Genomic DNA, 54459 nt, shown 5'->3' with positions numbered 1-54459 from the left:
GTCTCAAATAGCGCTTCCTGGAGCCGCGCAGCATATCGCCCCATACGTCCATCGCCGCCCATCCCAACAGATTAGCGAAGCGTTCCGATCCATCCATGTCGGTCCTCCGAGTGCACTGTTGGGACAGGCGTCCGGTCGGCGGCGGTTCCATTGCCATCATTGCGACGGGAGACGTTGAATGGGACTCTAAGGATATAGAATCGATGGAAGACCCGCTGATCCATGATCTTCAGGACGTCTACTACGCGGAGCAGCAGATCATCAAATCGCTGCCCGATATGATTGAAAAGGCAACCAACCCGCGACCTAGCTAGCGCGCGTACTCCTAAATCTTCGTTCAATATCCGCTTCGATCCGATACCGACCGGCTCTGTGCAACCGCAGCGAAGGTCGCGATGGGCCAAGAACAGACCTACTTTCTCCGTTGAACCCATCGGCGACCAATGGAATGTCGGGCTGACTTGATCCGGATTATCACGTTCTCGGCAGTGCACTTCATCTGACAGGAGCGATCTATCGGCTAGCTCCGGCCGTTCGGCGCCTCTCGAGTCCGGTCGGCGAGTGGAATGAATTTGAGATCACCGCGCACAGGCAAATGCCTCCTTGCGCGCCGCGCGGTCATATCGGACCGCAAAATCATCATGAGGGCTCAGCGGTCCAGTTCCGCGACTTGCGCATCGCGCTCCTGTAAAAGCCATCGCCAGTACGCCGCTTAGCGAACTAATTTGAAGGAGCACGCGTTGGATCTGGATACGCAGACAGATAGGCGTTCCCGTCGCTCGGACAGACGACCGCCGAGCCTGGCGTTTTCCGCCGGCGTGGTCTTGCTTGAGACGGTCTCAGATATCACGAGTCGCCATGGCGGCCGCAAGTAATCGCCTTGTTACGGTGTTCGGTGGAACGGGGTTTCTCGGCCGCCGCATTGTTCGATGCCTTCTCCAGGCGCCTGAGTTTTCTGTTCGGATTGCATCAAGAAATCCTGAACGAGGCGGGCAGCTTTTTGGCTATGACGACCCGCGCCTCCAATCTGTGCAGGTGGATCTACACGACGAGGGTTCGATAGCCGGTGCGATTGATGACGTATACGGCGCCATCAATGCGGTCAGTCTCTATGTTGAACATGGGCCGGAGACGTTTCACTCCGTGCATGTGGAATCCGCCCGGCGATTGGCCGCCCAAGCACATCGAGCTGGCGTCAAGCGGCTCATCCACGTTTCCGGAATCGGCTCCGACGCCACTTCGCCGTCCCTCTATATTCGCAAGCGCGGCGAAGGCGAACTGGGGGTCCGCGCAGCATTTTCTGAGGCCACGCTGGTTCGGCCGGCGGTGATGTTCGGCGCGAATGACGCGTTTCTCACCACCATCCTCAAACTGCTCCGCCGATATCCGATATATCCAATGTTCGGTCGCGGATCGACGAGATTGCAGCCGGCCTATGTTGACGATGTGGCCGAAGCGGTGACACGAGCGCTTCTGAGAACCGAAACGGGCGTCACGTACGAATGCGCTGGTCCTCGCATCTACACATACGAAGAGCTACTCAGATCAGTCGCGCACGCGGCCGGCCGCAGGCCAATACTCATTCCAGTGCCATTTGCTGCTTGGCATGTAGCAGGATGGGTTTCGGAGCTATTTGCAAGGCCACCCATCACACGGAATCAGGTGGAGTTGATGCAGATCGACAGCGTAGCGTCGATCGGAATGCCAGGATTTTCCGAGCTCGGAATCCCGCCGCAATCAGTCGAACAAATTATATCGACCATGTTGCGGGACAGCGTCGAGCGAAACGGCTCTTGAATGGAGGCGGTCAGGTGAATCCTGCTCCTGCAATTCCTCTTCGCTTGGTGCGAGGTAGCCAGGAGTATGGATGGGAGATTCGCTGATGGCTTCTTCACAAGCGGGACAACCCCAACCGTGACTTAAGGCGCAAGAAAGATGAATCACCGCGAGGACAACCGCCCCAAGAAGTCCCGTCACGCAGGCGATCTATCGGTTCCCCGGCGCGGACCTCGCGACCTATCTGGTAGTCCGCCGAGCCATTGAAGCCCAATTCCCCGACAATATTTTTTTGAGTCACGGCGAACTTCCGGTCACGCACCGATATGTTCGACTATGTTAACCTGTGCTTCAAGGATCGGCTGTCCGCCCAAGACAGCGGTTTTCCCCTGCATGGCGCACGCGGCACGGCAGGCTATAGATTGCGTCGCGAAGACGATAATCCATTTGTTGCCGAACACCGGGGTCGATAGAGGTCGCGACGATGAAGCGCGCGTGGTTGCTGAGATTTGCCAACGCTTGATCGGAAATATGGGCTATCCGGATTACGGTGTGGGGTGATGAGAGAAATTCGCATTATCTGTAGCTGGAGGACTATGGAGCCGTCTGGGCCAACCACGCTAGAATGCTTGGGTTTCTCGCGGCCTTGGTTCGGAGGCCGGGAAAATACTATCAAACATTCTATTTTGATATCATCGCAGTTAATCTCTGGAGCACGCCATCATGGCCGCTGTGACCATCCGCAACCTCTCTGAGGAGGCGCATCGCGCCCTGAAAGTCCGTGCGGCCCAGCACAATCGCAGCGCCGAAGCGGAAATGCGCGCCATTCTGGAGGCCGCCGTGCGCCCTGAGGGCCGGCTGCGGCTCGGCATCGCCATTTCGGAGATGAGCCGGAAGATTGACCTCACCAATGCCGATGTCGAGGCACTTGAACATGGTCGCGGCGCGCGTCCCGCCAGGCAAATGCGCTTCGAATGATTCTGCTCGATGCCAATGTGGTCTTCGAGGAGCCGCCGCGCACGGATTGAGCGAGACTGTTCGGAAACCGTCGGTTGATCGCGAGAATTGTGACGATGCTTGGCATGGGAAGGCTCCGTGTGTCAGGTACCTGCCCTGCAGCGGCTCGTTCTTAATGCCGTTCGTGAAGCTGCCGACTTAGGTCGGCGGCGTGATCGGCGTTGTAGGCTCGCTACAGCAGTTCACTTCGCTTCCGCCTCGGAGGCTCCTTTTTGGCGGGGTCCCGTATGCTCGCGCGAACTGCGCGAGTCGATCTTCAAGGGAATCCGTCTGCTTGACTCGCCCTGCGTCTCAATCCCATCGCGCATTCCTTCTTCAGATGGGAGGACTCTACGCCGCCGATCAAGGGCTCGTGCATCGAGCCAGTCGATGGCGATCTCGTAATTCGGATCGGCGAAGCCGGGTCCGGCCTTCCGAGTCAGCGGCGCTTTGCGCGAATGACTGTAGGCATCCCAGGCGGCGCCGATGATCGCATCGAGTTCGTCCGTTAAATTAGCGGCGCGAAGGCAGGATCGATGAACTTGCGCCGGTAGCGGCTTTCGAATTCCACGCGCGGCAGCTTGACCGGCACACGATGTCCGGTTCCGGCATGCTGTCCCAAAGTGTTCTACGAATCAACTTTGCGCGCCCATATGGCGGTTCCTCGCCAGCCGAGCGGCACTGCTTGCGGTCGTCTCGCCTCTGCAAAGGGTTCGTATGCTGCAACGCGAAGGGATCGCTATTCGCGCCAAAACTTCTCGAGCTCCTCGGCGGTTACCAGATCCACCTGGCCATGGAAGCGGGTGCGATACATCGTCATGAGCGCATGGTGGCCAACATCGGAGGAACTGCACAAGGCGTCCTCCACGATCACAACCCTGAAGCCGTGATCGACGGCGCTGAGGACCGTCGACAAGACACAGACGTCCGTCTCGGCGCCGGTGATCACGACCGTGCCGATCCCCTTTCCGACAAGTAGATCTGCCAAAGCGGGGTTGCTGAACGCCGAATAGGCAGGCTTGTCGATCACGAGCGCGGGAGGGGCGAACCGGGCCAGAGCCGGCACGAGTTCGAGGCCGAACGGCGCAATCCGGTCGCGCGTCGCTTCCCTCCAGCGCCGGAAGTAGATTTGCCATTGTCCAACGCGATCCTCCGGCGCCTCGGGCGTGATGAAGCGCGAGAAAACGGTTCGTACCTTGTAGCGCGAAGCTATATCCGTGATCGCAGGTAAAACCCGCTCCATCCACGGCGTTTCCCAGAGGCCGCCGGGAGCGAAAATGTTCTGCATGTCAACGCAGAGGTGAACGGCATCCCGGATGTCGGGTATTTCCGACTCGCTGTCCCTCATCATCCTCCGCCATTCATGTCCGCACCCCGGATTCCAATGAAATCGTGAGGATCAGGTTCCGTTCCGAAGCGACGTTGGAACAAAGGCAGCGCACCGACATTGCCGGATGCGAAATAGCCCGATCGTGGCCGCCGCCATGCACGTGGGGATCACGGGACCAGAGGCACGTTTTGCCAGCCCAAAGTACGATCGATGTATCAAAGGTCTCCGCGCCGATCGCGGTATGGATGATCGTCTTGGCGTGCCTTGGAGCGATGCCCTGCACTGCCCAGGCCGCCGTTACGGCTAGCCAGCTTGACCAAGCGACGCTCGCGCCACGACTGAATGCACTGTTGCCACTGCAAGTCCGCATGCGTGATCTGAGCAGCAACACCGCGCCGCTGCGAGACTGGCTAGGCGTCCCTACCGTCTGGATCCTCGCCGACTACACCTGCAACGCGCTTTGCGGACCGGCGATATCGATCGTGTCGAACGCGCTGGCCGACACCGGCCTGAGCGCCGGCAGGGACTTTCGGCTCATCGTTGTCGGCTTCGATCCCAAGGATACAGCCGCTCAGGCGCAGGCCATGAAGAATGCGCAGCTGAGTACAAGGAGTGGTCTATCCGAACACAGCGCCTTCCTGCGGACGGCGGCTGCGGACGTTGGCTCGTTGACCGATGCATTTGGCGTGCGGACCATCTACGATCGCGAGCACGATCAATTTGCCCATCCCGCAGCCGCCTTCGTGGTGACACCTGATGGGCGGATTTCGCGCGCGCTCTCGGCGCTGGCGGTGGATGCGCCGAGCCTGCGTCTTGCCCTGGTCGAAGCAGGCCAGGGGCATGTCGGGCGCTGGACCGATCAGGTCCACCTGCTCTGCTACAGCTTCGATCCCGCCAGCGGCACGTATACGCTGGCAGCGCGGCGCCTTCTGCTAGCGGCCGCCTCCATCAGCGTCATTGTCCTTGCCCTGCTGATCGGGCTTCTCTTTCGACGCGAGTTTGCGGCCAGATACCGGCGATCGGCGCCCTCTCCTCCGCCACCCGCGCAAGGACCGCCTGGAACGTGATCCACAACACCAAGCCCTGAAAGAGCGCCGCGGCGAGCAGCATTACAGCTGTCATTGCGAACGACCGCCCGTGAATGGCCGGAAGAATGAGGATCGAGGACTCGACGCACCGCATCGCCAGCGTCAGCCCGCACAGGGCCAACAACCAATGCGGGTCCGATCGCACGCTGGAGCTCAGCATCGCACAAAATGGAAACACGAATTGCCCGAACGAGAGCGCAGCCAGGATGAACTGCCAGCCGTTTTCCGATCGCACCAAATACCAGGTGACCTCCTTGGGAATATTTCCCGACCAGATGACGATGTACTGCATGGCGTGGAGGTAGCACCACAGCAGCACCACCGAGAGCAGCAGGCCACTATAGCCGCGGCTCGGACCGATCCTTCGCGTCGACAACAGCCCGCCACCGATCACGAAGGCCGCTCCGTTGGTCAGCACGAAACTGAGATAGATCAGGCCATAGATCGATGAATGAAATTCGGGCTCCAGCGATTCCATCCAGTCGATCCCGGCGAACGACACGGTCAAGATCCACGCGATCGACCCCACCGATGCCGCGCGCACCATGGCCTCATCGTCGCGCCAGGCACGCCGGAGCCATTCGGCGAGCCCGATCCAGACCGAGAAGTAGATCACCGTCCGCAGCACGAAGAACCACGGCACAAACCAGCGCGCCTTGAACGGCGGCAATGACGCCGGATCGGCGATGGCGGGATAGATCTCCTTCATGAAGAGAAGGACGGGAATGAATGTCAGCGCGACGACAGGCAGGATGCCGGTGGCCGCGACGAAGATCGGATGCAGCGCCTCGGTCCAGCGGCGCCGCACCAGATAGCTTGTCATGAAGAGGACAAGCGCTCCGATCGGGATGGCGCCCCAGGCGATCCAGGCGACGAGATAGGCCGCAGCGGTCGACCGTGCGTCGACGACAAATCCAGCGATCAGGATCAGGCCCGATATTGCCGCCACCCCGCTCCCTGCGCCGGCACGAACTCTCATGGCGCGCTCTCGAGCTTGGCCCGCTCATCCGCCGGCACGTCGTCGAGCGAAGCGTGACGGCTGAGTTGAAGCGCGCGGATATAGGCGACGATCGCCCAGCGATCCCCCGGCGGGACGCGGGCCGCATAGGAATACATCGCACCATGGCCGTTGGTGATCACATCGAAGAAGTATTGATCGTCCGCCGCGCGCAGCCGATCGTCGTGATAGCTGGTCGGCCGCGGCATGCCGCGCCGGACGATGATCCCAGTGCCGTCGCCGCCGGCGCCGTGACATGGCGAGCAGAAAATGCCGAAGCGCTCCCGCCCCCGCGCCAGCAGTTCAGCCGAGAGCACAGGTTTCGTGCTGGCGGCCTTCTCCCGTTCGAGATCATCGCGGGCGACCGTGTTTGGCGGGGGCCAGCGCAGCGCGCTGCCGCGAAATAGCGGCGCGCGCGAATATTCGCTGTAGCGCGGCTGCACGTCCATGTTCTGGTCGCAGGCGGCGAGCAGAGCTGCAAGCACAGCGATGAGCGGCAGCCTGTTCATCCCGGCACGAGCTCCACGGAAAGCGCCCCCGTGCCGCGGAGGAACGCCAAGGTCTTGGCCGCCTCGAACTTGGCATCGTCCGCGCTCACGCAAAGGAAAAAGCGGTCCTTGCTGGCGTGATGAAATCGCCCGGTGCCGAACACGGGATAGTTGAGCCGCGGCAGCCCGTTCTGCCACAACATCCCCGCCAGCATCGCGAGTGCGGAGAACAGGATGGTGAGCTCGAAGGTCACGACCGCGAAGGCCGAGATTGCATAGATCGGCCGACCGCCGACATTGAGCGGGTAGTCGTAGTTCACATAGAACTGCATGATCAGCGCGGCGCCTGCTCCGGCGATGGCCCCAGCAAGACCGACGAAGGAAATGGTGGGGCGCGGAAGCCGCAAAATGCGATCCAGTCCCTCGACCGGAAACGGCGTGAAGGCGTCGAGATTGCGGTAGCCGGCTTCCCGCGCCTTTCGTGTTGCCGCCAGCAGGTCCTCCGGACTCCTGAATTCCGCCAACGCGCCATAGAGCTCTTCAGCCATGCTGCTGCTCCTCTTTCTCTTCGTGTAGAAGCTCCTTGCTCTCGAAGATCGAGATCATGGGAACGAGCCTGATGGCGATGAGGAACGGCACCAGGAAAAGCCCGATCGTGCCGAAATAGGTCGACCAGTCCCAAAAGGTCGGCGTGAAGTGGCTCCAGGATGAGACGAGGAAGTCGCGATAGAGACCGGTGACTAGGATCATGTAGCGCTCGAGCCACATTCCGATCGCGACAGACACCGAGATCAGCAGCAGCATCCATCCAGTCCGCCGCACGACCCGCCACCACAGGGCCTGTAGCGGAGTGAAATTGAAGATGACAGCGCCCCAATAAGTCCAGGCGTAGGCGCCGACGAAACGGTCCGCCAGCGTTTGGAGCTCATGAGCCTCCCCCGAATAGACGGCGTCGAACACTTCGAAGACATAGCCATACCCCGTCATCAGGCCGGTCGCGAGCAGGACCTTTCCGAGCACATCGAGATGATCGTCGGTTACAAGGTTCTCGAGCCCGAACCACGAGCGCAGCGCCACGGCGATGATGGAAACGATGGCAAAGCCGGAAAAGGCAGCCCCCAGCACGAAGTAGGGTGGAAAAATTGTCGAGTGCCAACCCGGGATCTGTCCCACCGCGAACAGCAGCGACACCTCGCTGTGGACGGATACGACCAGCGGCACGGCAAGGGCTGCTGTCAGCCGGTACGCCTGTGACCAGCGCAGCCAATGCCTGGCCGAGCCGCGCCATCCGAGTGCCGTGATGCCGAAGAAGATCTGCCAGCCGCGACGAGTTGCTCGGTCGCGCGCCGCGGCGAGGTCGGGGATCAAGCCGGTGTACCAGAACGCCAGTGAGACCGTTAGATAGGTCAGCACCGCCCAGATGTCCCATTCCAGCGGGCTGCGGAATTGCGGCCAGACGCTCATGCTGGCCGGGTAGGGAAACATCCAATAGACGTACCAAGGCCGGCCGAGATGCAGGATCGGATAGATCCCGGCGCAGACTACAGCGAACAGCGTCATGGTCTCAGCAAAGCGATTGAGCGAGTTGCGCCACTCACTTCCAGTTAGCAGCAGCAGCGCCGAGATCAGCGTGCCGGCATGGCCGATGCCGAGCCACCAGACATAGTTGTGGATCGCAAAGGCCCAGTTTACCGGGATGTTGATGCCCCAGATGCCGACGCCGCGGGTGAAGAGCTCGACCACCGAGACCATCAGCAGCAAAAGCAGCGCGCTCGCGAACATCATCGCGATCAGCCAGCGCCGCTCCACGGGGAAATGCAGGGGGATGCCGGTGAGCTGGTCGGCGATGCCGCCCATGCTCTGGCGCGTCGGCAGGATGTCGGATCGATCGCTCATCCCTGCCTCGATTCCGTCTCATCCTCGCGCCAGCGCGCCAGATAGGTCGTGCGCGGCCGCGTTCCCAGCTCCTCGAGCAGCACATAGTGCCGGCCGTCGCGCTTCAGCCGCGAGACCTCCGAGCTCGAATCGTTGATGTCTCCAAACACGATCGCCTTGGTGGGACAGGCCTGCTGGCAGGCCGTGACCACCTCGCCATCGCGCAAGGGACGGTTCTCCTTATCCGCAGCGACGTGCGCTGCCTCGATGCGCTGCGTGCAATAGGTGCATTTCTCCATGACGCCGCGCGAGCGCACGGTCACGTCAGGATTGTGGGCGGCATGTTCCGATGAATCGGTGGGGGCGCGATAGTCGTAGAAATTAAAGCGCCGCACCTTGTAGGGACAGTAGCTGGAACAGGTGCGCGTGCCGATGCAGCGGTTATAGACCATCTGGTTCACGCCCTCGGGACTGTGCGTCGTGGCGTGGACCGGGCAGCCCATTTCGCAGGGCGCGTCCTCGCAATGCATGCAGGGCACCGGCTCAAAGAAGCTGCGCGGCTCGGCGATGTCACCGGTGTAGTAGCGCCCGATCCGCAGCCAGTGCATCTCGCGGCCGGCCCTGACCTGATCCGCCCCGACCACGGGAACGTTGTTCTCAGCGGTGCATGCCGCCACGCAGGCATTACAACCGATGCAGCTGTCGAGATCGATCACCATGCCCCAGGCGTTCTTCGATTTCGGCCAGGGGGCGTAAAGACTGGCAAGATTGGGCGATGCCCGCTCTGCCTGACCCGGACTGACCTCGCGGGCGAGATCAAATCCTTCCAGGCGGTGATGCAGCTGGGTTACCGCGAGATCTTCATTGGTCTCGAGCTTGCGGAGGCTTCCACGCGTCAGCCACGGTTCGGCGCCTGGTTGCACGCGATAGGCGTCATAGCCGAGGTCATTGCCGACGCGCCCGGCCCGCGTCCTTCCATAGCCAAGAAAGAGCGCGACCGTATTGTCGGCCTGGCCCGGCATGATCCAGAGCGGCCCGCTCACGCGACGCTCGCCGATCCTCACTTCGACATGATCGCCATTGCTGGCAGCGAGACGCTTTGCCTGCGCCGGACTCACGGCAATCACATTGCTCCAGGTGACGGTCGTCAGCGTCTTCGGAAGTTCCTGGAGCCAGCCGACATTGGCGAACTGGCCGTCCCAGACGGTCGGGTCCGGCCGAAACACGATGTCGAGATCGCCGGTCGTGCTTGGCGGCGCGATGATGTTGCTCGCGGGCGAGGCCGTGATGAACGACGCAGCCCCCTCGACAAAGCCGTCATGCAACGCTTGTTTCCAACGTGCCTCGAATGCGTCGCCAAAGCTCGCCTGCCAGGTCGCGCGGACGGCGGCATCTGCGGCCGGATTGATCTCTCCGAGCAACATTGCGACGATCTGGTGCACCGTCCTCACGTCGTAGAACGGTGAGATCACCGGCTGAAGGATGGTCGCCGTGCCATCGACGGCGCGCGCATCGCTCCAGCTTTCCAGCGCATGTGCGAGCGGAAGCTGCCATTCGCAGAGTGCGCCGGTCTCATCCCGTTGCAGGCCGAGATGAATCGAGGAGCGGACGCGCTTGATGGCTTCGCCGGCGCCGAGCTCGCCGGGTGCGCCATAGGCAGGATTGATGTCGAAGACGATAAGCGAACTCACCCGCCCGCTGTTGATATCAGACACGAGCTCGGCAAGCGTCCCCGCATTCGCCGGTCCGGAGATCGGCGCCGTCAGCTTGAGCGTCTGGCCGGCATTCCCGAGTTGTTGATTGATCCTGGCCACCCAAAGGCCGGTGGCGGCACCTCCACCCAAACCTGAGACAATCAGCGACCGCCCCGGCCGCCCCTTGCAGGCCGCCGCGGCACGCGCAATCCAGCGGCCCTCGGCATCCGTCAACTCCGGCCGGGATGCCCCGGCGACGCCGATAGCGTTTGCAAGCGCCTCCGCCAGGGCCGGCATGCGACGCGCGTCAGCGATCAAGCGCCGGGCCGCCAATGCACCCGTCGCGGACGGCACGCTTTCCGCCATGAACAATTGATTACCCGGCCGATCCGCAAACCGCCGACGCGACTGCGACCAGCCCAGCGCATTGCGCAGCTGGTCAGGTCCCGGTCCCAGAAAATCATCGTCGAGGCTGACAACGACATCGCAGTTCGCGAGCACATAGTGCACGTCAATGGCTTGCCCATAGACCGCAGCCGTGATTTGTCGTCTCGCATCAAGACCTGTGGGCGCGTGCACATGAACGCGCGCTTTTGGAAACTGCTTCAGAAACGAATCGATCTGCCGCCGCAGCGTCGGCGACGTGGTCGGTCCGAGCAGCAGCCGCACGCCCTCGCCCTGATCGGCCCGCCAGCTCTCGCGCATTGCACCGATGGCCGACTCCACATCGGCCCAGCTCACGGGCTCGCCGTGCCGGCTCGGCGCGGCCGCGCGGTCCGGATCATAGAGCTGCAGCACCGCGCTCTGCATGAAGACGTCGCTACGGCCTCGTGTAGCCGGATGCCCCGGATTGCCGTCGAGCTTCGTTGGCCGTCCCGCATGGGTCGTGGCAATCACGGGCTGCGCGAAGCCGTCGAGGAGCACCGCCGTCGCATAGTAGCGCGGCAGGCCGACGGTCTCGCTCGCAGGCTGGTCGACATAGGGTAACGCGGCGACGAACGAGCTCTTCTCGCAGCCGGTCAGCCCCGCCAGAGCGAAGGATGCGCCCATCAGCTTCAAGAATTCGCGGCGCGCGGTCTTCGAAAACTCCTGCACCGCGGGATACTCCGCGTCGATGAAGGCCTGGAAGCGCGGATCGTCTGAGAGCTCCTCGATGCCCGCCCAAACGCGCGGGCCGTCCGTCGATCGATGGTCGATGCGGCGCTTCATCGGTGACATACGTAGCAGTGGGTGAGTTCGCCGACCCGAATGCCCTCATGGGCGGCGATCGCCTCGCCTCCCTTGCGCGCATTTGCCGGCGGCTTCCATGACATGTCGGTGATGTATTCCAGCGGTCGCAGATGCGGCGCGGGATCACGATGGCAACCGATGCAGAACTCCATGGTGAACGCTTTCGCGCGATAGGTTAGCGCCATCTGGTCGACACGGCCGTGGCAGGTTTCGCAGCCGACGCCCTTGGCGATATGGATGTCGTGGCGGAAGAACACGTAGTCAGGGAGCTTTGCGACCCGGGTCCACCGGATCGGCGTGTTGTCGGCGAGGCTTCGCCGCAACGGCTCGAGCATTGACGCGTTGGTCCAGATTTCCGAATGGCATGTCATGCAGGTCTCGGTCGATGGGAGGCCTGCCTGGGGGCCAGCCTCAACGTTGCTGTGGCAATAGCGACAGTCGATGCCGAGTTCCCCCGCATGGTGACGGTGACTGAAAGGCACCGGCTGATGCGGTCGAATGTGGGTGTCCGTCATATACGCCGAGTGTGCAAAGCCAACGACCGCGACAGTGCCGCCGCCGGCCAGGGACAGGCCGCCGATCAGAAACAGGCGTAACCAGGTATCCGCCACGGAGGAGAATATCTGAACCATTCTCGCTGTGACCGGATGGCGAGCTCCCGGTCGACAACCTTGCCATCGTGCGTTGGTTCCTAATGTAGGAACGCTATCCCCGATACGGCATTGTCCTGCCGCGACCGAGGACAACACCATGGCGGACGGCAAGCGCTTCGACTACGAGCGGTCGGACGTCGGACTCCGCCTCGTCGGGTGGCTTGCGGGAGGCCTTGCGACTTTCGTCGCAGTCACGCCGCTCGTGCTGCCGCTTATGTATCCGCAATCGATGAAGCGCATCACACCTGCAAGCCGTCCCGCGTTGAGCTCAAATGCGCCGCCGCTCGAGGTCACCCCTCGGGATGCGCTGCAGAAGTCACGACAGGCCGACGAGCAGATCGAGCGCGGTTACGGCTGGGCCGATCGCAATCGAGGCGAAGTCCGCATTCCGATTGACCGCGCGGTCGAGATCCTCCTGCGCAAGGGGTTGCCGGGGTGGCCATCTCCATGAGCTCGCGCCGGACGAGGCTGCCGTAGATGTGGCGCCAGTGGATCCCGTTCTGGCAGCCCGCGCTCTCGCTGCATAGCGGCGATGTCGATCTGCTGTTCGCTGGTCTATTGGTTGCAAGCGCGCTGGTGTTAGGGCTGCTGTTCTTTCTGCTGATGCTGTTTTGCGTGCGCTATCGCGCGGGCAACCAGACCGACCGCGATGACCGCGTCGTCAAAAGCTGGCATTGGGAGGTCGGCTGGACCACCGCCTCGTTCATCTGCTTCCTCGGCCTCTTCGTCTGGGGGGCCAGCGTCTATTTCCAGATCTACAAGACACAGGCGGACGAGCATGACGTGTTCGTCGTCGCGAAACAGTGGATGTGGAAGACGCAGCATCCCGGCGGCCAGTCGGAAATCGACGCACTGCACATTCCGGTCAAGCGCCCCGTACGCCTCGTGATGGCGTCGCAGGATGTCATTCACAGTTTCTTCATCCCGGCCCTTCGGCTCAAGCATGATGTGGTCCCGGGCCGCTACCAGGACCTCGAGATCGAGGTGGACAAGCCGGGGCACTATCACCTGTTCTGCGCGGAATATTGCGGCACCGATCACTCCGGCATGATCGGCGAGATCGTGGCGATGGAGCCGGCCGATTTTTCCAACTGGCTGACGCAGCAGGCCCCATTAAGTCCGCTTGCGGATGAAGGAGGCGTCCTATTTCGCGAGCTCGGGTGCAGCGGCTGCCATGGCTATGGCAGCAAGGTCCGAGCACCACCGCTGGAAGGGTTGTACGGCAAGCCGGTGCCGCTGTCCGATGGCACCAGCGTGATCGCGGATGACAAGTACATCCGGGATTCCATCCTGCTGCCGCGCAGCCAGGTCGTCGCCAGCTATGAGCCGTTGATGCCTTCGTTCGAAGGAAAAGTCAGCGAGGACCAGCTCTTGCGACTCGTCCTCTACATCAAATCCCTCGCAGGACGCCAATCATGAGCGAGAAGAATTATCTTACCACCGACTACACCCTGAAATCCTGGTTCTTGACGACGGACCACAAGCGGATCGCGATCCTTTATTTTGCGAGCCTGATCTTCTTTTTCTTCATCGGCGGCGCCGCTGCCACCGCGATCCGGATCGAGCTCGCCACCCCGCAAGCCGACTTGGTCAGCTCGGACATCTACAACCGTCTGTTCACCATGCACGGCATCATCATGGTGTGGTTCTTTCTGATCCCGTCTATTCCCAACACACTCGGCAATTTCATTGTCCCGCTGATGATCGGCGCGCGCGACCTTGCCTTCCCGCGGCTTAATCTCATGAGCTGGTACATCTTCATGCTGGGTGGCTGTACCACGTTGTTTGCCATTTTCGCGGGCGGCGTCGATACCGGCTGGACCTTCTACACGCCGTTCTCCACGCTCTACTCCAACAGCTACGTGATCGTCGCGGCCGCAGGCGTCTTCATTGCCGGCTTCTCGTCGATCCTGACCGGGCTCAATTTCATTGTCACCATCCATCGCCTGCGCGCCCCCGGGCTGACCTGGTATCGCCTGCCACTGTTCCTGTGGTCGCTCTATGCGACCTCCGTTATCTTGGTGCTGGCGACACCGGTGCTCGCCATCACCCTGATTCTCATTGCGACCGAACGCTTCTTCGGCGTCGGCATTTTCGATCCCAGGATCGGGGGTGATCCGCTGCTGTTCCAGCACCTGTTCTGGTTCTACTCGCATCCCGCGGTCTACATCATGATCCTGCCGGGCATGGGGGTGATCAACGAGTTGGTCTCCTGCTACTCGCGAAAGCAGGTGTTCGGCTACAAATTCGTCGCCTGGGCGAGCCTCGCCATCGCCGCGGTCGGCTTCCTGGTGTGGGGTCACCACATGTTCGTCAGTGGCCAATCGCTGGTCGCAAGCCTCGTCTTCTCCTTCATGAGCTTCATCGTCGCCGTACCCTCCGCCATCAAGGTCTTCAACTGGACTGCGACCCTGCACAAGGGCTCGATCCATTTCGACGCGCCCATGCTCTATGCGCTGGCGTTCATCGGCCTGTTCACGATTGGCGGCCTCACGGGTCTCTTCCTCGCCTGCCTCGCCTTTGATGTGCACGCGACCGATACCTATTTCGTCGTGGCACACTTCCACTACATCATGGTCGGCGGCATGGTGACGGCCTATTTCGGCGGACTGCACTATTGGTGGCCGAAGATGACCGGCCGGCACTATTCAGAATATTGGGCGCGTACGGCCGCCGTGTTGATCTTCTTCGGTTTCAATCTCACGTTCTTCCCGCAGTTCATTCTCGGGGCCGAAGGCATGCCGCGGCGCTATCACGTCTATCCGCCGGAGTTTCAGGTCTGGAACGTGCTGTCATCCGGAGGCGCAGCGATCCTCGCCGTTGCTTATCTGATGCCGCTGCTTTACCTCGGCTATTCCGCGTTCTTCGGCGCCCGCGCATCGGCAAATCCCTGGAACGCGACTGGTCTCGAATGGCAGACGTCGTCGCCGCCGCCGGAGTTCAACTTCACGACGCAGCCCGTGGTGACGCGCGCGCCTTATCAATACAACGGGGACTTTCAGGCGGAGCCGCAAAATGCCTGAAAGCTTCGCCTTCGCGCCGCAATACGCCTCAATACCTCACCGCGATCACACCGCCGAACTCGGCATGTGGGTCTTCATCGCTACGGAAGTACTCCTGTTCGGCGGCCTGATCCTAACCTATTTCGTCTACCGGCACGCGTTCCCGGAGGACTTTGCCGAGGGCAGCCGTCGCACCGAGATCGTGATCGGAACGGCCAACACGGCCGTGCTCCTGACCTCGAGCTTCCTGGTCGCGTGGGCGGTCGAGATCTTCTCGCCTGACACCGCCGGGATCGTCACATGGCTACTCGTGGGTGCGGCCTGCCTTGGCCTGGCCTTCATCGTGCTCAAGGGGATCGAGTACAGCAAGGAGTATGATGAGCACCTCGTCCCGGGCGTCGACTTCCAGTTCGCCGGATCGCGCGCTAGTGGCGTCCAGCTCTTCTTCATCTTCTACTTCATCGCGACCGCGATCCACGCCCTGCACATGCTGATCGGGATTTGCCTGTTGATCACACTGGCGACCATCTGCCGGACGGCGCCGACGACGCGCCATCAAACGGCGTTGCGCAGCGGGGCGCTGTACTGGCACTTCGTCGACGCGATCTGGATATTCCTATTCGCGCTGATCTACCTGCCCGGGCGATCCTCCTCATGACGCAATGGCGACCACCACTTCCTCTCGTCGGTGCCTGGCTTGGCCTGCTGGCCTTGCTGGCATTAACCGTAACGCTCGCCTATGTGCCGCTCGGAACCGGCAATTCCGTCGTCGCCCTGAGCATCGGCACCATCAAAGCAGGACTCGTCGCCGCCATTTTCATGGAGCTGCGACATCGGAGCGGCCTCACGCTCATCTTCGCGGGTGCCGGGCTGTTCTGGCTCGGGATCCTTCTTTGGCTTGGCCTGATGGATTTCATGACCAGGACGTAAGGCCTAGTTGGTCCTGGCATCCAATCGCGCGCGCTCCTTCCTGACGTCGTCCTCGCTGACCGGCGGCGCCTTGCCCCAATGATTGCGGATATAGCTCGCCACTGCGGCGACTTGCTCGTCGTTCAATTGCCATCCGAAGGCTGGCATGGCCGGACCGGTCGGCTCGCGGTCGGTCGCAACGCTCAGTGCGCCCTGGAGGATCACCCGCAATACCGTCGTGGGGTCCTTCGTATTGACCGTGGCCGCCTCGGCGAGATTTGGGATGAGATTGGGAACGCCCGTCCCATCCGACTTGTGGCAGGCCGAGCAGAGATCCTGATAGATCGCGCCCCCGCCGTCAGCACCTTGGAATCAGCCGAGCTGTCGGCTGCGGGCTTTGGTCCGGAGACGTCCTTCATTAGACCGCCATCGCCTTGACGTCGTCGTCGCTCAGTTTCGACGTCGAGAGCTCGACCACCTCGCCCATCAAGCCGGCCGCGGCGGCAAAGCGGTTATGGCCGGTCTTGAGATATTGCGCGACGTCGTCGGCTGACCATTGCGCGAGCGGCCCCTGACCGCTGGTGATATCGGGCGCGACCCAGCCTTGGAGCGCATAGCCCCGCAAGGGCTTTGAGGCCTCGTCTCCGCCCAGGAGGGTCTTTGGCGTGTGACAGGCGCCGCAATGTCCGGGGCCCTGGACCATATACGCTCCGCGATTCCACTCCTTCGACTTCGATGGCTCGTTCTTGAAGGTGCCCGGCTTGAAGTAGAGCTTGTCCCAGACCGTCATTGCCGTCCTATGGTTAGGCGGGAACGGCAGTTGATCGACGGCCACCGCATTGTGGACCGGCTCGACCGTCGACAGATAGGCGCGGATGTCCTTCACGTCCTCCCGCGTCATCCTCGCGAAGTAGGGAAATGGCATCGCCGGGTACAGCCGCTTTCCGTCGCGTCGGCGCCCATCGCGCACGGCTGCGTTGAACTCCTCGTCGCTCCAGGCACCGATCCCGGTCTCACGGTCCGGCGTGATGTTGGGGGCGACCAGCACCCCGAACGGCGTTTCGATCGGCCTGCCGCCACCGAACGGGTGATCGCTGCCGGGGACGGTATGGCAGCTTCCGCAATCTGCGGCGTCGGCGAGATAGTGCCCGCGCTCGACGGCGGCGAAATCCTGCAAGCTCGCACTCGTGGCCTTGCCCGCGCCGGCGCCAAGCGCGAGTGCGGCCAATGCGAACTGTGCGGATCTACGCATTGATCAACTGCCGAGGATTCTTGAGATACTTTGAGCGGATCGCGTCGGCCGCCCAATAGGCGAGCGCAGCGACCGTTCCGGTGGGGTTGTAGCCGGCATTCTGCGGAAACGCGCTGGCGCCGAGCACGAACAGGTTCGTCACGTCCCAGCTCTGGAGGTAACGATTAAGCGCACTAGTGTTAGGATCACTGCCCATCACCGCTCCGCCGCAGAGATGCGTGGTCTGATGCTTGGTGATGTCATACGGTGCCTTGCGATCTTCCTTGTGGACCTGTTTTGCGCCCATTGCCTGAAAGATCTCGGCGAACTTGTCGGTCAGGAATTTGTTCTGCTTGATCTCGTTGTCATGGAAATCCATGGTGATCCGGACCAGCGGCCGGTTGAAGCGATCCTTGTAGGTGGGATCGAGATCGACATAGACATCACAGTAGCTGTACATGCTGCCATGGACGCCGGTGCCGGGCTTGATCGCGCTCTGATAGTTTTCCTTGACCGCCTTCTTCCATTCGCGCCCCACAACGGCGTTCCCGGCAGAAGGGTGTGGTTTCGATCGGCCGGCCATTGGTCTGCACCTGTCCCACTAACCGCCGCCGACGAACCCATGCGGACCATGGTCGAAATTGTCGCCGTTGAACTCGTCGATGCACATTCCGATCGCGCCGGAGGCGATGAAAGGATTGAAGATGAACTTCGCAGGATCGAAGGACGTCTGAGACGGTCTGGTGCGTGAAATTGCGGCCGATCACGCCGGTATTGGGCGCGGGATCGTAGGCCTTTCCGATGCCCGACATCAGCAGAAGCTGGATGTTGAAAATCGTATAGGCGGAGAGCAAAACGAGATCGGCCGGCTGCTCCCACTCATCGCCCGCGGCATCGACAAACGTCTCGCCTGTGGCGCGCTTGCCGGAGCTGTCGAGATTGATCCGCGTGACCCCGCTGTTGTCGCGTGCCGCAAAGTTGGATTTGCGGACCAGCGCCGGCAGGATGGTGGTTTGCGGCGAGGCCTTTGAGTAGTTGCCGCAACCGAACCACTCGCAGAACCCGCAATAGGTGCATGGTCCCAGTCGAACGCCCAATGGATTTTGATATGGTCGCGACATGTTGCCGGAGGATTGCGGAAACGGCTTGTAGCCGATGTCGCGCGCCGCCTTGGCAAAGAGCGTGTGGCTGAACGGCTGATCCTGCGGCGGATTGGGATAGGGACGCGAACGCGGCCCTTCGAACGGATTGCCCCCCTCCATGATCGTGCCCTTGATGTTGCCGGCTTGGCCGGACGTGCCGCAGAGATATTCGAACCGGTCGTAATGCGGCTCGAGCTCGTCATAGGTCACGTCCCAGTCCTGGTCGTCATACCCTCGGGCAGGAAGCTTGTGCCGTAGCGCTCGGTCAGGTGGGTCTTCAGCACGAAATCCGACGGCAGGAAAGCGCCAGGTCTCGGCGTTCCAGTGCACCCCTCCCCCGCCAACGCCGTTCGGCGGCATGAATGCGCCCCAGCTCCGGATCGGCAGAGCCGTTTGGCTCATCTTGTTGCGGAAGGTGAAGGTGGTCTGGCGGGGACTGAGAAACAGCTCGTGGCGAATCCGGAACCGCAGCTCATCCGCTGCGTAGCCCGGCGGATAGTCCGTCGCCGCATTGCGCCAGGGGCCGCGCTCGATCGCGATCACATCGAGTCCGGCGTCGGCAAGCTCGTAAGCCATGATCGATCCGGTTCAGCCGAGCCCGATGATAACGACGTCCTTTGGCGGAGCTTGCGGTCCATATGTCACGCTCACGATTTTGCGGGAGTCCAGTCGGAGCGGCCCACAATGCTCACTGGCGGATGCGGATAGCGCTCGTTTGGCGATTGACCCAGTCGCGATAGTCGTAGCGGATGCCGGGAAAGCCGATCATCTTCCAACCGACCATATCGCGATTGCCGCCGTGAATGGGGTCGGCGAAGAAGCCTTCCGGGACATCCTTCAACAGCGCAGAGAAAAATCCCTGCGCATCGACAGTCTCGAACTTAACCTCGCCGGACTCGATCTTGCCAAGGACATCATCCTGCTCGGTGGCACCGAGCTCCGCAAAGGTCTTGCCGCCGAACGTCGACCTGCAATGCTTGTCGAGCGCGGCGAGACTCTTGCGGTAGAGCTCGGCATGGGTCAGCGCCGACTGCGGCCCCTGCTCCTTGGTGCCTTTGGCGTGGGGGCCAAGCATGTAGAGGCTCTGGTTGGAGCCGTACGGCCCCTTGAGCTGACGATCGATGAAGACGGCGGAATCCGCAAGCTTGCCGCCTGGCGTCTCCGGGTCCGGCGGAATAATGCGGTCGACGATCGCTTCCATCGCGCGGGCTTCATCGAGGGTGAAGAACTGCCATGGTCCCGGCCGCACGATCTCAGCGCCGAGTTATGGGGAGCCCAAGGGAAACGATTGTGGATGACGGTTGCGCGCGTCAGCGATGTCGTACTGACCAGCCAGGTCGCGAGTGAGACCAGAAACGCCCGTCGCCGCATGGGGGAGATCCATCGAACCGCTGCGGCAACGTGACCAGGGTTTGTAGGTTCCTACGGCGCATTTGATCGGACCTCGACCCCTCAGTCGCAACCTTGGGGTCGGGGTCCCTGATTTGCCGAGCGCGGCTAGGCGAGGGACGCCACTTGCGAGCGGGACTTTGGAACAAACGCATTCAGCCCATGTTGGTCGGCGAGAACCAACCCGACGCGTGTGCGCGCGGCAAGGCTTGAGAGGACATGACGATGAAACACACTATGATTGTCTTGGGCTGTATTCTGCTGGCGGGCCCGGCGCTCGCTCAATCGGTCGGTGAAAAGACTGGCATCAACTCCGCGCTCGGGGTTGCGCCAACAACGGCCGACTTCGTCAAGGAGGTCGCCATCAGCGACATGTTCGAGATCGAGTCCAGCAAGCTTGCCGAGCAGAAGGGCAATGCGCAGGAGAAAACATTCGCGCAGCAGATGGTGACCGATCACACCAAGACCAGCAACGATCTGAAGGGACTGGTCAGCAGCGGCAAGGTCAAGGCCGAACTGCCGACAGCAATCGACAGCTCCCACCAGAGCAAGCTGGACAAGCTGAAAGCCGCCTCAGGCAAGGATTTCAGCTCCGACTTCGACTCCGATCAGGTCAGCGCCCACAAGGACGCGGTGTCCCTGTTCGAACGCTACGCCAAGGGCGGCGACAATGCCGATCTCAAGGATTGGGCTGGCAAGACGGTCCCTGCCCTCAAGCACCACCTCGAGATGGCACAGGAACTCGGCAAGGCGCCAAGCGTCGGACAATCGAAGAAGTAATCCTGCTGTCGGACGACGGCACTCGGCACTTTTCTGCCAATGGCAGCGATGCAGCTCCGGCCGTTGCGGGCTCGACGTGCGGAGATTCTTTGTGAAGTCCAGACACGCATTCTCGCGCCAGACTCTGATCGGCGCGGCCGGAGCTTCCCTCTCCGCCCCCGTCGCGAAAGGAATGAGCCCATGGTAGAGCAAGACCTCATCGATCCAACCAGCCGATATCCGAAGCCTCCGTTCAAGCGGCAATCGCAGCCTTGGCCTGGATTGGCGGGCCAGATGGAGCCGCGGCCCGATCATGGCGAGACCAGCTATAAGGGCTCTGGCCGATTGTTGGGCCGCAAAGCGCTCATCACCGGCGGCGACTCCGGCATGGGCAGAGCGGCCGCCATCGCTTTCGCGCGGGAAGGTGCCGACGTTGCCATCAACTACTTCCCGACCGAAGAGCCTGACGCGCAGGACGTGATCGCCATCATCAGAAAGGAAGGACGAAACGGAGTCGCGATCCCGGGCGATCTGCGGGACGAAGCGTTTTGCAAAAGGCTTGTCCAGCAGGCCATAAAGGAACTTGGCGGCCTCGATATCGTTGTCTCCAATGCTGCCAGGCAGCAATCACGCGAATCGATCCTCGACATCTCTTCCGAGGATTTCGACGCGACGATGAAAACCAACATCTATGCGCCATTCTGGATCATCAAGGCGGCTCTGCCCCATCTAAAAGCCGGCGCGTGCATCATCGGCACGGCCTCCGAGCAGGCTTACGATCCTTCACCGGAGCTGTATGATTACGCCCAGACCAAGGCTGCCACGACGAACTATGTGAAATCTCTCGCCAAGCAACTGGGCCCGAAGGGCATTCGCGTCAATGGCGTTGCGCCGGGGCCGATCTGGACCCCGCTTCAGGTGTCCGGTGGTGCATCGATGGAGAAGCTCGAAAAATTTGGCGACCAGACCCCGCTCTCCCGTCCCGGTCAGCCGGCCGAGCTCGCGTCAATTTACGTCCAGCTTGCAGCGGCGGATGCCAGCTACGCTACGGGCCAAATCTATGGTGCGGCGGGCGGATCGGGGCAACCGTAATAGCAGAAGCTCCACACAACGCTGCCCGCGTGGAGCTTCCTGACCAGGATTTCATCACTGACAAGGATGGCGTCGCCCATCGGGGCCGCGAAACCAGGTTCCGGGACGACAGGCAAAGTCGTTAGGACGGTAGTACGGCCGGTCGTATGCATACGAATTCCGGAACGGAGCGGTAGCGATCGCGCCAGCGGTGCCAATTGCTGCGCCGGCGATCCCTGCGGCCGCACCAGCTGCGGTCCCCACAGGTCCACCGCTATAGTGATGATAGCAGCGGTGCGCGTCGCAATAGTCGCGTGCCATCGCCGGCGACGTCGCGGTTGCCACGACTATTGCGGCGCCGGCGATCAGTCTTGATGTTTTCATTGGAGCCTCCATCGTCCAAAGCCTCGTGACCTCAACGACCAACGACGGACAGCGTTCCGCGCCTCATTGCGAGCAGTCCATGCGGCTGAAGGCGTTTCTCTCACTGCGATAGTCGTTGCTTCTCACGGACCGCCCGCCTGATGCTTGAGCTCCCCAGCTCGGCAGTTCGCGCCCTCCACTAGATGCTGATGAGAGCGATGCCGAGATCGGAACGCTTCTTGCGGCGAAGGTGAACCGCGGTTTCCGTGATCGTCACCTCGAGGGTCGGTTGAACCGATCCAGACAGGAGGTGACCGCCGCGGAGCGTGCCATCTTGCAAGCCCAGGACGGCATGCAGATGAAGGCTGGACTTGCCATCATCGCCTTGCGCCACATCGCCGAGCAGGCTCAGGACTTCGCATTGTTCATTGACCTCGATCGGCTTGTACTTCTTGGCGGCAAGGTCGAACCAGCCGACTTTTGCCTTTGAGAAGGCGCCGATCGCGGACACCGAAGCCCCGGTGACCTGCTCGCGATCGGCAAATTCGGTGATGGATTTGAATGCCTCCTCTTCCGGATCGAGAATCAGGATAAAGGTCCGCTCCGCGCCGGAGTTAATCGTCTTCGATTTCATGGGAAGTCCTGCTGTTGCGATTTCCACTATTTGCAATGCGTCATGCCGGATCTAATTGCGACTACGTGGCCGAGATCGGTATCTCCCCGCCCTCCATGAGTTCGGGCACGACATCCTTGAATAGACGCACCGGAACGGACTTTCCCGCAGGAACCTTGCTGCCTTGCGCATAGTGCCACAGTGGGATCAGCCCATTGCACTCCGGATAGTAGCTTGCAATGTTCCTGCGCGGAATGTCGTAGGGCACAACCTGGAGTTCGCTTAAGCTTCGTTCGACACCATCACCTGCTTCGGTCACCAGCGTGACGGTGTCTCCCGCTTTCAGGCCGTCCACCTCCATGTCGACCGGATTCATGAAGATGACGTAGCGGCTGCCCTGAACGCCACGAAAGCGGTCGTCTTCCGTGTAGATCGTCGTGTTGAACTGACCATCGGCGCGCATCGTCATCAACTCGTAGACGCCGTCGCGCTCCCGCGGCGGCGCGAAGGCCGCCTTGGGAACGGTGAAGTTCGCCTTGCCGTTGGGCGTCATCCATCTGCGCTCGCGGGCCGCAAGCGGTCGCGGAAACCCTCCGGGCTCGAACATACGCTTGTTGAAATCCTTGAACTGGTCGGGATAGGTGCGCTCGATGGCATCCCGCACCCTAGAATAGTCGGCCATCCAGGCGTCCCAATCGACCTTGGGATTGGGCTTGAGCGTCGCTCTCGCAATGCCGGCGATAATCGCCGGCTCCGACAAGGCGTGCTCGGCCACCGGCTTGCGCTGACCGCGCGAACCATGAATGCAGGCGGTGGAATCCTCCATCGACACGGCCTGCGCGCCGCTCGCCTGCTGGTCGATCTCGATCCGGCCGAGGCACGGCAGAAGATATGTGACCTCGCCCGGCACGATGTGGCTGCGATTGAGTTTTGTCGCAATCTGCACCGACAGGCGCAAACCGTACCATGCGGGCTCCATCAGGGATCGCTCGGGGACGGCACGCACAAAATTTCCGCCAAGGCTGACAAATCCGCGGACATCCCCCTTCAGGATGCCCTCGCAGGCGTCCACCGTCGACAGACCATCCCACCGCGGCGGCTCAAAACCGTAGAGTTCGGCGAGCTTGTCGAGCGGCACGAGCTTGGTCTTCTCGGAGATACCGACCGTCCGCTGACCCTGCACGTTCGAGTGCCCCCGGATGGGCGAAATGCCGGCGCCCGGCTTGCCGATATTGCCCCGCAACAGCAGCAGGTTCACAAGCATCTTGGTGGTCTCGACACCGTGCTTGTGCTGGGTGACGCCCATGCCGTAGTTAGCGATCACAGCCTTTGCCGCCATATACGTGTTTGCAGCCTCAAGCATCGCAGATCGCGAAAGCCCTGATGCCCTCTCGATCTCGCTCCATTCTTGCGCGCGGCAAAAGGCGGAAAACTCCTCAAAGCCCGCCGTGTGCTGCCGGATGAACTCGACGTCGATGAGACGCGGATTTCCATGCTCCCGCGCAAGGTCATCCGACTCGATAACCCATTTGCAGATCCCGACGATCGCCGCGGCATCGCCGCCGACCCGGACCTGATGATATTGCGTGCTGATCCGCGTGGCACCCGCGATCATCTGAAGGGGATTTTGCGGGTTGACGAAGCGCTCGAGACCCCGCTCGCGGAGCGGATTGAAAGTCACGATCGGCACGCCGCGCTGAGCGGCTTCCTGGAGCGGATGCAGCATGCGCGGCGCGTTGGTGGTCGTATTGTGCCCGAAGAAAAAGATACAATCGGTACTTTCGAAATCCTTTAACAGCACCGTGCCAACGGGGGATCCGATCACCTGCGGCAGCGCCACAGACGTCGTCTCGTGGCACATGTTCGAGCTGTCCGGAAAATTATTGGTACCGTACATCCGGCCGAACAACTGGTACATGTAGCTCGCTTCGAGTGACGCCCGGCCCGAAGTGTACATGACGACCGTACGCGGATCGAGCTTGTTCAGTTCCGCGCCGATTTCCCGGAACGCCTCGTTCCATCCAACCGGCACGTATTTGTCGCTGCTCGGATCGTAGCGCATCGGCGTCGTTAAACGCCCCTGCTCCTCCAATTGATGGTCGGACCATGTCCGCAGTTCAGCCAGCCTATGTTGCGCGAAGAACTCCGGCGTGACGGTCTTTCTTGTCACTTCCCAAGCCGTCGCCTTGGCGCCGTTCTCGCAGAATTCGAACGGATGCGGCTTTGCAGGCTTTGCCCAGGAACAGCTCACGCACATGAAGCCGCCGGGCTTGTTCTGCTTCAACAGGATCTCGCTGCCAAGAATCGCGACTTCTTCCTGCGTCAAAATATGGATGACGGCATTGAGCGATCCCCAGCCGCCGGCCGGAGCAACATAGTTTTCGACCTTAGCTTTTTGTCTCATGGCATGCCCTTTGACTGCAGCTCCCGAACGGAAAACATAAGAGGCGATTGCAAGTTCCTTTGCGTTCGGAACCTTGCTGCAGCTCGCGCGTCGACAAATCGTCGTAAGGACCAATATCATGCTCGGCTCCCAACCCGGCGGGCGCGATCGCATGTCCACGCCCGCAGCTACAGTCAGAATGCCTCGGCTCACATCAAGCTATACGTATGACGAGCGCACGGTGGCGGAGGAAAGTCCGGTCGCGCTCGTCTACGACGGAACGACGGTTGCAGTTCTCATGGTCACGCCCACGGATCTGACTGATCTCGCAGTCGGCTTCAGCCTGACGGAAGGGATCATCCAGGACATCGGCGAGATCGCGGAGCTAACGATAGCTCCGGCTCCCGACGGCATCGAACTGCGAATGTGGCTGCGGCCGAACGCCGGCCGCCTGCTAAAAGAACGACGACGTCGCCTGGTTGGGCCGACGGGTTGCGGCCTGTGTGGGATCGAAAGCTTGCGTGAGGCCAACCGGATTGCTCGACCGGTTCAGCAGGAAGTCTACCTCACGCCCGAACAGATCTGCGTTTCCATTGATACCCTGGCCGCATTGCAACTCCTTAATCACAAGACGCACGCCACACACGCCGCCGGATTTTTCCAGCCCGGCAGGAGAGACATGATCGTGCGCGAGGACGTCGGCCGCCACAATGCGCTCGACAAGCTTGCCGGCGCCCTTGCGGTGGAGGGAATATCGGGACCCGCTGGCGCCGTCATCCTCACGAGCCGGATATCGGTCGAGATGGTGCAAAAGACCGCCGCGATCGGCGCCGGCGTCATCATCGCAATTTCAGCGCCCACCGCGCTCGCAATACGGACGGCTGAGGCCAACGGCATCACGCTGGTCGGCATCGCCCGCGGACGCGAATTCGAGGTCTTCAGCCATTTCGCCAGAATTCTCTGATGTTATGCGCGCGAATATCTGGCCCGCATAGGCGCAATCGCTGCCCAGGCGCCCGGCGGTGCGCTCACGATCGAATGGCTGGCACGCCGGTCCGCCCGCGGACTGAGCCTATGGCACGGCCGTTCTCTTTGGCTCTAATCTGTCGGCAAAGGCCATCCACTCCGGAAGCGGCGCGCCGTCGCGGTGCCGACCACCCGCCACTGCTGCCGCCCAGGCGCTCACAGCCCCGAGCAGTGTGGCGGCGGCCACGGAGAACGCGAGAACGATCGTGCTGCGACGCGCATGAGTGATCGCCGTTTTCGAGCTCGCGATCGCCTGGTCGACCCGTCGCTCGGAGTCTCCGGCCGAAAGGCCCGTCAGCGCCTGGATCTGTTGCATCAGATGGGTCCGGTCATCTCCGTTCACACCGTTGTGGCTCGACGAGGTCATGAGAATCCGGCTCGCCTCGGCGCGCTCGGCGCTGATATCAGCATTCGCAGGTCGACGCGGCGAGCGCAATAGCCGATCGAGTTCGTAGCTCAGGAGCGGCTCGGCAACCGTACTGTTGACCATTGTCGTTGATGAAGAGGCGCGATTGACCGCGGCCGCGCTAACAATGCCTGCCAGCACAGCGCCAAGCAGAACCGCGAGCGCCCATGCCGCCAGCCCATGAAATCCGTCGCGCATTTCCCTTTCCGCACCACTAGTCGCATCGATGCCGCCGCGAACTCGCCCCGCAATATAGCCGCCTAGGCCAAAACTGACGATCGCCTGCAAGATCAAATAGAGGCCGGAGAGCAGCGACAGCGCGATCGACGCGTCTCGCCATGTTGGCGAGGCAGAGCTGACACCGAGACCGATGGTGACGCCAAAGGTCACAAGAATAAAGGTGAAAGCCGTCGCGACGAATCCGCCTGCGACGATAGGCGTCCATCGCAAATATCGCCCTTGATCGGGAATTGTCGGCGCTTCGTCTTCGATGAATGTGGGACCCTCGATGGTCATGATCAAAGTCCTCAGCGCAGACCGAAGAACGAAAGGATGGCCATAATCACGACGATTAGGCCGATCAGATAGATCAGCTGGTTCATTTCAGTCCTCCTCCAGTTCCTCCCCGACCGATAATTGCAGCTAGTTCGGAAGGTTCCAGTTTGGAGCTGACCGTGCCGCGCGCCAGATAGCGTTGTCTCAAGTTTCGTATGTCCCCAACGGCCCAAATCTACGTCCCGCCTTCCGTGGCAGGCTTCTTGATGAGCTTGCCTTCGTGCACTTCATGAGCAACGGCGCCTGTCCTGGCTTTTGCGCGGCGCGCAGATGACCCATTGCTTGCACCGTCTTCTTGGTTGCCCGAAACCTCGTCCCGTCGATGGGCTCCGCGCTCCTTGCGATTTTTATCAGGTGGTTTAGTTCGCATGTTTCCGCTCCGGATCGCCCCCCATCAATTCGCGGCGCTCGCCGCGCCGACCGCATTGGCCAATAGCTCTGCGATGTGCTTAGTCTTGCGGCCAGTGCCCTGCTCGATCTGCTCCCGACAACTGAACCCGTTCGCCAGGATGACCGTATCGGAGGCCGCGTTTCTGATCAGCGGCATCATGGCGCGTTCAGCCGCCGTGATGGACAGGTCATATTTTTCCCGCTCAAATCCGAACGCTCCGGCCATTCCGCAGCAGCCTGACTTCATGATCTGGTAGTCGAGCCCCAATTGGTCGAGAACGCGCTGCTCGGCTTGCGACTCCAGCACCGCATGGTGGTGGCAATGAAGCTGCACCAATGCCGCGCCTGAAGTCCGGCCGAGCTCCTCATGCGGAACGTGCCGATCGAGAAACTCCGTGAAGAACAGGGTCTGTTGCGAGAGGCGTTCGGCGTGCTCGCGCCCGGGAAAGAGACCTGGCAGCTCGTCACGGAACGCGCTGACACAAGCCGGCTCAAGGCCGACAATCGGCATACCCGCCCTCAAGGCCGGCGCGAGCGCAGCGAACGTGCGTTCCCAAAGCTTCTTGGCGCGATCCAGCATACCCCAGTCGTACAACGGCCGCCCGCAGCATAGAATGCGGTCGGGAATCGTCACGGTGTAACCAAGTGCCTCGAGAACCTCGGTGGCTGCAATTGCCGTTTGAGGCCTGAGATAGTTGTTGAATGTATCCGGCCACAACATAACGGTCTCGCCGCCTCTGCGCGTGCCCCGCTCCCGGAACCACTGCACGAACGACTGGCCTGCATACCTTGGTATCCTACGCTGCGGCGCAATCCCGCCAGCCCATTTCGCCGCCGCAGAAAGGCCCGGCCATTGGAAGACGGCATTGGCCAACCAGGGGGCGGAACTTGCCAGGCGCGACCATTCGTGGATCAGACCCATGGTGTAGGCTGCCCGCGGGCGCAATCGTCCCTTGTAATGATGCGCACGAAATTCGGCCTTGTAGGTGGCCATGTCCACCTGCACGGGGCAGTCGCTCTTGCAGCCTTTGCAGCCGAGGCAAAGATCGAGTGCGTCCTCCACCTCCGCGCTGCGCCATAGATCGTCGATCGGCCCGCCATGCAGCATCTCGAAAAGGAGGCGCGCGCGCCCGCGCGTCGAATGTTTCTCCTCGTTGGTCGCCATGTAGCTCGGGCACATGACGCCCTTCTCGCTGTCGCGACGACGGCAGGCGCCGACGCCCACGCAGCGGCGTGTCGCCTTCGCGAAACTATTGGAGTCCTCCCCGTAGGAAAAATACGTTGGCAGATCAGGCGGCTGATAGTTGGGTCCGATCCGCAAGTTCGATGTTGGCGGAAATGGATCGATCACCTTTCCCGGATTCATCTTTCCATTCGGATCCCAAATCGCCTTGAACTCGCGGAAGGCCTGCATAAGCTCGGGCCCGTACATTCTTTCCAAAAGGCTCGCGCGAGCCTGGCCGTCGCCGTGCTCGCCGGACAGTGTGCCGCCATAGCGCACGACGAGATCTGCGGCCTCATCGAGGAAACGCTGCCAGTTAGCTAGGCCGGCCTCCGTGCGCAGATCGAACGGCACGCGGCAATGCACAAGCCCATCGCCAAAGTGACCATAAACGGATGCGTCATAACCATGATTGCGATAGAGCGCCTTGAGCTCACGCAGATAGTGGCCGAGATTTTCCCTAGGGACCGCGCTGTCCTCCCATCCGGGATGGGTTTCTGGAAAGCCTGGCACGTGGGCGGTCGCCGCGAGCGCGGCTTCGCGAACTTCCCAGATCTTGGCCTGCTGCTTGGAATCAGCGACCAGCTTCGCTTCGTGACCGCGTCGGCTGAATTCCTCGGCCAACGGATTGGCTTTCGCTATTGCGTCATCGCTCGTCTCGGCGCCGAATTCCGCGATCAGCCATCCGCCTCCCGCTGGCAGCACCTTTACGTTTTCGGGATGAAGGTGCTTTCGCTTGACGAATTCGACAAGCAGCCGGTCAAAGCCTTCAAGTCCGATTGGCCCGTAGGGTAGCACGTCGGGCACCGCATCGGCTGCGCGGTAAACATCGTCAAACCCGATGATAACGAGCACGCGATGCCTTGGACTTGGCACCAGATTGAGCCTGGCACGCAGAACGATTGCGCATGTACCTTCGGTTCCAACGAGCGCTCGCGCGACGTTGAACCCGTGCTCCGGCATCAGCTCATCCAGATTCTCGTAGCCGGATACACGGCGCGGAATCTTCGGATATTTCGCCAGGATGAGATCGCGATAGCGCCAGCGAAATTCGTCCAACTGGCGGAAGATTTGCGCCCGTCGTCCACCCGAAGCCAGATGCTGCCGGAATTCCTCCTCTCCGGTCCGACCGACCTCAAGGCGAATGCCGTCATAGGTGAGAATGTCCATCGAGTCGATGTTATCTGAGGTACGGCCCGCCATCACCGAGTGGACGCCGCATGAATTGTTGCCGATCATGCCGCCAAGGGTGTTGTGGTCATGCGTCGCAGGATCCGGCCCGAAGGTGAGGTGATTGCGTTCGGCAGTTGCGCGCAGATTGTCCAGGATGCAGCCGGGCTCGACTTCCGCGATCCGCGAAACGGTATCGACGGCGATGACGCGATTGAGATATTTCGAGCAATCGATCAATACGGCGAAGTTGCAGCCTTGACCCGAGAGACTCGTCCCGCCGCCACGCATGACGATGGGAACATCGAACTTGCGACAGAGTTCGACAGTTCTGACGATGGCTGCGGCCGAACGCGGGATCACAACGCCGATTGGCACCTGCCGATAGTTCGATGCGTCGGTGGCGTACAGGGCCCGGTCGCCCGGGTCGAACCGCACTTCGCCATCCACGACGCTGGCAAGTTCACGCGCGAGCTGCTCATACTGTTCTGGAGGCGGACCGGTAGTTTGCTCGCCGATGATCCGGCCGTCCGGCGCCCGCTCGATACGGCGTTGTGAAGCGCGCGCCTTGCTATGGTCGACTTCAAGAATGTGGCTCATCAAGTCTCCTCTGCCGCATGAACGCGCGGTTAAATCGCGGGCAAGTGGAGCTCTCGACCGCGAATGCGGCGCGAGAGCCGGTGCGCCTCGGCGCCACGGCGGCCTTTCACCTTTCCACGCGCCTCGCTCGCTTCGACGTTTTTACCGAAGCACCGCGAAGCGCTGTTCGGGCTACTCAGGTGATTTCACGGACAACGTCCGAGGCCACCGTCAGTGCGATTTTCCCACCCGCCGGCGTACCGCGCGCGAGCGACTCGGCAAAGTTCTTGATCTGCTTCAATGTCGCCTTCGGTGGCATTGGTGGCTCGTGCGGATCGACGACCGCCTCGACCAGGACTGGGCCACGCGTGTTCAGCGCCTGGCGCAGAACCTCGCGGCAGCGCTTCGGATCATCGACACTGAAGGCATTGACGCCAAAGCCGCGCGCCACGGCGACAAAGTCGATTGGCTGGAGCTCGCAAACGTATTCGGGATTGCCCAGAAATACCATCTGCTCCCATTTTATCTGACCAAGCGCGTTGTTCTTGATCACCACGATCTTCACGTCGAGGCCATACTTTGCGCAGGTCGCAAGTTCACCCATCAGCATGGTGAGGCCGCCGTCACCTACAAATGCAACGACCTGCCTACCCGGATAGGCAACCGCTGCGGCAATCGCGTATGGCAAGCCACAGGCCATGGTCGCAAGATTGCCCGAGCAGGAGAACATCATGTTTCCGCGCATCACGAGATGACGCGCGATCCAGGTCGTAATCGTTCCGGAGTCGGTTGACACGATTGCGTCGTCGGCAAGGAGCTTGTCGAGTTCGTATGCGACGACTTCCGGCTTCATCGGCTTGTCGTCACGTGTGCCCCGTTCGGTCATCAGCTCGCTCCATTCCTTCATGCCGACTTGGGCCGTTTCCAGGAAGGACCGATCGTCCCGGTAGTCCAGCCGGGGCAGAAGCGCCTGAAGCGCCTTGCCGGTGTCGCCGACCAGGCCTGCCGCAACTGGATAGCGCAGGCCTATCCGCATCGGATCGAGTTCGATTTGCACCGCCTGCGCCTGTCCCGGCTTGGGATAAAACTCGATGTACGGAAACGCGCTGCCAGCGATCAGCAGCGTGTCGCAGCCCTCCAGCGCCTCCTGCGCAGGCTTGGTGCCAAGCAGGCCAATGCCGCCCGCCGAGAACGGACTGTCGTCGGGAATCACCCCCTTGCCCAGCAATGGCTTGATGACAGGCGCCGCGAGACGCTCAGCCACAACCAAGACCTGGTCACGCGCCTCAAGCGCGCCGCGTCCAGCGAGAATGGCCGTTTTCTTGCCGGCATTGAGGATCGCAGCAGCACGGCCGAGCTGTTCGTCGCTCGGAGCCTGTGCAGAGCGGGCCATCAGGTCCGAAACGTGATGGGCGACGTTACGCTCCGACTTCTTGTCGGCGCTCACTGGTTGAGCCTGCATATCGACTGGCACTGTGACGTGCGAAACGCCGCGATAGGCGAGCGCGGAACGACAGGCCAGCTCCATGACATTCTCAACATGCTGAGGTCCCATGATGCGGCTGTTATAGACGCAGACATCCATGAAGAGCTTGTCCAGTTCCACATCCTGCTGGGTGAAGGTGTGAAGCAGGTCATGAAACTGGAGCCCCGTGATGGCGAGGACCGGCTGCCCATCGAGTTTGGCGTCATAGAGACCATTGAGAAGATGAATGCCGCCGGGGCCGGAGGTTGCAATGCATACGCCAAGCCGGCCGGTCCACTTTGCGTAGGCGCAGGCGTTGAACGCCGCAGCCTCTTCGTGACGTACCTGAATGAATTTGATCCGGTCCTGGCGTGTGCGCAGCGCTTCGATGATTCCGTTGATCCCATCACCGGGAAGGCCAAAAACAGTGTCCACGCCCCAGTCGAGCAGCTTCTCGACCAGGACGTCTGATGCAGTAGGAGATGCCATGGGACCTTATCCGCAATTTCAACGTCGCCCGTCGATGGAAGAACGGATCGTAGCCGAGAGCGTTCCTACCAACCTTCGACGGGGACGCCGATGTCTTTGATTCCATGGAACTCCCCGATGCCCCGCGCGGTTTGCTCGGCAGTGGCCTGATCGCCCCGCCGTCGCTTTACAAGCCAGCCAGGGAGGATGACGAGCCGGATGCCAGGTGAATTTCGAAACCGCACGGTTGTGATTACGGGGGCATCCGCCGGCGTGGGACGGGCCGCCGTTCATCGGTTTGCGCGAGCAGGCGCAAGGATCGGACTGATCGCCCGTGACGAGGCTGCCCTGACCGACGTGAAAGACGAGATCGAAAGGCTTGGTGGAAGTGGCTTTGTGGCGCCGGCGGACGTTGCGGATGCGGACCAGGTTTTTGCCGCGGCGGATGCCATTGCCCGGCAACTCGGACCGATCGACATCTGGATCAATGATGCGATGGTTACCGTCTTCTCGCCGGTCTGGGATCTGACGCCGGAAGAATTCCGTCGCGTCACCGATGTCACTTACCTTGGCGTTGTCCACGGCACGATGGCCGCGCTCCGCCACATGCGTCCGCGCAATCGCGGCTCAATCATTCAGGTCGGCTCGGCCCTGGCGTTTCGCGGCATCCCATTGCAGGCCGCCTATTGCGGCGCAAAGCACGCCATCCGCGGGTTCACGAATTCCCTTCGCACCGAACTCATCCATGCGCGCTCCCGCATCAGAATCACGATCGTGGAACTGCCGGCCGTCAATACACCGCAGTTCGATTGGGCACGCACCCATATGAAGCATCAACCCCGTCCGGTACCGCCGGTCGTTCAGCCGGAAGTGATCGCAGACGCGCTCTACCGAGCAGCCCTGCGCCCCGCGCGGGAATATTGGGTCGGCTCGAGCACGCTGGCCGTCGTCCTTGGAAACATGCTGGCTCCCGGTTTGTTCGATCGCTACGTCGCGGGAACGACCGTCAGCGGACAGCAGACCAGGAAGCCCGTCGCGCCTTATCGCAAGGACAATCTTTTGGAGCCAATCCGCGAACTGCATCGCACCCGTGGGAGCTTTGGAGACGAATCCCGAAGTAACGCGATTGTGGCTCGCGGCACTGTCGCCCGCATAGCACCGGTCGTTGCATGCGGGGCTGCCCTCCTGACGCTTGGCCTGCTGATCCGGTCTCATTCGCGCGGAACGTTGCGCACACGGTACAACTAGAGGCTCCGTCACGAACTCGCCCAGTGTGTGATCTGGGTGAAACCGCCAAGCGTCGCGCCATATACGACCTGGGCGATCAAGGTGCTCAAGGGTGTATGGTAGCCGTAGTTCATTGCGAGGAAACCAGGCGGCTCGAGCTGCCGGATCGAGCTCGCGGAATGGTATTCCGACGCCATCCGAGGATGCACGAACGGCAACAGAGGCAGCGCGCACGTCAGGAGAAACACGCCGTGCACAAAACCGGCGAGCGCTCCGAACCACCAAGTGTAAATCCGAACACTCGAAAACAGCAGGAAATAGATGAATGCAAACAGCCATCCGCCGATCACATAAACGGTGAACCCGGCGATCACTGCACGTCCACGCTGCCCCGTAAAAAAAGTACCGATCAGCAATGGCAGGCTCAGTCGCGAAAATCCGAGACCGCGGCTGGCCTCCAGAATAGACGTCATCACCAGGGTCGCGATCAGCGCCCATAGAGGCAAATACAAGGAAGATCCGTTCAGCGCGCTCACTGGCCGGCTCTCCGACGGGCCCGCTCGATTGCCAGTGCGGAATAGATCAGCCCGACATGGGTGAAGGCTTGAGGATAGTTGCCCAGCGCTCTTCCGGAACGAGGTTCTATCTCTTCACCAAACAGGCCGACGTCATTTGCAAATCCGCACAGACGATCGAAGCGTTGCACCGCTTCCTGAACAAAATCGCGCTCCGCCAGGTGAACGACCGCAAAGAAACTGACGATCCCGAAGGCGCCTTCCCTGCTGCTGAGACCATCATATCCCGGGCGATATCTATAGAGCAGGCCGTCGCAACCGAGTTCCTTCTCAAGCAGGTTGTAGGTTGAGACCATTCGCGAGTCTGATGCACGCGTGTAGCCGAAGCAAATGAGCAATAGCATCGCCGCATCGATCTCCGCTCCACCGAGCTCTGCTGTGTAACTGTTGAGCTCTGTGCTAAACCCTCGCGCTTCGATACATTCGGCGATTTCCGCACGCGTCCGGCGAAACCGGTTTTCGCGAGATCCAATATCGATCGCTCCCCGGTCGTGCAGGGACATCAGCCTGTCTAACGCCACCCAACACATGGCTTTTGAGAATGTATATGGGCGACGTGATCCCGGGATCTCCCACATGCCGTTATCCGGCTCTCGCCACCGCTTGCAGATCACGTCGCCGAAGCCGACGAGCATTCGCGCCTCCAATGGGCTCAGTTCACTGCCCGAGGCAGCAAAGATATGCGCGGCGGCGATCACCTGACCGTGTACATCAAGCTGAAGCTGCGTGATCGCGTCATTTCCGACGCGAACCGGGGCGGTGTTCAGATAGCCGGCGAGCCAATCAACGGTCCATTCTCGCAAATTTGAGCGTCCGTAGACGTCATAGAGGCTGTTCAGATTTGGTCGCGTCAGGCGCGTGGCGTGCAGCAACCAGCCCAGATATGCCGACGCCTCCTCATGAAAGCCCAAATCGACCAGCGAGCTCATGGTCAGTCCCGCGTCTCGAAGCCAGCAGTATCGATAATCCCAATTGCGCTCGCCACCGATCGCCTCCGGAACGGATGTGGTGGGTGCTGCGATAATCGCGCCGGAAAGGCAGAACGTCATCAGCTTGAGCATGATGGCACTTCTCAGCACAGCATCTCGCTCACGCCCCTGGAAATTGCAGGCCCTGCTCCAGTCGCGCCACCACGCGATCGTGTCATCGCAGCGAGCGTCGGCGTCAGGGCCGACCGGGGCGATTGTACCGACGTCGCGCTCGACATAAGAAATGCTGAAATACTGGCGCTCGCCCACTGTCGTGCGGAACGCTGCCTTCAGCATTGCTCCATCATAGAGCAGATCGACGTTGCTGTTGAGGAGGAGCAGCTCATCCGCGCATCCGCAGCGCCACACGGCGTCGGTCAGCTTACGGATCGGAGGTCGCGCGCGCCCATAGTGCGGTCGCGGCGCGAACTCGATGTCTAGGTCGACAGAGCCTGCGACGCCCTCAACAATGCGCAGAATCTCACGCATGGGTGAAAGGGACCCTACGCTGTCCGAGATCGGACAGAGGTCGATCAGCCGCACAATGCCGCTGTCCGTTGCAAACGTCGTTTCGAGCACGGCTGTCGCGTGCACATAGTGGCGTTCGACAACAAATGATGAATGTGGCTTGATGGAGAAGTGACCGGCGGCCGGGTCAAGCAGGCGGGCAAATGCACTCGGGCTGGAGAAGTTCGGCAAGCACAACCAATCGAGCGACCCCTCCCGCGAGATCAGGGCGGCCGTTCTGCAATCGCCAATAATGGCGTAGTCCTTGATTTCCGGTTGATGGATTTCTCCAGCACGTGACGTCTGCCGGTTCAATGTCGATCTCCGGCGCTTGATGTCGTTTGGACCAAGGCCTTGTGGTTCTGGCTCGGTTGCGCCAGGACGCCACATGATCCGTAAAAATTGACGCCGCCGAGCTACTTTGGTTCCCGACGTACGAGGCCCATGTGCGCGAGAAGATGCGGGCCAAGCTCGTCCACCCGGCTCACACCCAGCAGGCCCATCGCATCCAATGCCTCGATCTTGAGGATTTCGAGAGCGCGGACGGCACCTGCAGCCCCGGCAGCGCAAAGGCCGTACAGAGGTGCTCGCCCCACCCAAACCGCGTCGGCGCCCAGCGCGCAAGCCTTGAGCATATCGGTCCCTCGCCGGATGCCGCCTGACATATAAAGAGCCATCTTTTGGTCGACGATATCCCGCGCCACCGGCAGGAGATCGAGCGGCGAAATCGTCCAGTCCAGTTGGCGACCGCCATGGCTGCTCAGCACAACTCCATCCACGCCGCTGTCGAGCGCGCGGCGCACATCATCGGGACAGAGAATGCCCTTCAGGATGAAAGGCTTCTTCCAGCGCTCGCGTATTTTTGCGACCGTGTCCCAACCGAGCGAGGTCGGTTGATGCATCCGGATCCAGCTTGAGGCAGCGAAGAAGCTGCGCTGATCCCTGGGCACGAACTCGATGATGTTGGCAAAGTTCGGCAGCCCGTGCGACAGCGGATTTTCGGCAAACCAGAGCGGATGCGTGAGGCTTTCGAGGGCTGCCGACGCCGAAAGCCGCTTCTTCCCGATCTGATTGCGGCGCTGCCACTCGCGGTCACCGAATATCTGGGCGTTAGTCGTCAACACAAGAGCTTCGCACCCGACGCGTTCGGCACGGCGGAGGAGTTCCTGCCATATCTCATCGCCGCCGAAGACATAGAGCTGCCACCAGTGGCGTACGCCAGGTGCGGCGCGGGCCACCTGCTCCATCGTGTCGTTCGACATCGTGCTTTGGACAAATGGAACGTTCGCACGCAGCGCGGCCTGGGCCAGCGCGCTATCACCATGAGTGCGGAGGATGCCGTTGAGGCCAGTGGGTGAAACCACCAGCGGCATGGCGGCAGAGCGGCCAAGAATACCGGTCGCGAGCGTGCGACGAGAGACGTCGACCAGCGTCCTGGGCATGAAGCGCCAATCGGCAAAGGCATGCCGCTCACCAAACATCGCGGCCTCATCTTCTGCGCCGCCTTCGAGATATTCGAGTGCAAAGCGCGGTAGCCGCTTGTGGCTCATCGCGCGCAGATCGGAGATGGCAATCGCTCGCTGTGGGTTGAAGCCGGTGTAGTACCGCCGCGAGGGTGTATCATTGAGTTGCGCCAATTGCGTATGGCGATTTGGCTCGTGCCCGATCGGATCCCCCCGGCGCGCCAACGCGACGCCGGCAACGGCACCCGCGAAGCCTGCAAGAGCACACGCCAACAGGCGAGCGAGGTCATGATCCATGATGCGGTGGGGAACAAACCTGTCCAAAGCCTGCATTGGAGCCTCGATCACGCGCGTGCAGCCAAAGCGACCGAATGCGGGAAGATCCGTCGGCGCACTGACGCCGCCCATGATCTGTCGTCTTCGCGAACGCCGTGGCGAAGCCCCTTGCAATCGCCGCTCGGTCGAGGGACTTCTCAGTCCGGCCGCGGGCTGCAGCGTCTGCTTTTGACAATTGTCCGCCGGCTGCTTTGGTTCCCCCTTGGAGGATTCGCGATCGGGCGAGGCCGCCGCAATAGTTTGATTGACCCCACCTGAGGAACGCGGTGAACGCGCTCATGAATTCGCCCGCCATGCTCGCGCCGCGTGCCGTTGACGTCCGGACCAGGGGCGCTCGTGGCTTCCTCTGGACTGATATAGATGTCCGGCAATGGCGGCGGTTTCGTCGTCCCGCTTGTGCATCGAAACACTGTGCACCCCTCCCGATCAGCTACCGCCGCAACCGAAGTGATCAGCGCAAGCTGCTCCTCGTCGTAGATCGGTGAAGCAGCAATAGTGATATTGTCGATCAAGGGCTGCGATCACCTGATGAGAGCAAATCCGCGGAACTGGAATCTGACACCGATCGTCTTGCGACGCTCGTCTCGAAGCATTATTCGTCCTGATCGCGGTGATACTCGTTGCGCTGAAGTATACGAAAACCGAACCAACCCCAATTGACGCAGTGGCGCTGGATGAGACTATGGTCGTTGAGATCCATCGCTTCCACAAGATCCATCTGTTCGCCTTTGCCGGCATCGCGCGGATATTCCCAGACCCGTCGCTTGCCATCGGTGAGGTATCCAGTTCGATAATACTGGCGCACCGGAGGCTTTCGGATCGCAAGGGGGTCGAACAGGGGCTGCATCTCCTTGTGCCCACGCAGATACCCTCTTTCGATGCCCAACAGATGCGGTACAGGTGGGCTTTCGAACCAGACCATCCTCGGCATAAAGTGCAAGGAGGCCACCCGCATCGTCGTGAGATAGCGCATCATTCCAGGCAAAGTACATCCGTTCGACCGGCGTCGTAGGCTGTGACTAAATTCCTCGGCAGTGCTCGGTCGCCCCCTTTCCTGCAATTGACCACGAGGTTAGCTGTTAGAAGTCGCCTTCCCGGACGTAAGGCTGGGCCCACAGAGTTGCCTGGAGGATCATCGATTTCCACCAGGCATCATACATCCGGTTAACGATATCGGGAGGATGTCCGTTCTTGGCCAGGAACGGCCTCATCGGCACGATGATCGTCGCGCAGAATGCGAGCAGGTCGCGCGCGCGGATGTGGCCCAGCGTGTGTCCGTGGTCCGCCTTGTTCTTCTTGGAGCGATGATGTCTCAGTCCGATTTCGTACTGATAGTCGAGCCAAGCTTGGTCATATTTGGCCCGGGCCGTGTCGATCACCCATTGGCCAAATCTCCGTGCGACTGCCTTTGCATACTCCGCGTCGACTTCGTGCGTTTTTGGATCTTCGTCATAAGCGCGAAGATGGGGGTGATCGAAGATGACGCCACGCCAGACTTTGAGCAAATCTTCAACCTGGTCGGCGAGGATACGCTCTGACATGCGCAGGTAAACAACGTCCTCCTCCGAAAACAGAGCCGATTTCTTCAACTCTTCCCATTCCTCGAGGGAGATCGGCGATTTGGCCACCTTGTCGGTTCCGTAATCATAACCCGGGATCTTCTGTTGTTTGCCTGGGGCATCCATCGTTGATCCTCCTTGTTGTTCGACGGAACGATACACGATTGCCCCAGCCATTCCTTTTCGGGCTCTTCGACCCGAATTGCAGCGACAGAGATGCCACGTCTCCGGCGGATCAGGTTTTTGGCAAAAGCCTCGATGCAGGCCGCCATGTGCGGGCCGAACGCCCGGAGGTTCGGGACGTTGCAAAGGAGCGGCCATCAAAACGGGATACGTGATCTCCAACTGATGCAGGCCTCCAATTTGGAGCGGCCTTGCCCGAGCCGTTTTGAGTTAGCCCGCATCAGGAGGAACAGGTTGAGGCGATCCATGTTGGGTACGGGTGTCGCGGTTGTCAGGCGCACCTGGCTATTCAGGCACGATTCGAATGCCCACTGGGCCAGACCTGAAGATCGACTACCATCTTTGAAGCGACACACCCAATGGAGGATACTCGAATCGCGAGGTGGCGGGCGATGTTGGAAACGCAGCTTTTTGAGGGCCTGTGATTCTGTGATGATGGCTAATACGTCGCGTACTCTCGTCGATGTTGTCGCCGATGGACTCGTGCGCCATGGCGTTGAGTTCATTCTGGGACAGAGCGTGCCGACCGCGTTAGTGCTGGCCTGCGAAGATCGCGGTATCCGCAACATCACCTATCGCCAGGAGAATGCCGGCGGAGCGATTGCCGACGGGTTCGCGCGCGTCTCCGGCCGCGTGCCGGTCATGATCTGCCAAAATGGTCCCGCTGCGGCACTCGCCGTCGCCCCGTTTGCTGAAGCCATGAAGGCAGGAATACCCATCATCGCCATCATGCAGGAAGTGGACCGGTCGCACATCGGCAAGAACGCTTTTCAGGAATATGATCACAAGGCGTTGTTGGGACCGGTGACCAAGTGGTTTCATCTCGTCGAAAGCGTTGATGGCATTGAAGATCATCTCGATCGGGCCTTCATCGCTGCCACGACCGGCAAGCCGGGCCCGGCTTGCCTTATGCTTCCCGTCGATCTGCACAAGGCGCATCTGGACGACGGCCGACATCGCAAGATGCGGTTCGGCACCTGGCCGCTCGACCGATCACGCCCCGACGATGGTATCATCCGCGAGGCGGCGCGGCTCATCGACTGCGCTCGCCTCCCCATCGTGATCGCTGGCGGCGGGGTGCACGGATCAAATGCGTGTGAGGCGCTGCTTCGCTTTGCCGAAAAAGCTGCTGTTCCTGTCGCGACGACCAGCATGGGCAAGGGCGCGATTCCCGAAACGCATCCCCTCGCCATGGGCGTCATCGGCAATCTCACCGGCCCGGCTGGGCTTGGCAGGCAGATCAAGCCGCTCGTAAAGCAAGCTGATGTCGTGCTGCTCGTCGGCAATCGCACCAACGAGGACGGCACCGACCGCTGGTCGCTGATCCCGGACAGCGCGTGTGTCCTCCACATCGATATCGACCCGCAGGAGATTGGCCGCAACTACGAAGCAGTGCGTCTACTCGGCGACGCCCGCGCGACGCTCGATGCGCTCACTGATGCGCTCGGCTGCCACGCGAGAGATCGACAATCGATCGAGCGTCGCGTTGCCGATGCTTGGGCAGCATTCGAGCGCGAACGCGCGCCGCTCCTGGCGGACACCGAGCCCATTCGCGCCGAGCGCGTCCTCAGTGCGATCCAGAAGCGCTTGGGCCCCGAGACGGTGATAGCCGCGGACGCGAGTTACTCCTCGAGTTGGGTTGCGGGCCAGCTTCGAACAAATCACCCCACAACGCGCGTGATTTCGCCTCGGAGCCTTGCGGGACTCGGCTGGGGCTTGCCGCTCGCGCTCGGCGCAAAGCTGGCACGCCAAAATGGAGAGGTCATCGTTGTGGTTGGCGACGGCGGATTTGGGCATGCCTGGGCCGAGCTGGAAACCGCCGTGCGGACCGGCATACGTGTGACCGTCGTGGTGCTCAACAACGGTGTGCTCGGCTATCAAAAAGATGCCGAAACAGCCAAATTCGGTCGTTACACCAGTGCCGGTCATCTGGACCGTGTCGATCACGCCGCGATTGCGCGTGCCTGCGGTGGCTATGGCGAATTGGTCGAGCACGCGCGGGACCTCGATGCGGCATTCGATCGCGCAGCCAGGTCCGACACCGTGGCTTTGCTCGACGTATTGACCGATCCTGGCAGTCATCCGCCGATCGCGCTCTACGATGGAACGTTAGATCGGTTGCAGAAGGGACGCGTGATCCAAGATCCGGTGCCGTAGAGCATTGCTTGGCCCGGATGCACACCCGAGGAACCGACAGGCACGGCATGCTTTAGCGAACTGAGCTATTGGTCTGATCGAGAACTTCTCCGGCACAGCTACGCGATCATGACTTCCAATAAAATTCGGAGGCAGCTCCGATGACCGACAATTTGACGCGTCAGCTTATTGCGGCGCATCTCGTCAATGGCAACATGCGCTCGGGTCATGAGATCGCTCTCAAGGTCGACCAGGTGCTGATGCACGATGCCAATGGTGCACTTTGTGCGCTCCCGAGGCCATGGGCGTTGACCGCGTCCATGTTGAAACCGCGGTCGCCTATATTGACCACCTTGTCGTCGAGGGCGACAGCAGGAACGCTGACGATCATCTCATGCTCGAGAGCGCAGCCCGCAGCTATGGCATGTGGTTCTCGCGAAGCGGCAATGGCATCAGCCATCCCGTCCATCAGCAGTGCTTCGGCATCCCGGGCAAAACGTTGGTCGGCGCGGACTCACATACACCGGCTGCAGGCGCGATCGGCATGCTCGCGATCGGCGCGGGCGGCCTCTCTGTCTCTCTGGCGCTGGCTGGCGAGCCGTTCCATATACCGATGCCGGAGATCTGGGGAATTCGCTTGACAGGCGCGCTTCCGGATTGGATCAGCGCCAAGGACGTCATCCTCGAGCTCCTGCGCCGTCACGACGTATCGGGCGGCAATGGGCGGATCGTCGAGTATCACGGTCCCGGAGTGTCATTCGGCCCTTTAATTGCGGTTTGATGTCAAGTGGTGTCTCCTTTCTTGAAGGCGGTAGCGCTCGACCTGTCGGAGCCCGCCATTGCGTAGACAGGGCGAGCGCGGGTGATGACGATGCCAGTCCGGTTGCGGTTTGGCGTCGTTGGGTCTGATGCCATCGCTGGGGTCATGGTCCTTTCCGAGGTCGCGCAGCGCCTCATGATGATGTCCGGGGCGGACGCCTCAACGTCTGCAGCAGGGTACGGTCGAGCCGCCACCAGCCGAATGAACGAGGTCGTCACAACCACCGTCCCAGCGGGACATCGCTAGTCCGGCGAACCGGACCAGGAGCTAATAAATAGGATCAGGCTTCCTTCGCCTGCCCCCAATGGAACGGTGTGCCATCGACCCAGACGCAGTGGAGGATCACGGCGATCTTGCGGGCGATGGCGACTTTTGCCTTTCTCATGCCAATTCGCTTGGCAAGCTTTATTCCCCAAGCCTTGAGAGAAGACCATTTCTTGGTCCGATAAAGCAGCACCGTCGCCGCCTCGAACAGGTAAGTCCGGAGCAGACGGTCGCCCCATCGGGATATCTTGCCATTGATGTCCGTTTCGCCAGATTGGCTGCGCCGCGGTGTAAGACCCAGATAGGCGCCGACGCTTGATGCCGATCGGAAGCGCGATGGATCATCGCTCGTATGGCGGAACGTCAAGGCAGTCACCACGCCAACACCAGGAACCGTCATTAGGCGACGCGTCGTCTCATCCGACTTCGCCAACTGGCGGACTTCGTTGTCGAATGTGCCTTGTTGCTTGCAGATCTGCTCATGGATCGACAGAAGCGGCGCGATCGCACTGAGGAGCTGATGATCTTCACCCAATAGCTCCCGAACCTGATTGCGGAATTGCAGTCCGATCGCACGGGGGAACAGCAAGCCGTATTCTTTGATGAGACAGCGGACCTGGTTCTCGATATCTCGACGAATGGCTACGAGCCGGGATCTCGCCACGAGTATCGCACGGATCTTCTGACTTTCCTCGCTCTTGACCTTGACTTCTCGATACCAGCCAACCCGTACCAGTTCGGCCAGGCCTCGAGCATCGTTCTGATCGCTTTTGTTCATGCGCACTGACAAAGCCGCGTGCGCATGCCGAGCGTCGATACAGACCACTGGAAGATCGACCCTACGAAGCTCGTGCCACAGCCAACTCGCCATCGCCCCGGTCTCAAAACCAATGCGCTCGGCGTGTGGAGCTCGCTTGCGAAGCAGTGCCGTGAGCGCCCCGGGGTCGGACTTGGCCTTTCCCTCGAACAAGACCTGACCTACCTCGTCGACCACACATACTGACGTTTCTTTCTGCGAGACATCCAGCCCAACAAATTGCTTCATAGCCCCTCCGATTCGTAAGATTGCGGAAGGCTTGAAGATAGCGGACCTTTCGTGCCGCGGGCGCCGACCGCAATTACGTCATCGTCTGCAATATGACCCCCTGAGCCGGGGGATCGGCGTCCAAAATTTGGACGCCGATTGACACGGTAGTGGGATCAGGGGCGCGATTGATGTCCGCGCGAGAGCGGACACTATAGGGGTCCGAATCGGAATCACAAGCCGACATGGCTTACGTGCTAAGTCGCCAGCTTTGCGCCGTGGCATCGGCAAATCACAAGCTTGGCCGGTGAGTCAAAGTTCTGGTTCAACCTTCTAGATTTGTCTCTACTTTCCTGGCGGCACGCTTTACGGCGCCGGCCGCTCTCTTGGCCGCGCGCTTTGAAGCTTCACTCGAGTACCTGGCCGCACGCTTTACGCCACCGGCCGCTTTTTTTGCCGCACGCTTTACCGCTCCAGTTGCAGTTCCAGCCGAGTACTTGGCCGCACGCTTTACGGCGCGGGCCGAACGACGAGCCTTCTTCGCCGGATGGCGCACGAGGCGCCGGACTTGCGTGCGGCCTCGGGCGGTCTGCTTTTTCGCCTTTTTCGCCATTGCTGATCCTCCTACTTGAGGATAATGCGAATACTTGAGGATAATACGAAGTCGCGCAGCGTGGTTCCTAAAATCGGAACAAAGAGCAAGCGCGTGTAAAGTATGCGTTCTTTATCAGAAACCAGCCGAGGACCGGTTTTGGTCCAAAAGTCGGCATGCTCTAGAAGAAGATTTCGGCTCAGCCCAAAAGTCGACATGTGCGCTTTTGTGTGCACTCCCGTACAGGTTCGGATCAATTCGTGGCTCGGCGTAGGCCTGCAGCAGATTCTTGATACCCTGATTGGGCTGCAGCGATGCGATCACCGATCATGGTTGGGGATCCATTCCTCCGCGGTTGAATCCCAATGATGGGTGTCGTCGAAGTGTTTCCAGAGTGGCTGCCTTGGTTCGCTTTCACCCTTCTGTCCTTTTGCATTCAATGTGCTGAGTTGAACGACCAGTGCCCCAGCCATCATCACCCATTCGCGAGCCTTATTTCCGGGGTTCCATTTGGTTGTCGCGAACATCGGATGTCTCCTCCAGAGTAAGAAGCCTTCGTCATCTTAGCATAGCAGGAACATTGGGATGTAAGGTACTTCACAGCAAGCCAACATCTTCGATACAACCTGCGGCGATCCTCGCACGGGTCTGGCGGGGCTGAGCGTCCCTCGATCATATCCTCTCTATCACAATGACCAGACATCATTGGCGAGACGGTAGATCCGCGAACCGGTGACTTGGCGGCCCTGTACATCTCTAAACGACACCGACACGTAGGATTGAGCGGTTCTACGCTCCGCAACGAGCTGGGGCGCTTAGTCTGCCTGCAGTGGACACTGCTGATCGAGGGTTCGGACGGCAGGGGCCGCAATAGCTCCAACGGCCTTGGCGGTCTCGAGAAACTCCGCGGTCGTAAACCAAAGGTTAGTGACACCGACGTTCTCAAGATCGTGGATTGTATATTCGCCACCACGATAGGCGTAGTGACGCGTTTCGCCTGCGGCGTAGGTTGCTTCTTACGACGGGTCCGTCCTCCCTGTATATTCGTGCGCGACCCGCCATGTTGGCAGTCCCGAAATAGTCTAGCACCTGCCGATGAAATCCGATGTGCTCGCCGGGGTAGGATGCACCCAAGGACTTTGAACCCAAAGCTCCTTCGCCCGACAGAACCTGTCCCAGGGGTAAGCGGACGTTTCATGCGTTTGAAGACACTCACGTCGCATTTCCTTACCTGCATCGTGAGCCTCGGCGGTCTGATTAGAGCGCAGCAAGCATTTTCCTACCAGGCAGATGTTAGCGCGAAAGCCGCCATAGTTGTCGATCAAGTTGCCAATCGAGCGGTCAAAGGTGACAAGCTGCCTGCTATGCGAGCGCGGCCTAACGCTCAAAATGGATTACTCGTGCCAAAATCGCGCTTCGGCGCGAATTGCAAGCCGCCGATTGACGTCGTGGGACGCTGTTTCGCCGACGCGAGATTGAACCAGAGCATAGCCTGAGCAGAACCGAATTCCCCTCCGTTCGTTATGCTGTGACCCACCGGCCCGCCGCGGCCGGGTGAATTAGGGATTTGTCCGTTTCAGCGTTTCACCGGATCTACGGGCGCTGACCTTGAGATGTCGCGCAACGGGATTTTCATTGCGAGGCCCGCAGCAAGAACCCGCAGGCGGCGTCACAAACCTGTGGCATGGCCATTGCACAGTCGAGATCAATTGGGATTTCAGCGCTCAGTTTGAGAAGAAAATGCCGCCGGGGACCTGTATTTCGAGCCCAGCAGCGTTCTATTTTCGAAACTAATGAGACAGCCGACAACGTCAACCTTCGGTTCCTTAACCGGCTTAGTGAGCTTGGTCTTCGAGCTCACCACCGTATCAAGAGCATTCCTAATTTGACGGGAGGTGGCCCTGCTCCAACCAGTTCCGACCTTCCCAATGTAGCGCAGTTCTTTCCCTTCTTTCTTGCCAAGGTAGAGCGCGGCAACGCCTGTAGGGTCTTTGATGAAGCCGACGACGGGAAACTTCTCGCGCTGGACGGTCTTCACCTTGAGCCAGGCTTCGGTCCTGTCAGAACGGTACGGCGCGTCGGCGCGCTTGGAGACAATGCCTTCATAATTGAGCTTGTTGGCATGCTCGGACAGCGCGTGGCAAAGCCTACCCGCATTTTCTCCAGGAGTCGCTAAAACTCGGGGTGTAACAGCGTTGCTACGGCTCGGACCAACGCTGTGGGCCTTGTTGAGGAAGGACTCGCTATCGCCAAGGGCATCGAGCAGGCGCTCCGTCTGTTGGCTGCCATCCCGTCCCTCAGCCACGCGAAGAGAGCCCTCGTGTTCGCCTTCGGTTTCTCGGACGGTGCCAAACCAGCCGATTTCTCGCCAGAGCGCGTCCGCATCTCTGTTGACGCAAGCGGCTTCGACTATCGAGGGTTCCTCTTCATGGTCACCAGTCTCATCTTTGGAACGCGCAACCACCGCATCCGTTGAGATTGCATTGACCCGTCAATCGAAAAAGCCCTCGCTTTAAGCGAGACTTACCGGCGATGCGCGGCATAGGAGGTGACCATGAAAAAGATCAGCGATGTAATGACGCGCGACGCGAAACTCGTAGATCCAAACGACACGGTCCAGGACGCGGCAAAGCTGATGAAGGAATGCGATTGTGGCGTGTTGGCCGTGGGCGAAGGTGATCGGCTCGTGGGCATGATCACCGACCGCGATATCGCGGTGCGCTGCATCGCGGATGGCAAAGGGCCGGACAGCAAGGTTCGTGACGCGATGACCCAAGAGGTGAAATACTGCTTCGAAGACGAGGACATGTCTCACGTCTGCGCGAACATGAGTGAGATTCAGGTGCGGCGGTTGCCCGTCGTGAACAGGAACAAGCGCCTGGTCGGTATTGTATCGCTCAGCGACTTGGCGCGCCAATCGGCGGGAACTGCCAAAGCACTGCATGGAATCGCTCGGCCCAGTCAGCAGCACAACCAGAGCTCGCCTACCGCCTGAGCCTTTTCATCGCCCGTTGATATCGTGGGTCCCCGAGCGATGTTGCATGGTATGGCGGGAAAGTTGGAGTCCCCGCTCTGGTTGATGCCCTGCTCTCGCTGTGTGAAAGCATTGTGGGATCGCCTCAAGATCCCTCTCACCTCTCGCGGATGCAATGCGCTAGCTCTGCCGGGATGGTCATGCGCGGTGTCGGCCTGCGAAAAGACTTCGCCATTAGTGTGCATCGCTCTCACGGGCGTGGAGTGCCCTTGACGTCCAGCTCATCCAAGAGCGTCTTGGCGTCCCTGAGGTCAGGAGTATCGAATCCTTCCGTGAATTGACCGTAGATCTCGCGCAGCAGGTCGCGCGCTTCGCCGCGGCGGTCCTGGTCCTGCCACAAACGGGCAAGGTTTATGGCGGCGCGGAGCTTGAACGCAAGCGCCCCTTGCCGGTCGGCAGTGTCGATCGCCTGCAACAGTCGCTGCGCGGCCTCCACGGTCGCTTCGCCGCCGCGAGCCGCGAGGCATGTACCCGCCAGACGATGCGCTTCCGCCTCGAACAGGCGGTTGCGGCTGGTCGTGATGACCTCGAGCGCCTCGTGGACGACTTGCTGCGCGCGGTCGACTTCACCGGAGTTCAGAAGGGCTTCCGCGAACACCAGAAGCTCATACTCGTAATAGAAACGTCGCACCGACTGCCGCGTGGCCTGGACGGCATCCTCCATGCGCTCCAGGCCCTCCGACACCTGCCCGGATTGAAACACGATCCAGCCTAGAAGGAGCGGGCACACGACGAACATGTTGCTCCCTTGGTCGCGCCCGATCCGTATCGTCAGCTCGGCATATTCGCGGCACGGCTCCGGGGCGCGAAGCATTTGGCGAAGCGCTGCCGACCACCATGCCGCATGGGCCAGGCTCGGAGGATGGCCGAGCCGGTTCCCAAGTTCGAGCGCGCAAACCGACATTTGCATCGCCTTGTCCGCAAAGCCGATGACCCAGAGCGTGATAGCGCTGTGCGCGTAGGCGCACACGCCGGTATCGTGACCGCCATAGTCGTAGGCGTGCGCGTGATGACGCTCGGGATCGTACAGCGCGATGCCGCGCTCTGTGTCGGCCAACGTAATCGAATTGAGGCCCAGCACGTGGGAGTTCGCCCAGCGCGAGTGATAGGCCTCGAGCATCAGATCGGGATCGGCGAGCCGTTCGGCCACCTCGACGAGCTCGTTGGCCATTCCAAGCGCCTGCTCGGTCCGCCCGGTAATCAGATTCGTGTACCAGTTGCCCCACATCGCCCGGAAGAGCTTCTTGTCGTCGCCCAGTCCCCGACCGAGCGTAACGGCCCGAGCATAATGATCGACGATTTCGTGCCCAGCCGAACGAAAGCCGCGTGCGATGATCAGGGCGGTGCCCAACCCAAGCCGGATGTCGAGCTCCTGCTGCCAGCGCTCCGCTGAATCAGGCATCTCTTCCAGAAGCCGCAACGCGTTGGAAAAGTGCTTCAGCGCCTCGCTCCCTGCCGAACGGCGCAACGCCAGCTCACCAGCGCGCTGCCAATAGACCGCGGCCTGCTTCCTCAGACCCGCTTCGGTCCGGTGGCGCGCCACCACTTCCGGTTGGCTCTCGACGATTTCGGGAAAAATCTCCTCGATCGCCTGCGCAATGCGCGCGTGCAGGCTTCGTCGCCGGTCCCGCAGCAGGGTGCTGTAAGCGGCATCCTGCAACAGGCCATGCTTGAACAGGAAGCTCGATCGCGGCGGCTCGCCGCGCTGGAAGATCAGGCCGGCCTCGACCAGCCGACCAAGCGTCTCCTTGATCTCCCCCTCAGGCCGCTCGGCGACCCTGGCCGCGAGCTCGTAGGAAAACTCCCGGCCAATTGTCGCGCCGATCTGCGCAATCTCCTTGGCCGCGGGGCCGATGCGGTCAAGCCTCGCCATCAAGGAAGCATGCAGAGTCGGTGGGACCGAGAGCGACGGGCGCGACGTCGAGGCTTCCGCCCGACGAGCCGGGCTGGCATCCACGACTGTCTTGGTTACCTCTTCCAGGAACAGCGGAACGCCATCGCCGCGCTCGACGATTTCTCCGATCAGTTCACTCGGCAATGATTTCGCTTTCGCCGCGAGCTGCCGGACGAGGGCCTCGCTATCAAACCGGTTCAGACGGTTCAGCGTCAGCATGGTAACGTGCGCCTGGTCTGCCCATGGCGCGATGAAGTCCGGACGAAACGTTCCGATCAGCATGACGGGCATGCGCTCGATCCGACGGATGAAGAGGTCCAGCAGCTCCCTCGTGGTCGGATCAATCCAGTGCAGGTCTTCAAAGATCATCAACACCGGCTTCTTCCGCGCCAGCGCGGTGAGCTGCTCCTGCAATGCTTCAAAAGTCTCCTCTCTCCTGCGTCGCGGGTTTTGCTCAACGCTGCGGTAGCGTCCGGTGGGCAGCAGCAAGAGGTCAGCCAACAGCGCCACGTCCCGTTCGGCTGCCGAGGTTTCAGCCATCAGCGCTTCCAGCTTGTCCAGCTTTGCGGCCGGCGTGTCCTCTCGCCCGAAGCCGGCGGCACGCTCGAGCAGATTGATGACCGGGAAGAGCGCGCTGTCCTGGTGGTGCGGCGAGCAAAAGTAATGCAATTCGATGTACTGCTCCGCATCAAGTAGGTCCCGGAGCGCCACCGTCAGGCGCGATTTGCCAATGCCGGGCTCGCCGGAGAACAGGATGACACGCCCTTCGCCGGCTCTTGCCTGCGCCCAGCGTCGAAGCAAGAGCTCGGTTTCCTCCTGGCGATCGACGAGCGGTGTCTCAGCGGAGCGCAGCGCCTCGAAACGGCTCTTGAACCGGTCCTCGCCCAGCACGCGCCAAGCGCGTTGAGGCTCGGTGAAGCCTTTGAGGTCCTTGAACCCGAGGTCCTCCAGCGCAAAAACCGATCCGATCTGCCGCCGCGTGCTGTCGGCGATCACAATCGTGTTCGGCTCGGCCAGAGCCAGCAGCCGGGCGGCGAGATTGGGCACCTCACCCAGAACCTCCGCGTCGTTTCCCGATCCGATCAGGTCACCCACGACCACGAGGCCGGTAGCGATGCCAACTCTGATCTGCAGCGGCTCCGGGCTCCCCAGGCGCCCGATGCCCTCGATCAAGGCCAGGCCCGCCCGCACGGCCTGCTCGGGATCATCCTCATGAGCGTCCGGATAACCGAAATAGACCAAGACACCGTCACCAACGCGGCGGGACACAAAGCCGCCGAACCGGGGCAAGATCTGTGCAACGCGCTTGTGGTAGGCGCCGATGAGTTCGTGAAAGTCTTCGACGTCGAGATGGATGGAAAAACACCTCACCCGCATGTCCACATGATCGTGCCGGGCGGCGGCATCTTGCCCGATGGCGCGCACTGGTGTCCTGCCGACCCGGATTCTTCCCCCGATGCGTGCTCTCCCGCCTGTTCCGGCGGCTGTTCCTGGAGAAGCTCATCGAGTGCGGCACGGTCAGCCGGCGGCGAGAGTGTGGGCCATACTCGATCTATTTTGCACCTGGCAGGCAGGAAGCTGCGACCCCGTGCCCGTTCGTTGAGCGGAACAGTTCGGTATCAGAGGCGTTTTTTTCGCACTGAGAAGAAAGCCATTGGCGCATGTGCTGATGCGAAACGACCGAACTGCGCTTACGCTTAAGTGTCCCGCTTGCGGTCGGGCGACGCCGCATCGGTTTCTTTACATCAAGAACGGTTGTGACATTTTTCAATCTCGTGACTGCGGATTGGGACGCATCGAAGCATCGAGCTTCGATCCCCTCGCCTATTATGACGACGGCTACTTTTCCGGCCGTCAGTCCGACGGCTATGCCGACTACCGCGGCGCCGAACCCGTGCTACGGCGCGAGTTCGCCCGTACGGTCGAGTTCATCCGGCACCGCAAGCCACAGGGCTGCCTGCTCGAGATCGGTTGCGCCTACGGCTTTTTTCTCGATGAGGCCCGCCGCGCCGGATTTGAGGTGAGCGGCATCGAGCCGGCGGAAGCGGCTGCTGCCCATGCTGGCGATCTCGGCTTGAACGTCGTCTGCGGCCTGCTGAGCGAAGCGACTCTCAAGTCGCTTGGCACCTTGGATGTTATCGTCCTCCTCGATGTCATCGAGCATCTGCCCGACCCACAGGAAGCCCTCGCACTGTTCGCGGACCATCTCCGGCCGGGCGGAATCATCGTGCTGACGACCGGAGACTTCGGTTCCTTGGCGGCGCGGTCGATCGGCGCGCACTGGCGCCTGATGACGCCTCCGCAGCACCTGTGGTTCTTCAACCGCGACAACATCGGGTCTCTCGCCCATTCGGTCGGCTCGCGCGTCGACAGTTCCGATCACCCCTGGAAATTCGTGCCGTTCTCGCTGATCGCCTTCCAGGTCGGTCGCATGCTCGGCCGCAAGATCGCGGCCAGCCCGACCGGCAACCGGTTCGCTATTCCGGTGAACCTGTTCGACGCGATGCGCGTGGTCTTGAGCAAGGCGCCCCCACGTTCGGATCAGAGCCTCCCATGACAGAGCGCCTCAACCTCGGCCAGATCGCTTTGCTCATCACCTACGCGGCCGGCATGGCGACGGGCTTGCTTGCGGCCCATGGTCCCGTTTTCCTTGGGAGCGGCGACCTGTTTCGCGGCGCGGTGACGAACCGACTTCTTTGCCATCGGGGTCCTCTCGGCGGCCAGGAACCAGCATTTGCGGTTGCTATCGAAACGATAGACCCAGCGCTGGCTCTCGGCCGTCCCGGGCTGCGGCAAGCATTCCTTTTCGGCGGGCGCCGGCGCGGTGGCTTCTGCAGGAGCGGCTTGGCCAAAGAAGGCGGCGAAAGGATTCGAAGATGCCGCCGACGTCGAGAGACCTGCGAGAAGGAGAAAAGCGGCGAAGCAAAATCGCAAATGACCGGACATGAAAACCCCAGTGTTGCGCCCCCTCGCCTACGACCATTGGCCGCGTTCTAGGTCGCGATGCGACTGAACCGTACGGCCTGGGTGAAGTTCAATTACTTCCGCAACGACCGCCTCACATGCGCAGGCAAGTACGCGCACAGGAGCGCAAGATCGGTCACGTCGTCGCGAAGAAGACGATCCGATTGTTCGGGATCTTCTTGCTTCACCCAATCCGAAGCAGAAAACGACGATCGATTTGTTGCTTACGCTGGACGGCGCGGTCAACAACCGCGCCATCCTCTCGAGCGAAAGCGCTTGCGCCGCGTGGGGCGCGGAGGTTGATGCTCGCTTTCTCTGGCCGCTAGGACCCCGCGCAGGCAGCGGGCCCAATTCACGACTAAGTGAATCGGGCCTGACCGCCAACAGGGACCTCCGGGCAGCCGTTCGCCGTCAGGGTATTGTTCGGCTGTTCTCCAAATCTTGTTTGAGCTCGGCGATGGCTGCCTTTGCATCGGCTCGCCGTTCCTGCAGCAACAGACGAAAGCTATTCGCGCCGCGCATCAGCCTGACGCCGTCGGGCGTAACCTCGTACACCGCGATGCCTAAGCCATCCTGCCTTGACCATCGCGATGGCGGTCTCCTCGCTGCATTTACGGCGGGTGCCGCCGGGGAAATACAGATTGCCATCGTGCGCAATCAGGCGGCCGTACAGGTGCGCCTGCCTCAACACTTTGCGCATTCCGGGCGACGGCTTGACCATATCGGCTATCAAACTCAAGGGTTGCCCGTATTGGTCCCGGTGAGCTTATTGTAGCGCGTTGCCGGCGACGGGGAAATACCACTGGCTCCGGCGGACGGTGCGCCCCGGGGGACGCACCTAATCAACAGTTCTAAAGTGGAAGTTCTGCATGCCCTGAAGTGCATCACGGGCGACTTTCTCCTCACGCTCGATAGCCGCGATAGCGAAATTCGCTAATCCCAACGGCCTTTGCTCACCCCGGCTATAAATTTCAGCGACATGCGCGATTGACAGTTGCATCGCCTGCGGTGGCGCTTTCTTTATCTCGTTTTGTGCAATGCAATCCGCCGCTATAAGCTTCGATGAGAGGAATTCCAGGATTTTTTGAGCTTGCCCCGCTTTTGACGCTTATGAATGATGCAGCCATAAACATTTTTGAATTTGCGAAACACCATGCTTCCCAACGACCTGAGCCCTTCCCTATTTTCGAGAAATCAGGCGTAGCGCGCGCAAATCTTTGGACGATGCCGAGCATGACGTTGCCCCGGCGGTCTGCCTTGCGCGCCATTCTCCGCCAAAAAGTCCGACCATTCCGATGAGGTCCAACGATGGCCGGCACGCTCAAATCTGGAGACGTGCGAGCGGCAAATGACGCCGTTGGCTTTGCGGCCCAGGATGAGCAACATCTTGGCGGACTGCGCGCAGATGTACTCCGTAGTTAAGCATCCAAACGACGCGAACAATCGTCGCCGCGCGCGGTAAGGAACGGCCGTCCCTTGCGATCGTTGAAGGGCCATTAGAACTCCAGGAGATAGTCATGGACTGGAACCGAATCGAGGGCAATTGGAAGCAGTTCAGGGGTGCTGCTAAGGAGAAATGGGGCAAGCTTACTGACAACGACCTCAACACGATCGAGGGTCACCGCGAACAGCTGGAGGGCAAGCTGCAACACCGCTACGGCATGGCCAAGGACCAGATCCGTAAGGACATCGATGATTGGCTCAAGTCGCTACACTAGCGGCTACCTCCGCAAAGGCCGCGGCTCAACGCCGCGGCTTCCACTGCAATTGAGCTCCAGAATAAAAGTGGAGCCATAACGTTAGCGTCGTCTGTCGAACTAAGTGACCGGACGAGACCGGTTATCTCTAGCTGAATCCGGAGCCGCTCGTCGTTGTTCATCTTGTTCGAACTCACCATCCATTCTAGTAGCGGCGCCCCCATCGCGACGTGTGCCGCCTACGTCATGCGGCGGCCGCTCAAAGCAGGGTAGCAGCTGCAATTGAAAAGGCCACGATGATCGAGCTGCGGCGCGTACGGAGCAATAGCCGTTTTGGAATCCGCAATGATGCCATCGACCCGCCGCTCAGACTCTTGCTGCGATAGCCCGGTTCTTCCTAAGACACCACTATGACTTGAGGCTCGGATGTCCATTGAAAGACTTTTTCTATATCCGGCGGTCTCAATGGCCGCCGGATTCGTTTCGCAAGAAGGACCCTGCTCGGCTGGCGTAGAGGGGGATGGATTGGGAGGTCACAGGGCGGAGTTTCGCGTCATGAACCTCATGCGAAACAAGCCGCCGACTATGAGTTTCACCTTGGTGTACTCACCGGTCCAAATTGAGTCCGGTCAACGGGCCTGTTAGGACTCTTGTTGTGCCAGCAAACTAGAAGGGGCATTCCATCGTGGAGGATGGCCAAACAGCGGTTGTCGCAATCTAACGGACCACACGCGCCGCCGGCGGCGAAGCAGCTCAGTGAGGCTTGCCAGTTGGTGGCATCGACCCTTCAATTTGTCCGACTCCAGAGCGCAGTCCACTCGCGTTGGCAAAGTGGATATCCGCGCCGGATGCCGGTGGCGGCGAACTATCGCTGATTGTTCGAGCCAGCCACCGGTTGTGCATCGCCCAAATCGCTGCCTGTGTGCGATTACTGACTCGGATCTTG

General features: G+C 60.9%; 47 protein-coding genes and 3 pseudogenes (1 of these 50 cut by a window edge). 20 read left to right on the top strand and 30 right to left on the bottom strand.

All coding sequences use genetic code 11. From position 1 onward, the window contains the following. Positions 1-203: 203 nt before the first annotated feature. From MTR72_RS34595 to MTR72_RS34585, 3 genes and pseudogenes are all read left to right on the top strand, one after another. Positions 204-299: pseudogene (locus MTR72_RS34595) on the top strand (DUF892 family protein); the annotation flags it as partial. 559 nt (positions 300-858) lie between these two features. Then, a complete protein-coding gene (locus MTR72_RS34590) occupies positions 859-1797 on the top strand; it encodes a complex I NDUFA9 subunit family protein (RefSeq protein WP_280966508.1) in 939 nt (312 codons plus the stop codon). A 702-nt stretch (positions 1798-2499) separates the two neighbouring features. Beyond that, the gene (locus MTR72_RS34585) at positions 2500-2754 is read left to right on the top strand and encodes a FitA-like ribbon-helix-helix domain-containing protein (RefSeq protein ID WP_280966509.1); all 255 of its coding nucleotides are present in this window, start codon (positions 2500-2502) and stop codon (positions 2752-2754) included. Between the two features lie 757 nt (positions 2755-3511). On the opposite strand, the gene MTR72_RS34580 is transcribed toward MTR72_RS34585, so the two are convergent. Continuing rightward, positions 3512-4120 (bottom strand): cysteine hydrolase family protein, encoded by a 609-nt coding sequence (locus tag MTR72_RS34580; RefSeq protein WP_341511980.1) that lies wholly within the window; start codon positions 4118-4120, stop codon positions 3512-3514. Positions 4121-4470: 350 nt separating this feature from the next. Here MTR72_RS34580 and MTR72_RS34575 point away from each other — a divergent pair, with 350 nt between their 5' ends. Next, the gene (locus MTR72_RS34575; protein WP_280966511.1) at positions 4471-5169 is read left to right on the top strand and encodes an SCO family protein; all 699 of its coding nucleotides are present in this window, start codon (positions 4471-4473) and stop codon (positions 5167-5169) included. On the opposite strand, the gene MTR72_RS34570 is transcribed toward MTR72_RS34575, so the two are convergent. The 7 genes and pseudogenes from MTR72_RS34570 to MTR72_RS40600 all read right to left on the bottom strand — a co-directional run. Beyond that, entirely contained in the window at positions 5057-6169 is a 1113-nt protein-coding gene (locus tag MTR72_RS34570; RefSeq protein WP_280966512.1) for a hypothetical protein, read from the bottom strand. The two genes, MTR72_RS34575 and MTR72_RS34570, sit on opposite strands and share 113 nt — an antisense overlap. Continuing rightward, positions 6166-6696, bottom strand: a complete 531-nt coding sequence (locus MTR72_RS34565; protein ID WP_280966513.1) for a c-type cytochrome — start codon at positions 6694-6696, stop codon at positions 6166-6168. The genes MTR72_RS34570 and MTR72_RS34565 overlap by 4 nt, the downstream gene beginning before the upstream one ends. Then, positions 6693-7223, bottom strand: coding sequence for a DUF3341 domain-containing protein (locus tag MTR72_RS34560; RefSeq protein ID WP_280966514.1), 531 nt, complete (start codon positions 7221-7223; stop codon positions 6693-6695). The genes MTR72_RS34565 and MTR72_RS34560 overlap by 4 nt, the downstream gene beginning before the upstream one ends. Then, on the bottom strand, positions 7216-8571 hold the full coding sequence (gene nrfD / locus MTR72_RS34555; protein ID WP_280966515.1) for an NrfD/PsrC family molybdoenzyme membrane anchor subunit: 1356 nt from the start codon (positions 8569-8571) through the stop codon (positions 7216-7218). Before nrfD ends, MTR72_RS34560 begins: the two co-directional genes overlap by 8 nt. Further along, positions 8568-11453, bottom strand: a complete 2886-nt coding sequence (locus tag MTR72_RS34550; RefSeq protein ID WP_280966516.1) for a TAT-variant-translocated molybdopterin oxidoreductase — start codon at positions 11451-11453, stop codon at positions 8568-8570. The genes nrfD and MTR72_RS34550 overlap by 4 nt, the downstream gene beginning before the upstream one ends. Continuing rightward, a complete protein-coding gene (locus MTR72_RS34545; protein ID WP_280971116.1) occupies positions 11450-11845 on the bottom strand; it encodes a cytochrome c3 family protein in 396 nt (131 codons plus the stop codon). The genes MTR72_RS34550 and MTR72_RS34545 overlap by 4 nt, the downstream gene beginning before the upstream one ends. 39 nt (positions 11846-11884) lie before the next feature. After that, positions 11885-11989, bottom strand: a pseudogene (locus tag MTR72_RS40600) (cytochrome c3 family protein); the annotation flags it as partial. 235 nt (positions 11990-12224) lie between these two features. Between MTR72_RS40600 and MTR72_RS34540 the strand changes: the two are divergent. The 5 genes from MTR72_RS34540 to MTR72_RS34520 are packed head-to-tail and all read left to right on the top strand — an operon-like array spanning position 12225 to position 16059. After that, positions 12225-12578 (top strand): hypothetical protein, encoded by a 354-nt coding sequence (locus tag MTR72_RS34540; protein WP_280966517.1) that lies wholly within the window; start codon positions 12225-12227, stop codon positions 12576-12578. Between the two features lie 26 nt (positions 12579-12604). Continuing rightward, positions 12605-13546, top strand: a complete 942-nt coding sequence (gene coxB, locus MTR72_RS34535) for a cytochrome c oxidase subunit II (RefSeq protein WP_280966518.1) — start codon at positions 12605-12607, stop codon at positions 13544-13546. After that, positions 13543-15150 (top strand): cytochrome c oxidase subunit I, encoded by a 1608-nt coding sequence (gene ctaD, locus MTR72_RS34530; RefSeq protein WP_280966519.1) that lies wholly within the window; start codon positions 13543-13545, stop codon positions 15148-15150. The genes coxB and ctaD overlap by 4 nt, the downstream gene beginning before the upstream one ends. Further along, positions 15143-15787, top strand: a complete 645-nt coding sequence (locus MTR72_RS34525; protein ID WP_341511977.1) for a cytochrome c oxidase subunit 3 — start codon at positions 15143-15145, stop codon at positions 15785-15787. The genes ctaD and MTR72_RS34525 overlap by 8 nt, the downstream gene beginning before the upstream one ends. Then, positions 15784-16059: a cytochrome C oxidase subunit IV family protein gene (locus MTR72_RS34520; RefSeq protein ID WP_280966521.1), complete on the top strand. Its 276-nt coding sequence runs from the start codon at positions 15784-15786 to the stop codon at positions 16057-16059. Before MTR72_RS34525 ends, MTR72_RS34520 begins: the two co-directional genes overlap by 4 nt. Before the next feature lie 3 nt (positions 16060-16062). Here MTR72_RS34520 and MTR72_RS34515 read toward each other — a convergent pair whose 3' ends face one another. The 5 genes from MTR72_RS34515 to MTR72_RS34495 form a co-directional block, all read right to left on the bottom strand. Next, entirely contained in the window at positions 16063-16383 is a 321-nt protein-coding gene (locus tag MTR72_RS34515; protein WP_280971117.1) for a c-type cytochrome, read from the bottom strand. A gap of 73 nt (positions 16384-16456) precedes the next feature. Continuing rightward, complete coding sequence (locus tag MTR72_RS34510) at positions 16457-17290, bottom strand: cytochrome c (protein ID WP_280966522.1); 834 nt, start codon at positions 17288-17290, stop codon at positions 16457-16459. After that, positions 17283-17807 carry a GMC oxidoreductase gene (locus MTR72_RS34505; RefSeq protein ID WP_280966523.1) on the bottom strand — a complete coding sequence of 175 codons (525 nt, stop codon included), beginning with the start codon at positions 17805-17807 and terminating at the stop codon, positions 17283-17285. Before MTR72_RS34505 ends, MTR72_RS34510 begins: the two co-directional genes overlap by 8 nt. Next, entirely contained in the window at positions 17713-18987 is a 1275-nt protein-coding gene (locus MTR72_RS34500; RefSeq protein WP_341511976.1) for a GMC family oxidoreductase N-terminal domain-containing protein, read from the bottom strand. The genes MTR72_RS34505 and MTR72_RS34500 overlap by 95 nt, the downstream gene beginning before the upstream one ends. A 112-nt stretch (positions 18988-19099) precedes the next feature. Next, on the bottom strand, positions 19100-19660 hold the full coding sequence (locus MTR72_RS34495) for a gluconate 2-dehydrogenase subunit 3 family protein (protein WP_280966526.1): 561 nt from the start codon (positions 19658-19660) through the stop codon (positions 19100-19102). Between the two features lie 365 nt (positions 19661-20025). Here MTR72_RS34495 and MTR72_RS34490 point away from each other — a divergent pair, with 365 nt between their 5' ends. Next, positions 20026-20580, top strand: coding sequence for a DUF4142 domain-containing protein (locus tag MTR72_RS34490; RefSeq protein WP_280966527.1), 555 nt, complete (start codon positions 20026-20028; stop codon positions 20578-20580). Positions 20581-20760: 180 nt separating this feature from the next. After that, positions 20761-21651 (top strand): SDR family oxidoreductase, encoded by an 891-nt coding sequence (locus MTR72_RS34485; protein WP_280971118.1) that lies wholly within the window; start codon positions 20761-20763, stop codon positions 21649-21651. Positions 21652-22192: 541 nt separating this feature from the next. Here the strand turns inward: MTR72_RS34485 and MTR72_RS34480 are convergent. After that, positions 22193-22627 carry a PPC domain-containing DNA-binding protein gene (locus tag MTR72_RS34480; RefSeq protein WP_280966529.1) on the bottom strand — a complete coding sequence of 145 codons (435 nt, stop codon included), beginning with the start codon at positions 22625-22627 and terminating at the stop codon, positions 22193-22195. A gap of 61 nt (positions 22628-22688) precedes the next feature. Then, on the bottom strand, positions 22689-25010 hold the full coding sequence (locus MTR72_RS34475; protein WP_280966530.1) for an FdhF/YdeP family oxidoreductase: 2322 nt from the start codon (positions 25008-25010) through the stop codon (positions 22689-22691). 73 nt (positions 25011-25083) lie between these two features. Here MTR72_RS34475 and fdhD point away from each other — a divergent pair, with 73 nt between their 5' ends. After that, entirely contained in the window at positions 25084-25953 is an 870-nt protein-coding gene (gene fdhD, locus MTR72_RS34470) for a formate dehydrogenase accessory sulfurtransferase FdhD (RefSeq protein WP_341511975.1), read from the top strand. 108 nt (positions 25954-26061) lie between these two features. Here fdhD and MTR72_RS34465 read toward each other — a convergent pair whose 3' ends face one another. The 3 genes from MTR72_RS34465 to MTR72_RS34455 all read right to left on the bottom strand — a co-directional run bounded on the left by MTR72_RS34465 (position 26062) and on the right by MTR72_RS34455 (position 32291). After that, the gene (locus MTR72_RS34465; protein ID WP_280966532.1) at positions 26062-26937 is read right to left on the bottom strand and encodes a hypothetical protein; all 876 of its coding nucleotides are present in this window, start codon (positions 26935-26937) and stop codon (positions 26062-26064) included. Between the two features lie 433 nt (positions 26938-27370). Further along, entirely contained in the window at positions 27371-30358 is a 2988-nt protein-coding gene (locus tag MTR72_RS34460; RefSeq protein ID WP_280966533.1) for an FAD-binding and (Fe-S)-binding domain-containing protein, read from the bottom strand. A 175-nt stretch (positions 30359-30533) separates the two neighbouring features. Beyond that, positions 30534-32291 (bottom strand): thiamine pyrophosphate-dependent enzyme, encoded by a 1758-nt coding sequence (locus MTR72_RS34455; protein WP_280966534.1) that lies wholly within the window; start codon positions 32289-32291, stop codon positions 30534-30536. Positions 32292-32489: 198 nt separating this feature from the next. Here MTR72_RS34455 and MTR72_RS34450 point away from each other — a divergent pair, with 198 nt between their 5' ends. Continuing rightward, the gene (locus MTR72_RS34450) at positions 32490-33518 is read left to right on the top strand and encodes an SDR family oxidoreductase (protein ID WP_280971119.1); all 1029 of its coding nucleotides are present in this window, start codon (positions 32490-32492) and stop codon (positions 33516-33518) included. A gap of 8 nt (positions 33519-33526) precedes the next feature. Here MTR72_RS34450 and MTR72_RS34445 read toward each other — a convergent pair whose 3' ends face one another. The 5 genes from MTR72_RS34445 to MTR72_RS34425 all read right to left on the bottom strand — a co-directional run bounded on the left by MTR72_RS34445 (position 33527) and on the right by MTR72_RS34425 (position 39082). Further along, positions 33527-34033, bottom strand: a complete 507-nt coding sequence (locus MTR72_RS34445) for a hypothetical protein (RefSeq protein ID WP_280966535.1) — start codon at positions 34031-34033, stop codon at positions 33527-33529. Further along, positions 34030-35862: a glycoside hydrolase family 15 protein gene (locus tag MTR72_RS34440; RefSeq protein ID WP_280966536.1), complete on the bottom strand. Its 1833-nt coding sequence runs from the start codon at positions 35860-35862 to the stop codon at positions 34030-34032. Before MTR72_RS34440 ends, MTR72_RS34445 begins: the two co-directional genes overlap by 4 nt. A 101-nt stretch (positions 35863-35963) precedes the next feature. Beyond that, positions 35964-37418, bottom strand: coding sequence for an alpha-hydroxy acid oxidase (locus tag MTR72_RS34435; RefSeq protein ID WP_341511974.1), 1455 nt, complete (start codon positions 37416-37418; stop codon positions 35964-35966). Positions 37419-37938: 520 nt separating this feature from the next. Then, positions 37939-38322, bottom strand: a complete 384-nt coding sequence (locus MTR72_RS34430) for a hypothetical protein (protein WP_280966538.1) — start codon at positions 38320-38322, stop codon at positions 37939-37941. A gap of 103 nt (positions 38323-38425) precedes the next feature. Further along, positions 38426-39082, bottom strand: coding sequence for a protoglobin domain-containing protein (locus MTR72_RS34425; protein WP_341511973.1), 657 nt, complete (start codon positions 39080-39082; stop codon positions 38426-38428). Positions 39083-39334: 252 nt separating this feature from the next. Between MTR72_RS34425 and MTR72_RS34420 the strand changes: the two genes are divergently transcribed. Continuing rightward, complete coding sequence (locus tag MTR72_RS34420; RefSeq protein ID WP_341511972.1) at positions 39335-41245, top strand: acetolactate synthase catalytic subunit; 1911 nt, start codon at positions 39335-39337, stop codon at positions 41243-41245. Positions 41246-41525: 280 nt separating this feature from the next. Then, on the top strand, positions 41526-42005 hold the full coding sequence (locus tag MTR72_RS34415; protein ID WP_280966540.1) for an aconitase family protein: 480 nt from the start codon (positions 41526-41528) through the stop codon (positions 42003-42005). A gap of 319 nt (positions 42006-42324) precedes the next feature. Here MTR72_RS34415 and MTR72_RS34410 read toward each other — a convergent pair whose 3' ends face one another. The 3 genes from MTR72_RS34410 to MTR72_RS34400 form a co-directional block, all read right to left on the bottom strand. After that, positions 42325-43353 carry an IS110 family transposase gene (locus MTR72_RS34410; RefSeq protein WP_280966541.1) on the bottom strand — a complete coding sequence of 343 codons (1029 nt, stop codon included), beginning with the start codon at positions 43351-43353 and terminating at the stop codon, positions 42325-42327. A gap of 891 nt (positions 43354-44244) precedes the next feature. Next, positions 44245-44451 carry a hypothetical protein gene (locus tag MTR72_RS34405; protein WP_280966542.1) on the bottom strand — a complete coding sequence of 69 codons (207 nt, stop codon included), beginning with the start codon at positions 44449-44451 and terminating at the stop codon, positions 44245-44247. A gap of 1190 nt (positions 44452-45641) precedes the next feature. Beyond that, positions 45642-46388, bottom strand: coding sequence for an ATP dependent DNA ligase (locus MTR72_RS34400; protein ID WP_280966543.1), 747 nt, complete (start codon positions 46386-46388; stop codon positions 45642-45644). A gap of 90 nt (positions 46389-46478) precedes the next feature. Between MTR72_RS34400 and MTR72_RS34395 the strand changes: the two genes are divergently transcribed. After that, positions 46479-46919 (top strand): CBS domain-containing protein, encoded by a 441-nt coding sequence (locus tag MTR72_RS34395; protein WP_280966544.1) that lies wholly within the window; start codon positions 46479-46481, stop codon positions 46917-46919. Between the two features lie 229 nt (positions 46920-47148). Here MTR72_RS34395 and MTR72_RS34390 read toward each other — a convergent pair whose 3' ends face one another. After that, positions 47149-50229 (bottom strand): ATP-binding protein, encoded by a 3081-nt coding sequence (locus tag MTR72_RS34390; protein ID WP_280971121.1) that lies wholly within the window; start codon positions 50227-50229, stop codon positions 47149-47151. Here MTR72_RS34390 and MTR72_RS34385 point away from each other — a divergent pair. Together MTR72_RS34385 and MTR72_RS34380 are read left to right on the top strand one after the other, a co-directional pair. Then, positions 50215-50378, top strand: a pseudogene (locus tag MTR72_RS34385) (transposase); the annotation flags it as partial. The gene MTR72_RS34390 and the pseudogene MTR72_RS34385 overlap by 15 nt on opposite strands. Before the next feature lie 260 nt (positions 50379-50638). Next, positions 50639-51409 (top strand): class I SAM-dependent methyltransferase, encoded by a 771-nt coding sequence (locus MTR72_RS34380; RefSeq protein WP_280966545.1) that lies wholly within the window; start codon positions 50639-50641, stop codon positions 51407-51409. Here MTR72_RS34380 and MTR72_RS34375 read toward each other — a convergent pair. Continuing rightward, on the bottom strand, positions 51394-51798 hold the full coding sequence (locus MTR72_RS34375; RefSeq protein WP_280966546.1) for a hypothetical protein: 405 nt from the start codon (positions 51796-51798) through the stop codon (positions 51394-51396). The two genes, MTR72_RS34380 and MTR72_RS34375, sit on opposite strands and share 16 nt — an antisense overlap. Before the next feature lie 475 nt (positions 51799-52273). On the opposite strand from MTR72_RS34375, the gene MTR72_RS34370 reads away from it, so the two are divergent. Continuing rightward, a complete protein-coding gene (locus MTR72_RS34370; protein WP_280966547.1) occupies positions 52274-52591 on the top strand; it encodes a hypothetical protein in 318 nt (105 codons plus the stop codon). A 196-nt stretch (positions 52592-52787) separates the two neighbouring features. Here the strand turns inward: MTR72_RS34370 and MTR72_RS34365 are convergent, their stop codons facing one another. Next, complete coding sequence (locus tag MTR72_RS34365; RefSeq protein WP_341511971.1) at positions 52788-53051, bottom strand: hypothetical protein; 264 nt, start codon at positions 53049-53051, stop codon at positions 52788-52790. A 282-nt stretch (positions 53052-53333) separates the two neighbouring features. Between MTR72_RS34365 and MTR72_RS34360 the strand changes: the two genes are divergently transcribed. After that, positions 53334-53534, top strand: a complete 201-nt coding sequence (locus MTR72_RS34360) for a CsbD family protein (protein ID WP_280966549.1) — start codon at positions 53334-53336, stop codon at positions 53532-53534. Positions 53535-54266: 732 nt separating this feature from the next. Here the strand turns inward: MTR72_RS34360 and MTR72_RS34355 are convergent. After that, positions 54267-54459, bottom strand: the final stretch of a protein-coding gene (locus MTR72_RS34355) for a LuxR C-terminal-related transcriptional regulator (protein WP_280966550.1). It continues 626 nt past the right edge of the window; only the last 193 of its 819 coding nucleotides appear in the window; the start codon falls outside the window, past its right edge; it ends in the stop codon at positions 54267-54269.

Origin of the sequence: Bradyrhizobium sp. ISRA442, from assembly GCF_038085055.1 — a bacterium.
Taxonomy (GTDB): Bacteria; Pseudomonadota; Alphaproteobacteria; order Rhizobiales; family Xanthobacteraceae; genus Bradyrhizobium.
Note: the sequence above shows the minus strand (reverse complement) of the source record. Positions and strands in the feature narration are given on the sequence as shown.

Excerpts from the sequence above, each read along its gene's own strand:
- MTR72_RS34545 (WP_280971116.1), bottom strand. The coding sequence starts at position 11,845 with ATGACATGCCATTCGGAAATCTGGACCAACGCGTCAATGCTCGAGCCG.
- MTR72_RS34435 (WP_341511974.1), bottom strand. The coding sequence starts at position 37,418 with ATGGGCGGCGTCAGTGCGCCGACGGATCTTCCCGCATTCGGTCGCTTT.
- MTR72_RS34465 (WP_280966532.1), bottom strand. The coding sequence starts at position 26,937 with ATGACCATCGAGGGTCCCACATTCATCGAAGACGAAGCGCCGACAATT.
- MTR72_RS34575 (WP_280966511.1), top strand. The coding sequence starts at position 4,471 with ATGCGTGATCTGAGCAGCAACACCGCGCCGCTGCGAGACTGGCTAGGC.
- MTR72_RS34485 (WP_280971118.1), top strand. The coding sequence starts at position 20,761 with ATGGTAGAGCAAGACCTCATCGATCCAACCAGCCGATATCCGAAGCCT.
- MTR72_RS34585 (WP_280966509.1), top strand. The coding sequence starts at position 2,500 with ATGGCCGCTGTGACCATCCGCAACCTCTCTGAGGAGGCGCATCGCGCC.
- coxB (WP_280966518.1), top strand. The coding sequence starts at position 12,605 with ATGTGGCGCCAGTGGATCCCGTTCTGGCAGCCCGCGCTCTCGCTGCAT.
- MTR72_RS34365 (WP_341511971.1), bottom strand. The coding sequence starts at position 53,051 with ATGCTCGGCATCGTCCAAAGATTTGCGCGCGCTACGCCTGATTTCTCG.
- MTR72_RS34375 (WP_280966546.1), bottom strand. The coding sequence starts at position 51,798 with ATGTCCGGTCATTTGCGATTTTGCTTCGCCGCTTTTCTCCTTCTCGCA.
- MTR72_RS34430 (WP_280966538.1), bottom strand. The coding sequence starts at position 38,322 with ATGATGCGCTATCTCACGACGATGCGGGTGGCCTCCTTGCACTTTATG.
- MTR72_RS34420 (WP_341511972.1), top strand. The coding sequence starts at position 39,335 with ATGTTGGGTACGGGTGTCGCGGTTGTCAGGCGCACCTGGCTATTCAGG.
- MTR72_RS34565 (WP_280966513.1), bottom strand. The coding sequence starts at position 6,696 with ATGAACAGGCTGCCGCTCATCGCTGTGCTTGCAGCTCTGCTCGCCGCC.
- MTR72_RS34425 (WP_341511973.1), bottom strand. The coding sequence starts at position 39,082 with ATGGCTGGGGCAATCGTGTATCGTTCCGTCGAACAACAAGGAGGATCA.
- ctaD (WP_280966519.1), top strand. The coding sequence starts at position 13,543 with ATGAGCGAGAAGAATTATCTTACCACCGACTACACCCTGAAATCCTGG.
- MTR72_RS34480 (WP_280966529.1), bottom strand. The coding sequence starts at position 22,627 with ATGAAATCGAAGACGATTAACTCCGGCGCGGAGCGGACCTTTATCCTG.
- MTR72_RS34570 (WP_280966512.1), bottom strand. The coding sequence starts at position 6,169 with ATGAGAGTTCGTGCCGGCGCAGGGAGCGGGGTGGCGGCAATATCGGGC.
- MTR72_RS34475 (WP_280966530.1), bottom strand. The coding sequence starts at position 25,010 with ATGAGACAAAAAGCTAAGGTCGAAAACTATGTTGCTCCGGCCGGCGGC.
- MTR72_RS34405 (WP_280966542.1), bottom strand. The coding sequence starts at position 44,451 with ATGTTCGCGACAACCAAATGGAACCCCGGAAATAAGGCTCGCGAATGG.
- MTR72_RS34590 (WP_280966508.1), top strand. The coding sequence starts at position 859 with ATGGCGGCCGCAAGTAATCGCCTTGTTACGGTGTTCGGTGGAACGGGG.
- MTR72_RS34500 (WP_341511976.1), bottom strand. The coding sequence starts at position 18,987 with ATGGCTTACGAGCTTGCCGACGCCGGACTCGATGTGATCGCGATCGAG.
- MTR72_RS34540 (WP_280966517.1), top strand. The coding sequence starts at position 12,225 with ATGGCGGACGGCAAGCGCTTCGACTACGAGCGGTCGGACGTCGGACTC.
- MTR72_RS34560 (WP_280966514.1), bottom strand. The coding sequence starts at position 7,223 with ATGGCTGAAGAGCTCTATGGCGCGTTGGCGGAATTCAGGAGTCCGGAG.
- MTR72_RS34415 (WP_280966540.1), top strand. The coding sequence starts at position 41,526 with ATGGGCGTTGACCGCGTCCATGTTGAAACCGCGGTCGCCTATATTGAC.
- MTR72_RS34360 (WP_280966549.1), top strand. The coding sequence starts at position 53,334 with ATGGACTGGAACCGAATCGAGGGCAATTGGAAGCAGTTCAGGGGTGCT.
- MTR72_RS34460 (WP_280966533.1), bottom strand. The coding sequence starts at position 30,358 with ATGAGCCACATTCTTGAAGTCGACCATAGCAAGGCGCGCGCTTCACAA.
- MTR72_RS34395 (WP_280966544.1), top strand. The coding sequence starts at position 46,479 with ATGAAAAAGATCAGCGATGTAATGACGCGCGACGCGAAACTCGTAGAT.
- MTR72_RS34490 (WP_280966527.1), top strand. The coding sequence starts at position 20,026 with ATGAAACACACTATGATTGTCTTGGGCTGTATTCTGCTGGCGGGCCCG.
- MTR72_RS34525 (WP_341511977.1), top strand. The coding sequence starts at position 15,143 with ATGCCTGAAAGCTTCGCCTTCGCGCCGCAATACGCCTCAATACCTCAC.
- MTR72_RS34450 (WP_280971119.1), top strand. The coding sequence starts at position 32,490 with ATGCCAGGTGAATTTCGAAACCGCACGGTTGTGATTACGGGGGCATCC.
- MTR72_RS34510 (WP_280966522.1), bottom strand. The coding sequence starts at position 17,290 with ATGCGTAGATCCGCACAGTTCGCATTGGCCGCACTCGCGCTTGGCGCC.
- MTR72_RS34580 (WP_341511980.1), bottom strand. The coding sequence starts at position 4,120 with ATGAGGGACAGCGAGTCGGAAATACCCGACATCCGGGATGCCGTTCAC.
- MTR72_RS34390 (WP_280971121.1), bottom strand. The coding sequence starts at position 50,229 with ATGCGGGTGAGGTGTTTTTCCATCCATCTCGACGTCGAAGACTTTCAC.
- MTR72_RS34520 (WP_280966521.1), top strand. The coding sequence starts at position 15,784 with ATGACGCAATGGCGACCACCACTTCCTCTCGTCGGTGCCTGGCTTGGC.
- MTR72_RS34550 (WP_280966516.1), bottom strand. The coding sequence starts at position 11,453 with ATGAAGCGCCGCATCGACCATCGATCGACGGACGGCCCGCGCGTTTGG.
- MTR72_RS34370 (WP_280966547.1), top strand. The coding sequence starts at position 52,274 with ATGGCTGCCTTTGCATCGGCTCGCCGTTCCTGCAGCAACAGACGAAAG.
- nrfD (WP_280966515.1), bottom strand. The coding sequence starts at position 8,571 with ATGAGCGATCGATCCGACATCCTGCCGACGCGCCAGAGCATGGGCGGC.
- MTR72_RS34410 (WP_280966541.1), bottom strand. The coding sequence starts at position 43,353 with ATGAAGCAATTTGTTGGGCTGGATGTCTCGCAGAAAGAAACGTCAGTA.
- MTR72_RS34455 (WP_280966534.1), bottom strand. The coding sequence starts at position 32,291 with ATGGCATCTCCTACTGCATCAGACGTCCTGGTCGAGAAGCTGCTCGAC.